Here is a 56,245-nt window from a genome sequence, read left to right on the forward strand (position 1 = left end):
CACGTGGGCGATGTCGCGGTTCACCCGTGCCGAGCTCGACAGGGGACTCGCCTGGACGGATGTGCTCGGCCTCTCGATGCTGGCGGGGGTCGGCTTCACCGTCAGCCTGCTCATCGGCGACCTCGCCTTCGGGCTGGGGTCAGACCGGGACGACCACGTGAAGTTCGCGATCCTCTTCGGCAGCCTGATCGCCTCACTGCTCGCGGCCGTCGTCCTACGGCTCCGCAACCGCGTCTACCGACGGATCCACGAGCAGGAGCAGCGCGACTCGGATCGGGACGGCATTCCCGACGTGTACGAGGAGTCCGGTCGGCCCGAGTGAGGGCTGAGACCTTGTCGCCTTCACTCCCGGACACGGTTCACGCCCCCCCAAATACAAGCCCAACCGATCATGGGTACGTCTGATCCAGCGGAGATCCGCGGATCGTTAGAACATTCGCCACCCAGAGATACTGGGCCAGCAGGCCAAAGCCGACAATCGCCGCAACGAATACGAAGGCGTGAAGTCGCGCCTTGCCACCTCGGATGCCCGAGAGAACCTCCGGAAATGGCACAGCCACGATCACAGCCAAAAGCAGGTATCGAAGGACGCTCGGGCTGGGCCGCGTGGCAACGAGAATATAGGTCGTGTAGGCGATCCCCCACCCTCTGATTTCGAGGGGCCACCGGTCAGAGCCGTTCCGCAACACCAAGTAGAGGACCCAGAGCATCGCCGCGATGGCCACCCAACCCAGAGGGGTGAGCCTCATGATGTCGTGGACCCAGCCACCCAGGACGCCCGCACTGTCCTGATTGTTGACCGACCAAGCAGAAAGAGTCTTGAGATAGACGTTTCGTTCGCCCACGACGAGGTCCGCGGTCAATGGCCATAGCGCAAAGGCCGCAATGCACGTCGCCGATGTGAGCAGCACCACCCACAGCTCCCGAGAGGTGAATGCCTCTTCGCCACGGCCGGCCCGCCGCCAACGGCTGAAGCCGTGTATCAGGCCCACGACGGCGAGCGGGATTGAAACCGGCCTGGTCAGGCCCAACGCGAGGGCAAAGAGGCAAACGAGCCCATATCGATGGTCACGGAGCGCCTGCAACGCGAGGACGACCAGCAGGAGGGCCAGTCCCTCAGGGTAGGCAATCTGGAGAATCGGGGAGCTGGGAAAAGACATGACGCAGGCCACGACGGCGGCGGCTCCCCATTGCCCCAAAGTGGGAAGCACCAGTCGGTATAGAACGACCATCGCGAGCGCGGCGCATGTGACGCTCACGAGCCAGGCACTTGCCTCAAAGGAGATGGTGGACGTCTGCATGACCAGTCGCACAATGGCTGGATACAACGGCCAGAACGCCCAGGCGTTTTCCTGCACCGTGCCATTGGGACTACGTGGGAGGGTCTCGGGGTAGCCGCCTTCAGCTATGGATCGGTACCACCGACCATCCCAGTTCGAGACCACCCCGAAGTATCGGTCGACGACCTGGAGAGGCAGCCAGCCCGTGGACCGCGCGTCATCCCCTGGCAGCACTGACTGGTGCCAACCGCCGAGCGCGAGAAACGCTCCCGTGACCACGGAAATACCTGCATAGACAAGGAGCGGAACCCGCGACCGTTGCACGACCTCAACGAGACCCGATCGTGTCATCAGGCTTGGTGGCGCCGACATCCGTACCTCATACTCACGCGGTTCGTGCCGGGCAGAGCCAGCCGTACATCAAAGAAGTTGCAGGCTAACGGGCCGGGCGACCAGGTGCCTCCGGTTTGCCCCAAATTCCCACCACACTGGAGGAATCACCAGGGCGCCGTCTGCTCTATCCCGTGTCACGATCGTCGAGCTCGACGATCGTGCGGGACGAGCAGGTATGCCCTGCCGCGAGTGACGGGTTACGTCTGGGAGCGGTAGTACTCCTCGAGCGCTGCCGCCACCTCGTCCGGGGTCAGGGTGGACCGCCCCGGCGGGACGACACCCGTGCCGGCCTGCCACACCGAGTCGGGGTGGCTGTCCTCCTTGACCAGGAAGGTCGGCTTCTGCATGGAGCGGAAGTGCAGCCGTCCGATGTACTCACCGAGGATCCCGATGGACAGCATGAGCGCACCGCTCAGGATCGCGAGCATGGAGGCGAGGGTCGTGAAGCCCGCGACCTCCACTGCGCCCATCCAGAAGCGGGCCAGGACGGAGACGAGGAGGGCGAAGCCGAGGACGGAGGTGGCCAGGCCCATCCACGTGACGAGCTTCAACGGAGCAGTCCCGTAGCCGGTGACCATGTTCATGGCGTGCCGGATCAGGCCCCTGAGCGAGTAGTTCGAGCGGCCGGAGGCCCGGTTGTCCATGCGGACGGTGACGCGGCGGACGGCGTTGGTGGTCCAGCTGAGGAGCACGTCGAGCGAGGCGAAGGGGTCGGCGACGTGCGCGAAGCCGTCGCGCAGGTCGGTGCGGAAGGCCCTGAGCGCGCTCACGTCCTTGGCGTTCGGGACCCCGGAGGCGGCCAGTCCGGTCTTGACGATCCGCGACGCGAAGGAGCGGGTGATCCCGTGCTCCTCCTCGATCGGCACCCCGTAGGCGAGGTCGACGAGGGGATCGGCCAACGCGTCGACCAGTGCTCCGACCTCCTCGGGCCGGTGCTGCAGGTCGTCGTCCATCGTGATGATGACCTCGTGGCGTGCCCGCATGATGCCGGCGAGGAGTGCGTTGTGCTGCCCGTAGTTACGTCGCAGGAGCACGGTGCGCATCGTCTCGGTGTGCTGGCGCTCCAGCCGGCGCGCGACGGCATACGTGTCGTCCGGGGACCCGTCCACGACGAGGATGACCTCGAAGGCCTCGACGACGGCCGGGAGGCTCTCATGCAGCCGCCGCACCAGGTCGGGAAGCGTGGCGCGTGACCGGTAACAGGGGATGACGACCGACACCTTCACGCGGCCAGTATGCCTACTCTTCGCCCTCGGGGGACTCGGGGGACTCGCGGGGCGAGCCCGGGCGGAACGTGAAGAACCGGTGGCTGAGGTAGGAGCCGACCGACACGACCACCAGGGCGAACACCTGGGCCCACATCGGCTGCCACCCGGCGAGCTCGACGAGCAGCGGTGTCATGATCAGGCCGGCGACGGCGCCGGTGGACCACACCGACAGGAACCGGGCGAAGTCCGTCGTCCAGCGCGCACCCGGGGCGAAGACCCAGTGCCGGTAGGCGGGGAAGGCGAACGAGATGGTGAGGACCTGCGCCACGAGGATCGCCACGATGTAGTGCAGGCCCAGTCGCAGGCCACCGCCGACGAGCCCGAGATACGTCAGACTGGTCATCCCGGCGACGACGAGGTAGCGCGCCGGCTGGTGCGTCCAGCGCAGGGTCGACGTCAGGAGCCGGGGGTTCACGGGGGTTAGGCTAACCAGCCGCGTGCGTGGGATGCTACGCGGCGTGCGTCAGATCATGTTCTCCAAGCCCTATCGCGCCGGCCACGAGGAGTCCTACCTGGCGGAGGTGCTCGCGTCGACGGTCTGGCACGGTGACGGCGAGTTCACCAAGCGCGCCACCACCTGGCTCACCGAGCTGACCGGCGCCCCATCGGCCCTGCTGACCACCAGCGGGACGCACGCGCTCGAGCTGGCCGCTGTCGTGCTCGACCTCGGCCCGGGCGACGAGGTCATCGTCCCCACCTTCACCTTCCCCTCCACCGCGACGGCCATCGCCCTGCGGGGAGCGACGCCCGTCTTCGTCGATGTCGTCCCCGAGACGCTCAACCTCGACGTCGAGGCCGCCGCGGCCGCCGTCACCGAGCGCACCCGAGCCATCTTCGTCGTCCACTACGGCGGCGTCGCGGCTGACCTCGACCGCCTGACCGAGCTCGCTGCCGCCCACGATCTCGCCATCGTCGAGGACAACGCCCACGGCATCGGCGCCTACTACGACGGCCGGCACCTCGGCACGTTCGGCACCTTCGGCGCGCAGAGCTGGCACGACACGAAGAACTTCACGTGCGGCGAGGGTGGCGCCCTGCTCATCAACGACCCCGAGCTGCTGGAGCGCGCGGAGATCGTGCGGGAGAAGGGCACCAACCGCTCCCTGTTCCTGCGGGGCCAGGTGGACAAGTACACGTGGGTCGACCAGGGGTCCTCGTTCCTGCCGAGCGAGCTGCAGTCGGCCGTCCTCATGGCGCAGTTCGACTGCTACACCGAGATCCAGCAGAAGCGGCACGCCGTGTGGGATGGCTACGCCGCCGGGCTGCGGGACTGGGCCACCGAGCACGGGGTGACGTTGATGACCGTGCCCGAGCGTCGTCAGCATCCTGCCCACCTCTACTACCTGCTGCTGCCGACCCGCGCCGACCAGCAGGCGTTCATCGCCGGCCTCGCCGCCGAGGAGATCGTCGCGCCGTTCCACTACCAGCCGCTCCACGACTCCCCCGCCGGCAAGCAGCTCGGCCGGACTCCCTTCCCCTGCGACGTCGCCGGGGACCGAGCGCACCGTCTCGTCCGACTCCCGTTGCACGCCAACCTCACCGAGGCTGATGTGGATCGCGTCGTCTCGGTCGCGACCGCCTACCGGCCAGGCTCGCGGTGAGCTGGGAGAGCCTCGCCGGAGACGGCGTCTCCCACAGCCCGAGCGAGGCCGAGAGCCGCCGGTTCGGGTTGTCGGTCGCTCGCGTCACGGTCGGGTGGGGCGCCCACGGTGTGGGACAGGACCTCACCCAGGCGCTGCGCGACGCCTCCGAGGACCTGCTGATCGTGCGCTGGCCGAGCCACGATCTCAGCCTCGGCGCGGCGGCGGCCCGCAGCGGCCGCGCGGTCATCCCGGCCGACACGCTGATGTACTGGGAGGCCTCGGTCGGCCGGGTCCAGGATGCCGTCGCGTCGGCGGAGCGACCCGAGCACCTCGCGTCCGTGAGCGCCGCCGACTACGACGGTGATCCCCGGGCGGCGGTCGTCGAGGTCGTCGAGGACTCGTTCTCCTCCTACGGCAACCACTACCTCGCCAATCCCGCCCTCGATGCCGGGCTCGCCCTGCAGGGCTACGTCGAGTGGGCGACGTCCGCGCTGACCCGCAACCCCGAGGACGTCATCATCCTCACCCACGAGGGCGATGCCGTCGGGATCGCCACCCTGGCGCAGGACTCGACCGGACGGGACCTCGAGGTCCTGCTCGCCGGGATCGTCTCGGAGCACCAGTCGAAGGGGTGGTACAGCCACCTCTTCGCGGCGGTCGACCGGGCGGCGACGCACCGGTCGTGTGCGCGGGTCATCATCTCCACCCAGGCGCACAACGTCCGGGTCCAGCGGGCCTGGGCCCGACTGGGCCTGCGCCCCTTCGCCGCTGTCACCACAGCTCACGCCATGCGCTCGATCTCGTGACCGAGCCACCCCGCGGTGGCAGGATGATGCCAACCGCCGATCGGGCCGGATCACCCGGCGGGGAGGGGTGCGCATGAAGCTGACGTCGTCCACGTTCGCCGCGTCCGAGGAGATCCCGCAGAAGTGCGGCAAGCGGGGGCAGAACATCTCCCCGCACCTGACCTGGTCCGACGAGCCCGCCGGCACGAGGTCCTTCGCGCTCACCGTCGTGGACTGGCACCCGGTGGCCAAGGGCTACGTCCACTGGATGGTCTGCGACATCCCGGCCACGACGACGACGCTGATGGAGGGCGCCGCGTCCCGAGGGCTGCCCGAGGGCAGCCGACAGGTCCGCCCCTACGCGGGACCCTTTCCGCCGTCGGGGACGCACGACTACGAGTTCACCCTCTACGCCCTCGACCTCGCGGGCCTCAGCGTTCGCGACGGCGCCACCCTGGACGAGTTCATGGCGGCGGCCCGACCTCACACCCTCGCCGCGGCGACCCTCGTCGGCAGGTTCACCCGCCGGTAGCAGGCGCCTGCAGAGCGCGGGAGGCGCCGGAGGGGGCTCGTCCGCGGGGCGAGCTCAGCGGCATACGGCCGGATGTGGGTATGGATCCCCACGGGCGGCCGCACGCGCGCCGCCCGGAGCGCCCCTACAGGCAGCACAGTAGGGTGGCAACAGCAAGCGCTTCGCGCGCAGCCGATCACGTGGAGGAGTGAGCCGATGAGCACGGACCCCCGGCAGGAGCGGACGCTCGGGCAGCTGGTCGCATCCGCGACGCAGGACATGTCGACGCTGGTCCGCGGGGAGATCGCCCTGGCCAAGGCGGAGGTGTCAGGCCAGCTGAAGAAGGCCGGCAAGGGCGGCGGGCTCCTCGCCGGTGCCGCCATCATCGGCTTCTACTCGGTGTACTTCATCTTCACCACCCTCGTCGAGGTCCTCGACATCTGGCTCCCCCGTTGGGCCGCCTACCTGATCATCACCGTCCTCATGCTGCTCATCGCCGGCATCCTCGCGATGGTCGGCATCCGGAAGATGAAGACCGTCGAGCCGACTCCGAAGAAGGCCGTCGCCGAGGCCCAGCAGACCGTCGCCGCGCTCAAGGCGGCCACCGCCAACCCCGGTTCCATGGCGCCGGGCCCCCGGCCCGAGTGGGACCGACCGGTCACCGCCACCCTCCCGGCCGCAACGCCCGCAGCCCGCGACGGCTCCCTCGACACGACGCGCAACACCTGATCCGCCCGCTACCCTCCACTCATGCCGGTCGACGCTGCCTTCGTCGAGATCGACGGGCCCTGGCAGCACCGCTACGTCGCCGCCAACGGCGCACGTTTCCACATCGCTGAGCTCGGGGAGGGACCGCTGGTCCTGATGCTCCACGGGTTCCCGCAGTTCTGGTACACGTGGCGACATCAGATGACGGCGCTCGCCGAGGCGGGGTACCGCGTCGCCGCCATGGACCTGCGCGGCTACGGCGGCTCCGACAAGCCGCCACGCGGCTACGACACCTACATGTCGACGCTCGACGCCGCATCGGTGATCCGCGCCCTCGGCGAGAGCGACGCGACGATCATCGGCCAAGGGCTCGGCGGCTGGATCGCCTGGTCGATGCCGGTGCTGCGCCCCGACGTGACGAACGCCGTCGCGTCGCTGTCGATGCCGCACCCGCGCGTCATGCGTCGAGCGTCGTGGCTCAACCGGAGGCAGCGCACCGCCTCGGGGTGGATCGTCGCGTTGCAGCGGCCGTTCGGGCCGGAGCGCGCCATGGGCCAGTCGCACGACTACGTCGCCGGGTTGCTGCGCGACTGGTCCGCGCCCGGGGGTGCGTTTCCCACGGCGGAGGACATCGCGCGCTACGGCGACGGCATGATGATCCCCTTCGTGGCCCACTCGGCTGCCGAGCACTACCGCTGGCTCGGCCGGTCGCAGCTGCGCCCGGACGGGCCGTTCTTCATGCGGCGCATCCGCCACACCATCGACGTGCCGGTGCTCGAGCTGCACGGCGCTGACGACGGCTGCGTCCTCGTCAACTCGATCCGTGGGTCTGCGCGCTATGTGCCGGGTGACTTCCGGTCGGTGACGATCCCGCGCGCCGGCCACTTCCTGACCGAGGAGGCTCCCGAGGTCGTCTCGGACGAGCTCGTCGGCTGGCTGAAGTCCCGCTGACCGGGGCACCACCATCCCGTATGCCGCTGAGCTCGTCCCAGCAGAACTGCTCTCCCGCTCCTCCCGAGCACGCTTGACACGCCGCCCCATCCGGACCGGACCCTCGAGTGGCTGGTGTCGCCACCCTCTGGAATACTGACGCCACTTTCCGACAGGGGTACACCACCATGCGTCTTCGTCGTCAGCCGGCGGCTGTCCTGACCCTTGCGCTCGTCGCCTCCATCGCGACCGTCGCCACCCCCACCCAAGCCGCGTCCTCGACGACGCGCGCGCCGGTGAGCTCGACTGACGGGCTGGCGACCCAACGCGCACCGTTCACCGCGCGCGGTCCCAAGGGCGCCCGGCCCGACCACGACCCGCACCGCGTGCTCGTGAAGTTCGCCGGCCGGGCCGACCAGGCCGCCCGGGACCGCGCCTTGAAGCGGCGGGACGCCCGGGCGGTCGGCAGGGTCGAGGGCACCAGTTTCGTCGTCGTGCGGGGGAAGGGCCGAGCCATCGACCTGGCCGCCCGCCTCCAGCATGACCCCGCGATCGCAGCGGTGACCCTCGACTACGTGCGAGTGGCGACCGCGACGCCCAACGACCCCGGCTTTGCCTATGGGGACCAGGACTACCTCAAGTCGATTCGCCTCCCGGAGGCCTGGGACCGGTCGAGAGGCTCGAGCACGAGTGCGATCGCCATCCTCGACTCCGGTATCAACGGGCAGCATGAAGACCTCACAGGTCGAGTCACCCGCGGTTTCAACGCCATCACGGACACTGCGATCGACGCCGGTGCCGCCAGCGACGACGCGGGGCACGGTTCCATGGTGGCCAGCATCGCGGCAGCGATCACCAACAACGGCAAGGGAATCGCCGGGGCTGCCTGGACCTCACGGGTCATTCCCGTCAAGGTGCTGGACTCCGAAGGCCGCGGCTACGACTCCGACATCGCCCAGGGAATCGTCTGGGCGGCCAACAACGGCGCCAAGATCATCAACGTGTCGCTCGGCGGGCCGCAGCACAACCCGCTCCTCGACGAGGCAGTCGCCCACGCGACGGCCAAGGGTGCTTTGGTCATCGCGGCAGTCGGCAACATGGGCGGCAACGTTCCGATGTACCCGGCCGCCATTCCCAACGTCCTCGCGGTCGGGGCCACGGACTCAGGTGGACGGCTCACCGACTTCAGCAACTTCGGGGACTGGGTCGACATCGCTGCGCCCGGCTGGGGCATCGTCGGTGCGGGCACCGGCAACCAGGAGTATCTCGTGGGCGACGGCACCTCGTCGTCTGCGCCGCTCGTTGCCGGCGTCGCCGCGCTCGTCCGGACCAAGTACCCGACCTACACCCCGGCCCAGATCGCCCGACGGATCAAGTCCACCGCTCGTGACGCCGGCCCCCGAGGGATCGACCCCTACTACGGTGCCGGCTTTCTCGATGCAGCAGCAGCGGTGGGCGCCGCTGCGAAGGGCGACTTGACGATGCCGTCGCTCGGCACCAACGAACCCAACGACGTACCCGTACGGGCGACCGCCATGTCGGGGAGCGCCACCGGCACCTTGGCCCTCGAGGGCGACGTGGACTGGTTCAAGTACACCTCGACGTCGAGCGAGCAGAGCATGAGTGTCACCGTGACACCGGCACCCTTCGAGGTCTGGGACCCACAGAACATCGACCCGACGCTCGAGGTCTACACCTCGGATCTCCGCGTCGTCGGCAAGGTCGACGCCAGCGCCATGGGCCAGCCGGAGCAACTCGACCTCACCATGGGCAGCGGCACCTACTACATCGCCGTGCGCGCCTGGAACGGCGCACGCTCCACCAAGCCGTACTCCCTCACCGTGGCGGCGACAGCTCCGCAGCTGTTCCAGCCCGGCGTCGACCACGCTGCCGGCGCTGAGGCGGCAAGCGTCACGTCCGGCGACGTCACGGGCGACGGTGTCCCGGATGCGGTGGCGGCGGTGACGGCGTGGTACAACTCCTCCGCCCACGACCTCGTGGTCTTCCCCGGGACCGCGAGCGGCACCTTCGGAGCCGCAATGACCTACGCCACAACGGAACGGTCCGAGGCCCGTGGGGCGGTCCTCGCCGACGTCGACGGTGACGAGCGACTCGACGTGGTCGTCCCCACCGGGATCGGCGTGCAGGTGTTCCGGCAGCAGGCAGAAGGCACGCTCGCGGCGCCTGAGCTCATCGCCTCGACTGCGGGCGCCGCGAGTGTGGTGGCAGCAGACTTCGACCTCGACGGCGACACCGACCTCATCTATGACGACTCCGCCGAGCAGACGCTCCTCAATCGTCAGGCCGATGGATCCTACGACCGCTCCGTCGTCGCGCCGGCGAGCGCCTGGAGCCTCGGAGTCGGCGACGTCGATGGCGATGGACGACCTGACCTCGTCACCAACCAGGACGGCATCCTCGTCACCAACCTCAACAAGGCGACGGGATGGGTCTCGAAGACGTACGACGTGCCGGCCAGCGACCTCACCGTCGCGGACGTGACCGCAGACGGACGGGACGACGTCACGGTCACGTCCGGCGGCAACATCGACGCGCGGGTGCGCGTGCTCAAGCAGCTCGACGGCAGCCTCTCGGCGCAGACGCCGATCCCGGTCACCGACATCCCCGTGCCCATCGAGGCCGGAGACATCACGCATGACGGCCGGACCGACGTCGCAGTGCTCCACAGCGGCTGGGGGACGCTCAGCGTGCTCCGGCAGAAGGCCGATGCCGCTCTGGATGCCCCGATCACGTCCGGGATGCCTTACCAGTCGCACTACGGGACCTCCGCCCTGACCCTCGCTGACTTCGACGACAACGGCCGTCTGGATGCGGCCTTCACGAACAACACGTCGATCCGGCTGCTCCGCAACGCCGGTGGGGTGACCCCTGGCACGGAGAAGCTCTGGGTCTCCGATGTCGCGCCGGCCGACGCCCACCTGGCGGCGAGCCTCACGTCGCGGCCCAGGGTGAAGTTCGCCCGGGCACTCGACCCCGCGACGGTGACCGGTGCGACCGTCCGGCTCACCTACGGACGCACCGGGGGCACCATCCCCGCGTCCGTCTCCTACGACGCTGCCACCCGCACTGCCACTCTCACCCCGTCGCTGCCGCTGTGGGACAACACACCGTTCCGGATCACGGTCAAGGGCGTGAAGGACTCGGCCGGCGCGACCATGAGCGACGCCTTCAGCACGACGTTCAACACGGTCAACACCAGCCCGCCGTCGGTCAAGCTCAACTCGACGAGGGGAAACTACGGGTCGGCCACGATCGCCTGGCAGCTGCCCAGGATCACGGACCTCTCGGCCGTCATCGTCCGCCGGGCCACCGGCAGCACCGCGCCCTCGTCACCGAGCTCCGGCACAGCCGTCTACTCGGGGACCGGCACGTCAGTCTCCGTCAAGGGCCTCGCCTCCGGGGTGACATACACCTACGGGATCTGGGTCAAGGACAAGACCGGCCGCTACTCCTCCCGCGTGACGGTGCGGCATTTGGGCACCGCGATTTCCGTCAGCTCGAGCCGGACCACGGTTCCCTACGGATACACCGTCTACGTCCGGGGCAAGCTCGTCCGCAAGGACAACGGCTCCGCGGTCAGTGGCGCCACGGTGGAGCTCTGGCAGCGTCGACGGGGGACGACGACGTGGATCCTCGTCGGGACGGTGAAGACCTCGAGCACCGGCACCATCTCCAAGTCGGTCAAGCCCTCGTCGACCCGGGACTACCGATGGATCTACCGAGGGGCGACGACGTACATGGGCTCGGCCAGCGCCACCCGACTCATCACCGTCACCTGATACGGGTCGGCGGCGGGGGTGAAACCGGGGACTCGCGGAACCCCCGCGACCTACACTCCGTTGCATGCAGGGGTCAGGGGCGTCGCGAGGGGCTTGGCCTTTGCGCCCAGGTCCTCCGGCGACGGCCCTGGCCGCTGGCGGCTGGCTCGTCGGGTTGGTGGTCACCGCGCTGGTCATCTGGTCGCCGTACTTGTGGTCCGCCTACCAGAGCCCCTCTCTCGACCTGATCCTCGATACCGCTGACGCCTGCATCGCGCTGCTGGTCGCCTACCTGCTCTACGGACGGTTCATGCGCAGCCGCCGCGCGCAGGACCTGCTCCTGGCATCGGGTCTCCTGCTGCTCGCCGTCGCCGGCCTGGGGATGTCGCTGGTCCTTCAGCTGCTCGAGGGCTATCAGCCGGACACCTTCGACGTTTGGCTGCCGGTGGGACTGCGGACCGTCGGTGCGCTGCTCCTCGGACTGGCCGCGTTCACCGGCGACCGATCGGCGTCGGCCGGCTGGGCGCGCCGTGCGCTGTGGGCGCCGTGGGTCCTTATCGGTCTCGCCTTCGCAGTGTTGTGGGGCATCCGTGACGTCCTCCCCGTCGCGATCACCGAGCACACGGCCGAAGCCCTGACCCGCCCCCACCTAACGGGCCACCCCGTGCTTCTCGTCGCCTACGCCTTGGCGGCTGCCTGCTTCTTCATCGGCTCGGTGATTTTCACAGTGCAGGAGGACCGGCGGAATCCTGGCCACCGCGATGCCCTGTTGCGGGTTGTCGGTCCGGCCTTCGCCCTCGCCGGTTTCGCCCGCATCAACTACATGCTCTTCCCCTCACTCGACAGCGGGTGGCTCTACACGGGTGACGTGCTGCGCACGGCCTTCTACTCGGTGCTCCACCTCGGCGCGGGCCGCGAGATCAGGCAGTACTGGTCCGCGCAGGCCCGAGCGGCGGTCCTCGAGGACCGCCGCCGGCTCGCCCGGGAACTCCACGACGGCGTGCTGCAGGAACTCGGCTACATCCGGATGGAGGCTCACTCGATCGGTGATTCTGCGGTCAAGGGCGACATCCTCGCCTCCTGCGACCGCGCGCTCGACGAGGCTCGCACCGCCGTCGACGCCCTCGGGTCCGGACCGGAGGAACCCTTGAGCGTCCTGCTGCAGCGCGCAGCGCGCCAAGTGGCCGAGCGCTACAACGCTGCGGTGGAGGTGGACCTTGACGACTCGGTTGCGGCCGCCGCGGAGCACACCCACGCGCTGGTCCGGATCACTCGCGAGGCCGTGTCGAATGCGATCCGGCACGGGGGCGTGGCCCGAGTGACCCTGCGGCTCAGCGCTGGCGAGCGCGGCCTCCGGCAGCTGACCGTATCGGACGCCGGCCGCGGCTTCGACCCTCACTCGATGGTCGGCGCCGCCAAAGGGTATGGGCTCAAGAGCATGTCGGAGCGGGCTCAGGCCTTGGGTGGCTCGTTCGACATCCACTCGAGCATCGGGGAGGGGACGACAGTGGCGGTGACGTGGTGACCATCCGCGTGGTGATCGCCGACGACCACACGCGCACGCGAGGCTTGATCCGAGAGTCGCTCGAGTCGAATGGGTGCGTGGTGTGCGGCGAGGGGTCCACTGCCCAGGAAGCGATAGCCCTGGCGATTGAGCACCGACCCGACGTCGCGCTGCTCGACGTCCACATGCCCGGCAGCGGCATCCAAGCAGCGAGCGCGATCACGCGGGCTGCCCCGGAGGTGGCCGTCGTCATGCTGACCCGGTCGGCCGAGGAGGACGACCTTTTCGACGCGCTTCGAGCGGGTGCGGCTGGCTACTTGCTCAAGGACGCCGACCCCGGTGGCTTGGGTGATGCCTTGCGGCGGGTCCTCGCCGGTGAGGGCGCGCTGTCACCCCGCCTGCTGTCGAGGATCCTGGACGAGTTCCGCGCGCCGAAGCGGCGTCGCCTCGGGCGCAAGTCCCCGGCCGCAGACAGGCTGAGCGCCCGCGAGTGGAAGTGATGCAACTCCTCGGCCGAGGCCTGTCCACCGACGAGGTGGCGGCACGGCTGTTCCTCTCCCCCACGACCGTGCGAGTGCACGTCTCCAGCGTCCTCAAGAAGCTGCGGGTCAAAGACCGTGAGAGCGCCTTCACGATCCTGAGCGGCGAGGAGCCGCGAGGCGTTTAGGTATTTGAACAGTCGCTAAACGCCAAACGCTGAACATGACTGACAGGTGATTCCTACCTTGGTCACAGCAGGCCCCCATTGGGACGGGGGCCATCGATCCCGGGGAGGGACACCTTGAAAAACCGATTGCTTCGCCGCGCCTCCGTAGGGGCGTTGGCCCTCACCCTGTTCGCCGGCACCACCGCCGCGGTTGCAGACGTCACAGAGGCTGACGGCGACGGAGTAACGCCCGTTGCGGCCAGCAGCCTCGACCTCGGCACTATCTGCACGGGAAGCACCATCAGCGACACGGCGCTGGTCGCCATCTCGCGCAATGGCAACTACGGATCAACCAGTGTCTTCAAAGCTGAGACATCCGCCTCAGTGACGGTGCTCGGTGTCTCTGGGAATGGCTTGAGCGCTTCGGTACGGACGCCAGGGACCATTGCGATCCCAGTCACCTGGGCCGCCGCCCCCAACAACACGATGACCGGCAGCGTGATCTCTGATGTCACGCTCACGCCCAGTACAGCGGGCGCCTTCACCGGAAGCGTCACTTATCGATCGACTGGCACGTCGAGCAGAGATGGCTCGGAGTTGACGAAAGACGATGAAATGACGGTCACGGCGATTGTTGAAGATTGCCTGCCCTCAGATACCACTGCGCCTGCCATCACTCCCAACATCACCGGCACCTTGGGTAACAACGGCTGGTATGTCTCGAATGTGACCGTTTCCTGGACGGTGACAGACTCGGAGTCGACCGTCACTAGCCCGGGTTGTCCCCCGACGACTATTTCCGCAGACACCACAGGTCAGGTGGTCAGTTGCAGCGCCACCAGTGCGGGGGGGTCCTCCAGCAACTCGGTCACCATTAAGCGGGACACGACGGCGCCGAGCGTTTCCCTCGTCGGCGGGCCGGCCGCCGGTGGGTCCTACTACTTCGGGAGTGTCCCCGCGGCGCCCACTTGCACTGCCAGTGACGCCACCTCCGGCCTCGCAGGCCCCTGCTCGGTGAGCGGCTACTCCACCGCCGTTGGCAGCCCGACCGTCATGGCGTCTGCGACGGACCTCGCCGGGAACTCGGCCAGCGCATCCGCCGCCTACCAGGTCTTGGCCTGGAACCTTGAGCGCTTCTACCAGCCCGTCGACATGAATGCGCTCAACATCGTGAAGGGCGGCTCAACTGTTCCACTCAAGTTCGAGGTCTTCGCCGGGCCGACCGAACTCACGGATGTGTCCGTAGTTGACACATTCAAGGCCGGACAGGTGGGTTGTGGCAGCACAGCAGTGCCCACCGACGATATCGAGCAGTACAGCACGGGGGGAACGGCGCTCCGCTACGACTCAACGAGCGGCCAGTTCGTCCAAAATTGGCAGACGCCAAAGGGCCCTGCCGGAAGCTGCTGGAGAGTCCGGCTTACGACGGACGACGGCACGTTCATCAGCGCCGACTTCAAGCTCAAGTGATCTCGGCCTGACTGCAGGCGTGGAGCGCCTCATCCGCGATGTCTCGGGTGAGGCGCTCACGGCTTCCCTACAGTAGCCGCCGCGGCCTCCCGGACGAGCCAGGGGCCCACCGTTCGCCCAGCGAGTCCTTGGCATGTCGTCAGGCGTCGAGTGGCCCCGGTGCGCACAAGCCTGTGCATACCGGGGCCACTCGAGTTGGGTCGGCGGGCGCGTGGTGTCGGGGTTCGGTACGTTGGCGCGGACTGAGGGGAGCACTGGTGAGACGTCTGCTGTGGTTCGTCGCTGGCTTTGCCGCGAGTCTCGCCGGTTCGGCGACTGCCACGAGTCATGGCGTGCTGTGGGCGTTGCCGTTCTTTGCGCTCTTCGCCGTCTGCATGGCCAATGCCATGGGCAAACGTCACTCGAGTCGGCCCCCGTTGGCGACCAGTGAGTCTCCTGGCGAGACATCGTCCTCGCCGTAGCCTGAGGCCGACTCGTCGAGTGGCCCCGGAATGCACATCTGGTGCATACCGGGGCCACTCGAGTGTGTTGGGGGGCTCTGGTCAGAAGCCGGCGACGTTGAGGAGGGGCTCCTTGATCTTGTCCTTGTCGTCCGTGTTGTTCCAGTTGAGGTTGCCCGCGCTCACCAGCGCCGACTGCACCGCGGACGGTGAGGCCGACGGGTGGGTCGACTTGTAGAGGGCCGCAGCACCAGCGACATGCGGCGAGGCCATCGACGTGCCGGAGATGGTGTTGTAGCCGCCGCCCTTCCACGTCGAGTTGATGCAGACACCCGGGGCGATGATGTCGACGTCAGCGCCGTAGTTGGAGAAGTTCGCGAAGGTGTCGTCGACGTCGCTGCGGCACGTGGCCGCGCCGAGCCCGCCGGGCTCCCCGTCGAAGTCGGCCAGCGCGCTCACGGTGATGACCTCGTCGTAGGCCGCCGGGACGGCCCCCTTCGCGTCGACTGCGGAGTTGCCGGCAGCCACTGCGTAGGTGACGCCCGCGGAGACCGAGCGGCAGATCGCGTCGTGCAGGGCGACGCCGGTCGAGCAACCGCTGCCGGCGGGCTCGCTGCCGCTGCCGCCGAGGCTCATGTTGGCCACCTCGATCGTGCCGGCCCTCGCGGTCACCCAGTCGACGCCGCAGATGATCGACGACCACGAGCCGCTGCCCTGGTTGTTGAGCACCCGGACGGCCCAGATCCGGGCGCCGGGGGCCACGCCGACCACGCCGTTCGCGTCGTCCTTGGCACCGATCGTCCCAGCCACGTGGGTCCCGTGACCGTTGCCGTCGTCGTAGCCGCGGCCGGTGGAGCAGTTCGTGCCGCCCACGACGTTGAGGTCGGGGTGGTCGATGTCGACGCCGGTGTCGATGACGGCCACGTCGACGTTCACCGAGCCGGTGCCGTCACCGGCGCGGGTCGAGCTGAGGTCGCCGTCGATCCGGCGGATCCCGGTGGGAACCGTCTGTGCGGCGATGGACACCTGGCGGTCCGCCATGACCGAGACGACCCTCGAGTCCTTGGCGATGCGAGCCGCGGCCGTCGAGGACATGTGGGCGGAGTAGCCCTTGATCGAGTACTGGTAGACGTGGTCGACCGTGGCGCCCTGGGCCCGGGCGTGCTCCGCAGCGACAGCCCGAGGAGAGGCTGAGTCAGCGAGGACGACAATGTAGGAACCCGGGATCACGCCGGCTTCGGCAGCGGTGGCGACGGCCTGGGCGCTGGTCGGCGCGACTGCCAGGCCTCCGAGCACCAGGCCCGCAGCGGCAAGAGTGCCGAGAGTGGATCTGCGCATGGGGACTCCCTTGGGACAGGCCACCCCGGTCGGGGTTGGCATGAATGGAATCTACGTTCGAGTCAGGGCCGTGTCCTGCTGAAACGACGATCCCCCGTTCGAGAGGTAGGACGCCGACCACGGCTCGATGGATACGTCGCGAGCCAAGGAACCGGCTCAGCGGATGCGGTAGCGGCGCTCCGGCCGCCCGGTGGCGCCGTAGCGCAGTGACACCTCGGCCACGCCCGTCGTGACGAAGTGCTCGAGGTAGCGCCGAGCGCTGACCCTCGAGATCCCGACGGCCTCCGCACACTCGCTGGAGGACATCGTGTCGGCCGCGGATCGCAGCGCCCCTCGCACGGCCTCCGCTGTCTCGACCGACAGTCCCTTCGGCAGCGTGCCCGCGGCCGAGAGCCCGACCCCGCCCGCCGCGAAGGCGGCGTCGATCTCCCGCTGCGTCAGCTCCCCCGCCTCGATCGCCCGAGCGCGCTCAGCGGCATACGACCTGAGTCGTTGCTCGAGGTCCGCCCGAGAGAACGGCTTGAGGAGGTACCCGACCACCCCCTGCCGGACCGCGGCCCGCACGGAGTCGGCCTCCTTCGCGGCGGTGATCACCAGGACGTCGCAGCTCTCCCCGGCCGCCCGCAACCGGGTGATGACGTCGAGGCCGAAGATGTCCGGCAGGTAGAGGTCGAGCAGCACGAGGTCCGGCTTGAGCCGGCCGACGAGCTCCACCGCCTCGGTTCCGGTGCTGGCCGTGCCGATGACCTCGAATCCCTCTGTCTGGGAGACGAACCCACGATGGATTCGGGCGACCATGAAGTCGTCGTCGACGACGAGGACGCGGATCATCGGGACTCCTGCAATGCAGCCGGCTCGACAGTCAGGCGAGCGATGAACTTCGCCCCGGACGGTGTCCGCTCCACCTCGACCTCACCCCCGCGCCGCTGACAGATGAGCCGGGTCAGGGCCAGCCCGATCCCGCGCTCCCCCGCCTCGGCGGCCTTCGTCGTGAAGCCGTGGGTGAAGACCTCGGTGACCAGCTCCGGCGCCACCCCGGGCCCGGAGTCCGAGACGACCACCTCGACGGTGCTCCTCGGGCTGCTCGCATCCTGATGGATCGCCAGCTCGACCCAGCGGTCGTCACCCCCCGCCGTCGCGGCCGCCTCGATCGCGTTGTCGACGAGGTTGCCGACGACTGCGGACAGGTCGGCCGAGTCGGCCGACGAGATCCGGTCGAGCGCGGTGTCGTCGGACACCCGCAGCTCGACCCGGCGCTCGGTCGCCTGGGCCGCCTTGGCCATGACGAGCGCCGAGACGGCGTTGTCCTTGATCCGCCGGGCCAAGGTCAGGTCGAGCTGCGCCCGGTGTTGGCTCACCGAGTCGACGAAGCGGACCACCTCGTCGTACTCGCCGAGCTGGATCAGTCCCGAGATGGTGTGCAGCTGGTTGGCGAACTCGTGGGCCTGCGCCCGGAGCAGCTCGGTGGTGCTGCGGAAGGACCCGATCTCCCGCTCGAGGGCGGCGAGCTCGGTGCGGTCGCGCAGGGTCGTGACCGAGCCGAGCGGGCGGCCGTCCTTGGCGACCTCCATGCGGTTCATCACGAGGACCCGGCCGCGGCGCAGGACGACCTGGTCGCGCTCGTCGCCCGTCTCGCCGAGGAGCACCTCGCGCAGCCGGGGGCCGATGGCCAGGTCGGCGACCGACATCCCGACGGCGTTCTCGGGCAGGTCCAGGAGCCGCTGGGCGACGTTGTTGACCAGCGTGATCCGGCTCGACGTGTCCAGGGCGACCACGCCCTCCGCGAGCCCGAACAGCATCGCCTCGCGGCTCTCGGCGAGCCCGGTGATCTCGTGCGGCTCGAGGCCGAGGGTCTGCCGCTTGAGGCGCCGAGCCAGCAGCCACGAGCCCAGGCCACCGAGGGCGAGGGCGAGGCCGAGGTAGGTGAGCAGGTACGACGACGCTCCCTTGAGCCGGTCGACGACCGAGGGCATCTCGACCGCGACCATGACGGTGCCGAGCCGCGTCCCGGGGGCGAGATCCGTCGGGCTCGGCAGCGTCGTCGTGCTGCCGGGAGCGAAGAGGACGGGCGTCTGGGCCACGAGCATCCGGCGCCCGCCGAGCTCCATCGGGCCGGTCCAGCTCGCACCCTGACGCACCCGCTCCGAACCGAGGGGCAGCTCGTGCTCCTCCGTGGTCGGGTCAGAGGAGTCCTTGACGACCCCAGTCGCGTCCGCGATCGAGACGACGGACGCGCCGTACTGCGTGATCGTCCCCTGGACGATCGTCGGCAGGGCGTTGATGACCTGCGGCGGCGCCAGCTCCTGGCGCACGAGCGGGTGGCTCGCGAGCTGCTCCGCGATGGCGAAGACCCTCCGCCCCTCCGTGCGGGTGAACGTCGCCTCGGACTGCGCGAGCGAGACGAACGCGACCGCCACGAGGACGGTCAGCAGGATCGCCATCTGGGCGACGAGCAGCTGGCCCGCAAGCGTGAAACGGCGCAGCCGACGCATGACCACAACGAACTCAACCTTCATTGATGACACAAGAGCGACACGATCACGTGGCGCGGGACACGATCATGCCGTTCCACCCCCAGAACCGAAAGAGGCCTCAACGATGAGAGCACATCTCACCGCCCGCAAGACGTCCCTGCTCACGGCCGGGATCGCGGTCGCCGCGCTCGCCCTGTCGGCGTGCGGCGCGACCGCCGACGACGGCGGCTCGAACGCCGGTGCGGGCGGCGCCACCGGCGGCAACGCCGCTGCCCCCGCCTCCGGCCTGCAGATCATGGTCCCCAACTCCCCGGGCGGCGGTTACGACACCACGGCCCGCACGGTCGCCAAGGTGATGGAGACCGAGAAGATCACCAGCACCGTCCAGGTCTTCAACCTCCCCGGAGCCGGCGGCACGGTCGGCCTCCAGCGCACCGTCAACGAGAAGGGCAACGGCAAGCTCGCCATGCAGATGGGCCTCGGGGTCGTCGGCGCCGCCTACACGCAGAAGTCGCAGGCGACGCTCAACGACACGACGCCGATCGCCAAGCTCATCGAGGAAGCCGGCGCCATCGTCGTCTCCAAGGACTCGCCCTACACGGACATCACCTCCCTGATCGACGCGTGGAAGAAGGACCCGTCGAAGATCAACGTCGGCGGCGGCTCGTCCCCGGGCGGCCCCGACCACCTGCTGCCGATGCAGCTGGCCAACGCGGTGGGCATCGACCCGAAGTCCGTCTCGTACATCTCCTACGACGGCGGCGGAGAGCTCCTCCCCGCGGTCATCGGCAACAAGATCGCCTTCGGCGCGAGCGGGTTCGGCGAGTTCCTCGACCAGGTCAAGGCCGGCGAGGTGAAGGTCCTGGCGGTCACGAGCGAGAAGCGCATCGACGCCCTCCCCGACGTGCCGACCCTCAAGGAGTCCGGAGTCGACTTCCTCTTCACCAACTGGCGCGGCATCGTCGCCCCTCCGGAGATCTCCGACGCCGACCAGGCCGTCTGGGTCGCCGCGCTGACGAAGATGCACGACTCGCAGGCGTGGAAGGACGAGATGGAGAAGCGCGGCTGGACCGACGCCTTCATCACGGGTGACGAGTTCGGCACGTTCCTCAAGGACCAGGACGCAGCCGTCGCCGAGATCCTCACGAACCTCGGGCTGGTCAGCTGACGATGTCCGACTCCCAGGTGGACCACACCGGGGCCGCCGGCACCACCCGCGAGGACCGCGCACAGTTCGGTGTGTGCGCGGCCCTCGCGGGGCTCGGCCTCCTCCTGCTCGTCGACGCGGCGCGCATCCCGCACGTCACGAGCAGCAACGACCCACTCGGTCCCCGGCCGGTGCCGATCGTGCTCGGGGTGCTCCTGCTGCTCACCGCAGTCGCCTACGCCGTCGACGTGTGGCGGGGCGGCGTCGGTGAGGCCGAGGGCGGCGAGGACGTCGACCTCGGCAGCCGCGCCGACTGGAAGACCGTCGGCCTGCTGGTCGTCGTCTTCGGCGTCAGCGCCCTGCTCATCGACCCGCTCGGCTGGGTCATCACCGGCAGCCTGCTCTTCTGGGGCTGCGCCTTCGCGCTGGGCAACCGGCACCATCTGCGCGGCCTCGCGATCGGCATCGCACTGGCCCTGGTCACCTTCTACGGGTTCGCCATCGGGCTCGGCGTCAACCTGCCCGCCGGCATCCTCAAGGGAATCCTCTGATGGACAACATCACCTACCTCATCGAGGGGTTCGGGCACGTCCTGACCCCGATGAACCTGCTCTTCGCCTTCGTCGGGGTGACCGTGGGCACGGCCGTCGGGGTCCTGCCGGGCATCGGCCCGGCCATGACGGTCGCCCTCCTCCTGCCGATCACCTACGGCCTCGAGCCGACCCAGGCGCTGATCATGTTCGCCGGCATCTTCTACGGCGGCATGTACGGCGGGTCCACCACCTCGATCCTGCTCAACACCCCCGGCGAGTCGGCGTCGGTCGTCACCGCACTCGAGGGCAACAAGATGGCCAAGGCCGGCCGGGCGGCGCAGGCGTTGGCCACCGCAGCCATCGGCTCCTTCGTCGCGGGCACCATCGGCACGGCCCTGCTCGTCCTCGTCATGCCCCAGGTCGTCGACTTCGCCATCAACCTCGGCTCCCCCGAGCTCCTCGCGATCCTCCTCGTGGCGTTCGTCGGTGCGAGCGCCGTCCTCGGCTCCTCCCGCGTGCGGGGTTTCGCCGCGCTCCTCGTCGGGCTGACCATCGGCGTCATCGGCATCGACTTCGTCACCGGCCAGCAGCGCCTCACCTTCGGCATCCCGCAGCTCGCGGACGGGATCGACGTCGTCGTCGTCGCGGTGGGGATCTTCGCCGTGGGCGAGGCCCTCTGGGTCGCGGCGCACCTGCGGCGCAAGGCGGCTGCGGTGATCCCCGTCGGCCGTCCCTGGATGGGCCGCGACGACTGGCGCCGCTCGTGGAAGCCGTGGCTGCGCGGCACCGCGTTGGGCTTCCCCTTCGGCGCGATCCCCGCCGGCGGCGCCGAGGTCCCGACGTTCCTGTCCTACCTGGCCGAGCGCCGGCTCTCGAAGCACCCGGAGCAGTTCGGCCACGGCGCGATCGAGGGTGTCGCCGGTCCCGAGGCCGCCAACAACGCCTCAGCCGCGGGCACGCTCGTGCCGCTGCTCGCCATCGGCATCCCCACCAACGCGACGGCCGCGATCATGCTCTCGGCCCTGCAGGGCTGGGGCTTCGAACCCGGACCGTTCCTCATCGAGAAGCAGCCGCTGCTCGTCTGGACGCTCGTCGCGAGCCTCTTCATCGGCAACACGATGCTGCTCCTGCTCAACCTGCCGCTGGCGCCGGCCTGGGCGAAGCTGCTCCAGATCCCGCGCCCCTACCTCTACGCCGGCATCCTCTTCTTCGCCACCATGGGCGCCTACGCCGTCAACGCGCAGCCGTTCGACCTGTTCCTGCTGCTCTGCCTGGGCCTGGTCGGCTTCGCACTGCGCCGCTTCGGCCTGCCCGTGCTGCCGCTGATCATCGGCGTCATCCTCGGCCCGCTCGCCGAGAAGCACGGCCGGCGCTCGCTCCAGCTGTCCGGCGGCGACCTGAGCGGCCTCATCGGCGGGCCGGTGGCGTGGGTCTGCTACGGCGCGATCGCCCTCGTGCTCCTCTGGCCGCTCGTCGCCAGGCTGCTGCCACGCAAGGGCTCCTCGGACCGCGACCACACCCCCACGGAGGTCTCCGCATGACCATCGTCGTCGGCTACATCCCGACCACCCAGGGCGAGGCCGCGATCACGGCAGCGATCACCGAGGCGAAGGCCCACGGTGACTCGATCCTCGTCGTCAACATGTCGCGCGACGACAAGCTCGTCGACCCGCACCGCGCCGCATCTGGCCAGCTCAGCCGGGTTGACGCGGAGCTCACCGAGTCCGGGCTGTCGCACGAGGTCCGAAGGGTCGAGGAGGGGACCGACCCGGCCCAGGCCATCCTCGACCTCATCGCCGAGGTGGACGCGCGGATGCTCGTCATCGGCATCCGGCACCGCTCGCCGGTGGGCAAGCTCCTCCTCGGCTCGACCGCGCAACGCCTCCTCCTCGACGCGCCGTGCCCCGTCCTCGCCGTCAAGTCCCACTGAGCGGCTCCCCTGCCGTACGACACTGACCCGTCACACGGGTCAGTGTCGTAGGGCTCGCGGGCGTCGGGAAGCGAGCCCAGCGGCATACCCCTTCATTTTCCGTATGCCGCTGGGCTCGCTCCCAGCCGGAGCGCGCCCTCCGGTGGAGGCTCCGTCAGCCGGGAAGGCAGGCTCCGGTGTCGACCGCACGGTCCGCCGCCAGGGCGGCGTCGAGGACGGGCATCGCCTCGTCGAGGGTCAGGGCGTAGCCGGTGTTGTCGTCCTCGAGGGACTTGGCGAAGACGACACCGGCCACCCGGCCCTCGGCGTCGAGCAGCGGCCCACCGGAGTTGCCCGGCTGCACCCGCGCGTAGAGGGAGTAGATCTCACGGACGACCGGGTCCTCGCCGTAGATGTCGCGGCCCCGGGCGTCGAGGACCTGCCGGACCCGGGCGGGCACGACGGTGTAGGGCCCGTCGAGGGGGAAGCCCGGGACGGCGGCGGCGGCCCCGCGTGGCAGGTCGGAGCCGAGCTCGAGGGCCGGGGCGTCGAGCCCCTCGGTGCTGATCACGGCAAGGTCGCGGTCCGCGTCGAAGACGACGACCCGTCCGGCGACGGTCTCTTCCTGGCTGCTCACCTGGAGCCGGTCTGCGCCCGCGACGACGTGCGCGTTGGTGACGATGCGGTCCGGGCTCAGCACCCAACCGGTGCCCTCCTGACCGCGCTCGCAGCTGTCGGAGGCGGTGGTGACCTTGACGACGGACGCGGCGGCGCGGGTGATCGCCCTCGTGTCACCGATCCTCGGGTCGGGGGGCTCGACGGGGCTGATCGGCTCCGGCACGAGGTCGCCGAAGACCTGGGGGAAGCCCTGGCTCGACAGGAAGCCGCGGAACCCGGCGAAGATCTGGCCCGCGTCCTCGGGGACGACCGTGTTGACGGCCCGCAGCACCCGGGAGTCGGACACCGCCCGGGCGACCGAGGGGTTGCCGGCGGTGCGCAGGGACCCGCCGAGGAACCAGATGATGAGCGAGGCGGCGACCACCACGACGACGGCGCCAAGGACCGAGTCGAGCTGTCGGACGCCCTGCTGGCCCATCTGTCGGCGCACCTGGGCACCGAGCAGGCTGCCGAGCACCTGCCCGATCCAGCCGATGAGGACGACCCCGACGATGAGGAACAGGACCCGGAGCCGGGAGTCGTTGGCGACCGACTCGAGGTCGGCGAGCAGGATAGGCAGCGTCCAGATCGCGATGAGCGCCCCGGCGAAGAAGCCGAGGAGCGAGAAGACGCTCGCCACGAGACCGTGGCGGTACCCCGAGATGCCGTAGGCCACGAGGATGAGCACGAGAGCGATGTCGAGCACGATGCCGCCGCTCATCGGCGGTCCCGCAGGTAGATCTCGGGGAGCGGGCGTTGGCGAGACTCGTCCCAGGGGAGGGCCAGCCCGGAGAGGTCGAGGACCCGGCTCAGCAGACCGGCCGTGAAGCCCCACAGCAGCAGGTGGTCGAGCTCGAACCCGGGGCCGACGTAGCCGCTCGGATGGGTCACCGTGAACCGGGTCTCCGGGTGGACGAGGTGGGAGATCGGCACGGAGAGGACCTCGTGGACCTCGGCGGGGTCACGGACGGTCACCGGCGTCGGCGCCGCCCACCAGCCGAGGACGGGGGCCACGACGAAGTTGGCCGGCGGGAGGTAGAGGCTCGGCAGGACGTCGACGACGTCGACGCCGCTCGGCTCGATACCGGTCTCCTCCTCGGCCTCGCGCAACGCGGTGGCGACGCTGTCCTCGTCCTCGGGGTCGCGGGACCCCCCGGGGAAGGCGATCTGCGCGGGCTGCGTGCGCATCGTGTGCGAGCGCTCGATGAGGATGACGTGCTCGCCCTCGGCCTCCTCACCTGCGGGCGGCGGGCCGAAGAGCATGAGGACGGCCGACTCGCGGCCGCCCTCCTCGGGTGGTTGGAAGCGCGAGAACCAGTGGGCGTCGACCGACGGCACCCTCGCCACCACCTCGTCGAGCCAGCGCGGTCGCGGCAGGCCGGCCGGTCCCGGCGGGATCGACCCGGTCGGTCCGGAGTGCACGACACGGGCGCCGCTCGGCGAGGTCGACGGGGTGGGTTGGGTCTGCGGTCCGGTCATCGCGGCGCCAGCTCGAACTTGAGGAGCTTGGCGGCACGGTCGGGGTCGGTCTCGCCGATCCCGTAGCTCGGGCACCAGCGCGCCACGGGACACGCCCCGCAGGCGGGCTTCTTGGCGTGGCACGTGCGCCGCCCGTGGAAGATGACGACGTGGCTGAGCATCGTCCAGTCCCGCCGCAGGAAGAGCGCCCCGACCGCGTGCTCCACCTTGACCGGGTCGGTCTCGTCGGTCCAGCCGAAGCGCCTGACGAGCCGGCCGAAATGCGTGTCGACCGTGATGCCGGGGACGTTGAAGGCGTTGCCGAGCACGACGTTGGCGGTCTTGCGCCCGACGCCGGGCAGGGTGACGAGGTCCTTGAGGCGGCCGGGCACCTCGCCGTCGAAGCGCTCGACGAGGGCCTGGCCCAGCTTGATGAGGCTGTCGGCCTTGGCCCGGAAGAAGCCGGTCGGCTGGATGATCGCCTCGAGCTCTTCACGGTTGGCCGCCGCGTAGTCCGCGGCAGTGAGGTACTTCGCGAAGACGATCGGCGTCACCTTGTTGACGCCGACGTCGGTGGTCTGGGCCGACAGGATCGTCGCCACGAGCAGCTCGAGAGGGCTCGAGAAGTCGAGCTCGCAGTGGGCGTAGGGGTAGCGATCGTGCAGCGCGCGGTACATCTTGCGCGCACGCCGGGTCCGTGCGACGGCGGTCTCGTCAGCGGTCACGAGGGCACGGGCAGACACAGACGACACTGTATGCCGCTGGGCTCGCTCCCGCGCACAGCCTTCCACGGGCGCCCTGCCGCCGCGTGCCGCCCCCGCGACCTGTGGGTACGTCACTGGTGTCGCACGCGGGTGGAGAAGAGGTGGCGCCGTGGCTGTGGAGGCCCAATCAGAGGGGACGGCCGAGCCGGCAGCACTCGAGCGTGTCCTCGACCTGATGGCGGACGAGCACCTCGGGACGGCGCCCGAGGACGAGATCTGCCGGGCGATGGAGCTCATGGTGATGCACGTCGACTTCCCCTGCCTCGGGGCGAAGTCCGTCTTCCGCAGGGAGTCGGTGACGCATCTGGTCCTCGACGACATGGATGACCCGAGCACCCCACGGGTCCTTCTCGAGCGGCTCACCGAGTTCGCCGAGCAGACCTCGCAGAGCGACGACTTCCGGTCCTTCATGGTGACCTTCCGCGGACCCGTCCCCGCCGGCGAGGCGGACTTCGAGACCCGGCTCTACCGGATCCTGCAGGGCATGCACGACGCCGACGAGGAGCCCTGGGCCCCGGGCGTCGCCACCGACCCGACCGACCCACACTTCGCGTTCAGCGCCGGCGGCCACGCCTACTTCATCGTCGGCATGCACCCGGCCGCCTCGCGGGTGGCGCGCCGGGCACCTCTGCCGACCCTCGTCTTCAACGCGCACGACCAGTTCGAGCGCCTGCGCGAGGAGGGCAGGTTCGAGGGCATGCGGGAGACGATCCGGCGGCGGGACGAGGAGCTGCAGGGCTCGGTCAACCCGATGGCTGCGGACCACGGTGAGACGTCCGAGGCCCTCCAGTACTCCGGCCGGCGGCACGACCCGGACTGGGAGCCGCCGCTCGAGATCAGCGACGAAGTCGCTCCCGATCTCCGTGAAGAGACCGACGGCTAGGGTGGCGCGATGGAGCTGACGAGACTGGCCCCCCAGACCGGCACCGCCTTCCCCCTGCGCGCCGGCCAACGGCTCACCGTCGTCGACCCCACCGGCGAGCAGGTCAGCGACTTCTTCTGCGTGCTGGCCGACGACCACGACGAGTGGCTGTCTTCCGGGCGCACCATCGACTACGCCAACTCCATCGCCGTCACGACCGGCACCGTGCTCTACAGCAACCGCAGCACCCCCATGGCCACGGTCGTCGAGGACACCTGCGGCCAGCACGACTTCCTCCTCACGCCGTGCAGCCAGCAGACCTTCGACCTGCTCTACCCCGAGCTCGGCGGCGCCTACCACCCGAGCTGCTTCGAGAACCTCGCGACCAACCTCGGCCCGCTCGGCGTCGATCCCGACCGGATCTCGACGACGCTCAACATCTTCATGAACGTCTGGGTCGAGCGGGACGGCCGGCTGCACATCGACCCGCCCACCAGCGTGGCCGGGGACCGCTTCGTCCTGCGCGCCGACGCCGACCTCCTCGTCGGCCTCACGGCCTGCTCCGCCGAGAAGTCCAACAACGGCGTGTGCAAGCCGATCGACTACCTCGTCCACGACTGAGCCGTCCGCCTGACGCGCCCGGCACGCGCGAGCGAGCCCAGCGGCATACGTCTCATGGCAGACTGGCCCCCGTGGACCCAGATGTGGTGAGGCGCGCTCCGCTGTTCAAGGCACTCGATGACGAGGCCGCGGCTGCCCTGCAGTCGCAGATGACCCTGTCCCGCATGGAGCGCGGCGACGTGCTCTTCCATGAAGGCGACCGCGGCGACACCCTCTACGTCATCGCCGAAGGCAAGGTCAAGCTCGGCCGCACCAGCCCCGACGGCCGCGAGAACCTCGTCGCCATCCTCGGCCCCGGCGAGATGTTCGGCGAGCTCAGCCTCTTCGACCCCGGTCCCCGGACGATGACCGCCACCGCAGTCGCCGAGACCCAGTTGCTCGGCCTCGGCAACGACTCGCTCACCGGACTGCTCGCGGGCCGGCCCGAGGTGTCCAAGACCCTCCTGGCCGCCCTCGCCCAGCGCCTGCGCCGCACCAACGCGCACCTCGCCGACCTGGTCTTCACCGACGTCCCCGGTCGCGTGGCCAAGGCACTCATCGACCTGTCCGAGCGGTTCGGCCGGCACGTCGAGGGCGGCATCATGGTCGCGCACGACCTGACGCAGGAGGAGCTGGCCCAGCTCGTCGGCGCCTCCCGCGAGACGGTCAACAAGGCACTCGCCGACTTCCAGTCCCGTGGCTGGCTGCGGCTGGAGGCCCGGGCCGTGCTCCTCCAGGACGTCGAGCGCCTCAAGCGCCGCGCCAAGTAGTCGAAAGAGCACTTCGCGACACGCCCCCGATCGAAAGAGCACTTCGCGACACACCCCCGATCGAAAGAGCAGTTCGCGACACGCCCCCGATCGAAAGAGCAGTTCGCGACGCCCTCAGGTGTTGCGACGAGCGGCGCCCCGGGCGCCGACGCGGTCGGCGGGTACTCCTCCGGCGGCAGCATCGACGGCGCTGAGCAGGTGGGCACCGTGCCCCGCGGGCGAGCACCGCGAACGGCCCGGGCGGCCCGGGGGCATGCGGGGCGGGCCCCGCCGAGCCAGGACCGGGCGTGGACCGGGTGTGGACCGGGGGGCCACTCGACGAGGTCGGCTCGCTCGAGTGGCCCGCCCATCCCCAAGCCCGATGGGGACGGCGGCGCCACTCGACGAGGTCGGCTCACTCGAGTGGCCCGCCCATCCCCAAGCCCGATGGGGACGGCGGGGCCACTCGAGGGGCGCAACCGCCAGCTCAGCCGGTCGCGCGCCCCGTCAGCCGGTCGCGGAGCCGGTCGACCATCCCCAGGCCGGGCCCCGCCAGCTTGTGGAACAGCTCGTTGTTCGGGGCGGAGGGGTGCGGCCGCGTCGGAGCTAGCTTCTTGGCGCTCTCGACCTGACCGGCCAGCTCGACCAGCTCGCTCTCCGGAAGGGCAGCGCGCAGCTGCGGAAAGTGCTTCGTCTCCTCGTCGCTGATGTGGTCGGCGAGCACCGTGTCGAGCCGCCGGAGCAGCTCGTTGAACCGCGGGTCGGAGCCCTCCACGCCCTCGAGCTCCTTCATGAGCTGCTCCAGCTCTCGGTGCTCCTCGACGTCGTGGTTGACCGCCTCCTCGCCGTTCGGGAGGTGCTTGCGCATCGCCGGGTAGACGTACATCTCCTCAGCGACCGCGTGCCGCACCAGCTCCGCGATCGCGGTGTCGGCGAGGTCCCGGCGTTCCCCCGGGTCCTGGGTCGTCCAGATCTCGCCGATGAGGCCCACGACCTCCCGGTGGTCGGCCGTGAGCACATCGACGACGTCCTGCCCCGCCAACGGCGTCGACGACTCGTCCGAGCGGCCGGACATGGCCTTCGCCGCGACGGCCGCTCCCGCGACGGCTGCAGCCCCAGCGGCCACGGCCTTGCCGGACACGCCGGCCTTGCCGCTGTCACCTCTGGACAGCGCGGCGTCCTCGACGCCGGGGGTGCCCATCGCGGCGCCGGCGCCGACCTCGCCCCGCCAGGCACCGGTCTCGGCACTGCGGGACTCGATGAACGACTGGAACCTGTTCAGGTCCGCCTCGGCCTGGCGGTCCACGAGGTTGAGCGCGTCCCCCGCCTTCTCGACGAGTCCCTCGGGCTCGAACTCCAGGTGGAGGGTCACGAGGGTCTGGTTCGGCCCGTTGGGGATGAAGTGCACGGCGCCGGCGTTGGTCGCCCCGCCGATCGCAGCCCAGGCGACCTTCTCGTCCGGGACCTGCTCGAGGATCTCGGCATCCCACTCGCGGCGGACCCCGGCGATCTCGGCGACCCAGTGCAGGGTCCGGTCGTCGATCTGGGTGACCGACTCAACGCCCCCCATGAACTGCGGGAACTCCTCGAACTGCGTCCACTGGTTGTACGCCGTGCGTACCGGCACGTCCACCTCGACGGACTTCTCGACCTTGGTGGTCATCTGCACCCTCCTTCAGACTGGTCTGTCGGTTGCGGAAGCCCTACCCAGCCGGAGCCGGGCGACTCGTCGCGGGTCCCTGGGCCGCTCGCGCCAGCGCCGCCCGCGCGAGCTGGAGCGCATCCGAGGCGGCCGAGACCGCCAGGATGCTCGTCGCCACCCGGGTGAACCTCCGCGCCAGCACCTCGCCGGGCGCGCTCGTGCCCGTGTAACGGACGAGGGGTGCGCGCAGGGCGCTCGTGATCGAGGCCTTGGTCAGGATGCGGCTCAGGCGGTAGGTCGCCACCGACGCCAGGTATCCGGGCAGCGGCCGGTCCTCGTCCCCCGCGTAGGCCTCCACGATGCCGGCGTGCTGATGCTTGGTCGTCACGGGTGAGCTCCTCGGGGCTGGTTGCTCCCTCGCCGTACCCCGGATCCCGGCCGGTAAAGACGACCCGCGGACGCGCCGCCGTCAGTCGCCGAGGCTCGGCTGCTGCCGGAGGTGCTCGAGCTGGGCCTGCACCGACATCTCGGCCGCACCCCAGACGGTGCGGGGCACGTCGGCGTAGACGCGCTCGACCACCTCACGGGCGGTCCGGTCGCCCGCCGCGAGCGCAGCGCGCACCTGGTCGAGCCGCTCGGCCCGGTGCTGGAGGTAGAACGTCGCCGTCGCAGCAGCGTCCGCGACGAAGGGCCCGTGCCCCGGCAGGATGCTCGCCACCTCGCCGGAGTGAGCCATGGTCTCGATCCGCTGAAGGGACTCGAGGTAGGACTCGAGGTGTCCGTCCGGCCAGGCGACCACGGTGGTCCCACGCCCGAGGATGGTGTCTCCGGTGAGCAGGGCGGTGTCGGCCGGCAGGAGGTAGGAGTACGAGTCGCTCGTGTGCCCAGGCGTGGGGACGGCGACGATCTCGAGGCCCCCGATGCGGACCACCTCGCCGGGCGTGACGTCGTCATGACCCCGCCCGAAAGCGCGCACCGGCGCACCGGTCAGCTCGTGGAACCGCGCGGCGGACTCCGCGTGGTCGAGGTGCCCGTGGGTCAGCAACGTCAGGGCCACCCGGCGACCGGTGTCCTCGACCTGGGCGAGCACTCGCGCCAGGTGCCCTTCGTCGAGCGGTCCGGGGTCGATGACGACGGCCTCGGTGGAGCCCGGCTCCGCGACGACCCAGGTGTTGGTCCCGTCGAGCGTCATCGGGGAGGGGTTCGGGCAGAGCACACAGGTCGCCCGCTCGGTCACAGCTCCCCCGGCCCATGCAGGGTCCGCCTCGGCTCCCTTCACACCGCCTCCTCCATCAGGGTCGTCCCCGTCGCCGCCGCCCGTGCCCCCTCAGGCGTCGATCCGCACCGCCGGCCCCTCCGGCGTCTCCACAATCACCGGCATGACGAGCGGGAGGTCATCGCTGTGCCGGACGAACGCGGCAGCGGAGGGCGCGTCTGCGATCTCCTCCACGCACACGACCGTCGGCGGGAGCAGGGAAGCGCGCCCAGCGGCATACTCCTCGAGGAGATCCCGCGGGACGACCCACTCGGCGATCTCAGCCTCGCTCGTCTCGCCGTCGGCGACCTGGTGCCCGGGCATCACCGCGGCGAAGAACCACGTGTCGAACCGCCGCGGCTCGAAGACCGGCGTGAGCCAGTGCGCCTTGGCGACGATGAGGTCGGAGCGCAGCACGAGGCCGCGCTCGACGAGGACCTCGGCGAGGGACAGGTCACGGGACACGAGGCGATCGCGCACCCCGGCCCAGCTCCCGTCGTGCGGGTCGACGAGGGGAGCGCTCGCGGACGGGCCGGCGAGCAGGACCCCGACCTCCTCGAAGACCTCACGGACCGCAGCCGCGACGAACATCTGCGCCTCGGCGGCGGTGCATCCCAGACGCTCGGCCCACTCGTCCGGCGCGGGTCCCGCCCAGGGCAGGGCGGCCTCCGCGTCGCGCGGGTCGACCCCACCGCCGGGGAAGACGTGCATGCTCGGCGCGAACGCCATCTGCGACACCCGCTTGAGCATGAACACCTCGGTGCCCCGGTCGCCGTCGCGGACGAGCATGACGGTGCTCGCCTGGCGGGGGGCGGCCTCCTCCCACCGCTCACCGCGCAGCCAGCGCAGGGCGAGGTCGCCGAGGCCGCGCACCTGCGTCAGGGGGAAGTACCGGGGCGCCGACATCGCAGCTCAGTCGGCGACGGCGACGATGACCTCGACCTCGACCGGCGCGTCGAGCGGCAGCGACGCGACGCCGACCGCGCTCCGGGCATGTGCGCCCCGCTCACCGAACGCCCTGCCGAGCAGCTCGCTGGCGCCGTTGACGACCCCGGGCTGGCCGGTGAAGCCGGGATCGCTCGCGACGAACCCGACGACCTTGACGACCTGGGTCACCCGGTCGAGGTCGCCGACGACGGACTTGATCGCGGCGATCGCGTTGACGGCGCACAGCGCGGCCAGGTCCTTCGCTGCGTCGGCGTCGACGCCACCCTCGGCGCCGACCTTGCCGGTCGCCTGGAGGGATCCGTCGCGCATCGGCAGCTGGCCGGAGGTGAAGACGAGGTTGCCGTTGCGCAACGCGGGCACGTAGGCGGCCACGGGTGGGACGACCTCCGGGACGGTGATGCCGAGCTCGGCCAGGCGCTCTTCGACAGCAGACATGCGCTCAGCCCTTCGGCCGCTTGAAGTAGGCGACGAGGCTGGTGCCGTCGGGGCCGGGCACGACCTGGACGAGCTCCCAGCCGTCGGCGCCGAAGTTGTCGAGGATCTGCTTCGTGTTGTGGATGAGCAGAGGTGCAGTGAGGTACTCCCACGTGGTCATGGGCCTCACCCTACCCAGTGCTGTTCGGGGCGCTCTGGCAGCATGACGCGATGGACCCGCACTCGGAGGACGTCCTGTCCAGAGGGGCCCCACCCCCCGACGACAGGAGGCCGTATGCCGCTGAGCCCGCCCAGGTCTACGACGTGCGGTTCCCGTCCTCCCGCCCTCCCGCCCCCGACTCGAGTGGCCCGGGTGTCCACAGGGGAACCGTCCTGGTCGTGCACGGCGGGTTCTGGCGCGCGGCGTATGACCGGGCGCACGCTGCAGCCCAGGCGGCGGCGCTGGCCGAGGCCGGCTGGCACGTGGCGGTCGGCGAGTACCGCCGTGCCGGGATGCCGGGCGGCGGGTGGCCCGGGACCTTCGACGACATCGCCGCCCTCGTGGCCACGGTCTCGGACGACCCGGACCTGCCCGGGCCGCTCGTGCTCATGGGGCACTCGGCCGGTGGGCACCTCGTCGCCTGGGCCGCGAACCAGCCATGGGCCGACCACCTGGCGGGCGTCGTGGTGCTGGGCGGCTGCGTCGATCTCGGGGCTACCGACGAGATGCACCTGGGCCGGGACGCCGCACGCGACCTCCTCGGCACTCCAGAGTCCGCCCCGGAGGGCTGGCGGGCGGCGGACCCGATGACGGCGCTCCCGCCGCGGGTCCCGGTCCGGCTGGTGCACGGCGAGCTCGACCGCGAGGTGCCGCTCGCGGTCACCGACGCCTATCTCCGCAGGGCCCGCGCCGCCGGAGGCGATGTGACTCTGGACGTCGTTGCAGACGCTGGTCACTACTCCCTCATCGACCCGCTGAGCCACGCCTGGCCGCACGTCCTGGGCGCCCTCTCGACCGTCGCGTCCCCCGGTTTGAGGTAAACACGCCGTGGAGCTCCCGGCGTGTTTACCTCAAACCGCGGAAGAGAGGTCCCTGTCCACATCCCCGGGTGCCTGAGCAGCCCGTCCACAGCACCCATCGCCCGGGCGCAGGGACATCCTCGGCCACTCCATCCTCGGCGGATGGACCAGCTGAGTCGCCGTCGCATCGCCCGGCACCTTGCCGCTGGACACGAAGGAGTCGTGTCCCGGGCCGAGCTGCGCGACGCCGGTGTGACGGACGCAGACATCAGAGCGGAGGTTCGGGCCGAACGCTGGACGGTTCACGGCCACCAGACCGTCGCCACCCATGAGCGAGCACTCTCCGACACCGAGCTTCGCTGGCGAGCCGTCTGGGAGATCGGAGCGCGCGTCGCCTGCCTCGACGGTGTCTCCGCCCTGCAGGCAGGGGGACTGACCGGTTTCCGCGAGAGCACGATCCATGTGTCGGTGGTGCACTCCCACACGGTGAAGAGCCTTGCCGGTGTGCGGGTTCACAAGATCAGTCGCCGTTCGCCGGGCGAGGTCCTGATGGTGGGCCTGCCCCGGACCCGGCCCGCTGTTGCTGCCATCCGGGCGGCACACTGGGCCGTCAGCGACCGACAGGCCGCGCTCCTGCTCATCCTGACCACGCAGCAGGGGCTCTGCACCCCGGGCCACCTGCTCGAGACGTCCACGACCGTCCGGGGGCGCAAGCGGCGCGCCTTCGTCCGTGGCGTCATCAGGGACCTGGCCCTGGGCGTCAGGTCGTTGGGTGAGCTGGACTTCGCGCGGCTGTGCCGGGCGCGCGGCCTTCCGGAGCCGGTCCGGCAGCAGGTCCGCGAGGACGCGCAGGGTCGCGCCTACCTCGACGTGCGCTGGGCCTGCGGGCTGGTCGTCGAGGTCGACGGCGTGCACCACTTCCGGGGTCTGGCCCCGGTCGACGACCAGCTGCGCCAGAACCGCGTGGCCCTGACCGAGGACACCGTTCTGCGCATCCCCAACATCGGCCTGCGGTTGCACGAGGACGAGTTCATGGAGCAGGTCGCGGCAGGACTGGCGATGCGCGGAGCCCTGGCGGTTTGAGGTAAACACGCCGGTGCAGTGCCGGCGCGTTTACCTCAAACCGCGGGCGAAGGGGAGGCATCGGCGCCGTAGAGTGCCGGTGTGACGGATGCGAGCGCGATCGGCGGCCCGGAGTGGCAGCGCGCGCGGCTGCACGTCGTCACCGGCAAGGGCGGCACCGGCAAGACCACGGTCGCCGCCGCACTGGCCATCGCCCTCGCCGCCCGCCCGGGCGCATCCAGCCCGGGCGCACCCAGCCCGGGCGCACCCAGCCCGGGCGCATCCAGCCCGGGCGCATCCAGCCCGGGCGCACCCACCCGGGTCCTCCTCGCCGAGGTCGAGGGCCGCCAGGGGATCAGCCAGACCTTCGACGTGCCGCCACTCGGCACCGACGAGACCCGGATCGCCCGGACACGGGAGGGCGGCGAGATCTTCGGCCTCTCGGTCGACGCCAAGGCGGCGCTGCTCGAGTACCTCCAGCTGTTCTACAAGCTCGGCCGGGCGGGCAAGCTCCTCGAGAGGTTCGGGGCCATCGACTTCGCCACGACCATCGCCCCCGGCGTGCGCGACGTCCTGCTCATCGGCAAGCTCTACGAAGCCAACCGACGCAGGCGGGACGGGCGCCATCGGGGAGCGAGCCCAGCGGCATACGACGCGATCGTCATGGACGCCCCGCCGACGGGACGCATCGGGCGCTTCCTCAGCGTCAACTCCGAGGTCGCCGACCTCGCCCGCGTCGGCCCCATCCACAGCCAGGCCGAGTCGATCACCGAGCTCCTCGAGAGCGAGCAGACCCTCGTGCACATCGTCACCCTCCTCGAGGAGATGCCCGTCCAGGAGACCCTCGAGGCGATCCGCGAGCTGCGGTCGAAGGACCTGCGCGTCGGGCTCGTCGTCGTCAACATGGTCCGCGACCCGCTGCTCGACGAGGTGGCTCTCGAGCAGGCCCGCACCGGCAGGCTGCACAAGCCGTCGATCACCGGCCAGCTCGTCGACGCAGGAGTGAAGGTGACGCCGCAGCTCGTCGACGGGCTGCTCGAGGAGGCCTACGGCCACGCCCACCGCGTCGACCTCGAGAGCGAGCAGCTCGCCCTCCTGCAGGAGACCGGACTTCCCCTGGTGCTCCTGCCCGCGCTCCCGGAGGGCGTTGACTCGGGCTCGGTCCGCGAGCTCGCCGACATCCTCCTGGACGAGCTGGAGGAGGTGGGGCTGAGCCGATGACGCAGACGACAGAGGCCCCCGTCCACACGACCGCGCACGTCCGGGCCGCGCAGGCCGCTCCGCACCTCGACATCGACGCGATGATCGCCGACCGGGGCGTCGAGATCGTCGTGTGCTGCGGCGCCGGCGGGGTGGGCAAGACGACGACCGCCGCGGCCCTGGGACTGCGCGCGGCGGAGGCCGGCCGCCGGGTCGTCGTGCTGACGATCGACCCCGCCCGCCGGCTCGCCCAGGCGCTGGGGCTCAGCGAGCTCGACAACACGCCTCGGCCGGTGAGCGGGATCGACACGTCCGGGGGCGGGAGCCTCGACGCGATGATGCTCGACATGAAGCGGACCTTCGACGAGGTCGTGCTCGCCCACGCCGACCCCGGCAAGGCCGACCAGATCCTCGCCAACCCGTTCTACCAGGCGGTCAGCTCGTCCTTCGCGGGGACGCAGGAGTACATGGCGATGGAGAAGCTCGGCCAGCTCAAGGCGGCCGCCGACTCCACACCGGACGGCTGGGACCTCATCATCGTCGACACCCCGCCGTCACGGTCCGCCCTCGACTTCCTCGACGCGCCGAATCGGCTCGGCAGCTTCCTCGACGGTCGGTTCATCCGGCTGCTCACCGCTCCGGCCAAGGCGAGCGGCCGCGCCGGGGTCAAGGTCTTCGGCTTCGGGATCCAGCTCGTCGGCAGCACGATGACCAAGATCCTCGGCGGGCAGTTCCTCAGCGACGTGCAGACGTTCGTCGCGGCGCTCGACACGATGTTCGGCGGCTTCCGTGAGCGCGCCGACCAGACCTACCAGCTGCTGTCGCGCCAGGGCACGTCGTTCCTCGTCGTCGCCGCGCCGGAGCGTGACGCGTTGCGGGAGGCGTCCTTCTTCGTCGACCGGCTCCAAGCCGACGGTATGCCGCTGAGCGGGCTCGTCGTCAACCGCATGGGTCGCGTCTCGGCCGGGGCGATGACGCCCTCCCGCGCACTCGCGGTCGCGGAGGCGCTGGAGGACGGCGGTGGACCGAAGTCGGCCGAGAACGCGGCGGGGCTGCTCCGTCTGCACGCGGCGGTCGTCACCATCGCCCAGCGCCAGCGCGAGCTGGCCGAGCGCTTCTCGCGGTCGCACCCGGACGTGCCGGTCGTGCAGGTGCCGGCCCTCAACCGCGACGTCCACGACCTGGAGAGCCTGAGAGAGGTCGGAAACGCGCTTGCTGGGCCGTGATCCCCGAATCACGACCCAGCAAGTGGTCTTCGTTGCGGTGTTGCCCCGTGGCCGGAAACCCCGGCCAGCCCGGTGAGCGGATGCCCCTCAGATCCCTCAGGCGGACTTGACCTGGGCCTCCATGCCGGCACGCAGCGCGATCTTCCATGACGTGATGTCCGGCCGCTTGCGGAGCAGTGCACGCCGCTCGCGCTCGGTCATCCCGCCCCAGACTCCGAACTCCGTCCGGTTGTCGAGCGCCTCGGCGAGGCACTGCGCGAGCACGGGGCAGGTCTTGCAGACCGCCTTCGCCTCATGCTGCGCCTTGCCCCGGACGAAGAGCGAGTCGGGGTCCTGCCCCGTACACGCCGCCTGGCTGGCCCACTCGTCGAACCACGTTGTCGAAATAGTGGCGACACTCATTCTGTTCTTCCCCTCCCCGCCCGGCGCCTCCCACGACACCGAGTGACCCGGACCGTCCCACCGATCCTGATCGAGCCCCCTTCCGGCCCAAATGAGACATTACGAGCGACCGCGCGAACCGGACATAGGCCGAATGCATCATTTGTGCCGGTGGGTGACTAGTCACCGGCTGACCAGCGCTGATCAGCCGATACGCCCCTCAGACGCCGCACCGGCGGGGCCAGATACCACAGGGGCAGCAGTTACCCTTGGGCGCATGTCGTCCTCCCGCACCACGTCCATCGGCGGCGTCATCAGCCTGCTCGGCGCGTTCCTCGCGGCGGCCCTGGTGCTCGGCCTCCTCGCGGCCGGGCTCTTCATGCCCGCAGTGGGAGCCACCGGCGCCATCGCCCGCAGCGGGGTCGACATCTTCAACGAGCTGCCCGGGGAGTTCAAGACCGACCCGCTGAGCCAGCAGTCGCGCATCCTCGCCGCGGACGGCAGGGTCATCGCGACGCCGGCCGAGCAGAACCGCATCATCGTCCCGCTGAAGAACGTCGCGCCGATCATGCGGGAGGCGCAGGTCGCGATCGAGGACCACCGGTTCTACGAGCACGGCGGCTTCGACCTGCAGGGCGTCATGCGCGCGGCGATCGCCAACATCCGCACCGGGCAGACGACATCCGGCGCCTCGTCGCTGACGCAGCAGTACGTCAAGATCTCGCTCCAGTACTCCGCGCTCAACCAGGGCGACAAGGCCGCGGCGCAGGCAGCGGTCCGCAAGGACTACATGCGCAAGCTCAAGGAGCTGAAGTACGCGATCACCCTCGAGAAGAAGATGACGAAGGACGAGATCCTCCAGGGCTACCTCAACCTCGTCTACTACGGCGACCAGGCCTACGGCGTCGAGGCCGCGTCCCGGCACTACTTCTCCATCCCCGCGAGCAAGCTGAGCCTGTCGCAGGCGGCGCTGCTCGCCGGCCTGACGCAGAACCCCGGAACGACCGACCCGGTCAACTACCCGGAGCGGGCGATCGCGCGACGCAACGTCGTCCTCGACCGCATGCACGAGCTCGGCAAGATCTCCGACAAGGAGTGGACGGCCGCCAAGAAGCGGACCCTGAAGCAGGACCTCAAGGTGACGCAACCGAAGAGCACGTGCCTCGCCTCCCCCTACCCGTACTGGTGCGAGTTCGTCATCAACTACGTCGAGACGATGCCCGAGCTCGGCAAGACGGTCGAGCAGCGCCGGCGCCTGCTGCGCACCGGCGGCATCACGGTGCAGACGACGCTGGACCCCAGGATCCAGAAGATCGTCCAGGAGGAGGTCACCCGCAAGGTCCCGATCGGCGACAAGTCGAAGGTCGGTGCCGCCGCCTACGTGACCGAGCCGGGGACGGGCCGGGTGCTCGCCTTCGCCCAGAACACGAAGTACACGGTCGGCAAGCAGAGCCGGGGTAGGACTGGCATCGCGTGGTCGCTGGACAAGAAGTGGGGAGGGTCGGGCGGCTTCCAGTTCGGCTCCACCGCCAAGGCCTTCTCGCTGCTCACCGCCATGGAGTCGGGGATGAGCACCAAGGCGAGCGTCGATGCCAAGCCCGCCGGCGACAAGCCCTACATCTACAAACCGAGCGAGTTCCCCCAACCGTGCGGCCTCTACGAGGACTGGCCGGTCCGCAACGACACCCCGTGGAAGGGTGGGCGGATGAGCCTCATGGAGGCCACGGCCTTCTCGACCAACACGGCGTTCGTCGCGCTCGCCCAGCAGCTCGGCGGGTGCAAGGTCCGCGACACGATGAACCGGATCGGCCTGCACCAGGCTGACGGGCGTCCCATCGGCAAGATCCCCGCCGAGTACATCCTCGGCGCCGACGAGGTCTCCCCGCAGGGCGTCGCGCACGCCTACGCCACCCTCGCGGCGGATGGCAACAAGTGCTCGATGCTCGTCGTCACCAAGGTCACCCAGGGCTCCAAGACGCTCGCGGCGCCGAAGACCAAGTGCGCCCAGGTGGCCAAGGCCGACTACGTCCGCGGCGCCCACAAGTTCCTCGAGTACAACATGACCAACGGCTCTGGCCGGCGCAACCAGCTCGACGGGCGGGAGTCGGCCGGCAAGACCGGAACCTCCGACAAGAACAACGAGTCGTGGTTCGCCGGCTACACGCCCAACCTCGTGACAGCCGTCTGGGTCGGCACGCCCGACGACGGCAACAAGCGCCTGATGAAGAACGTCAGGGTCGGCGGCGAGTTCTATCCGGTGATGCACGGCGCCTCGATCGCCGCGCCGATCTGGAAGGGCATCATGAACCGCGCCCTCGAGGGTGAGCCGGTCCTGAAGTTCAAGGAGCCCTCGGACAAGGTCCTCAACGGCGACCTCGTCGACATCCCGAGCGTCACCGGCCGGACCGTCGCGGAGGCGACACAGATCCTCGAGCAGGCCGGGTTCACCGTCGACGTCGGCGGCTCGATGGGATCGAGCGTCCCCAAGGGCCTCGTCGCCGGCACGTCACCGTTCGCCCGCGCCCCCAAGGGCTCCGTGGTGACGATCTACACCTCGACCGGGCCGAGCGACCCGAAGCCGGAGCCGGGCACGGGCAAACCGGACCCGAAGCCGACCATCACCGTCGAACCGCCCTCGGACCAGAAGCCGACGAAGCCACCCAAACCGAACTCGACCGCGACCTCGGACTGAGCGAGCGGGCGCGCGCGAGCGAGCCCAGCGGCATACGTCCGCATGACGAAGGCCCCGACACGAGCGTGTCGGGGCCTTCGCCGCCCGCTCAGCCCGGTCAGCCGGATCAGCCGGCGAGCACCCGGCGGACGATCGCGGCGACCCGCCCACCCTCGGCACGACCGGCGACCGCGGAGTTGGCCGCCTTCATGGCCAGACCCATCTGCTGCAGGCCGGACGCGCCCGAGCTCGCGACGGCCTCCCGGACGATCGCCTCGAGCTCGGACTCGTCGAGCTGCTTCGGCAGGTAACCCTCGAGGACCGCGAGCTCGGCCTCCTCGGTTGCGGCCAGCTCAGCGCGACCCGCGCCCGTGTAGGCCTCCGCCGCCTCGCGCCGCTTCTTCGCCTCCTTCGCGAGCACCTTGAGCACGTCGTCGTCAGTCAGCTCGCGGTGCTCCTTGCCGGCGACCTCCTCGGTGGTGACGGCGGTCAGCGCCATGCGGATCGTGCCGGCTCGCACCTGGTCGCGCTCGCGCATCGCCGCCGTGAGGTCGGCTTTCAGCTGCTCCTTGAGAGTGCTCATGGCGCACAGTCTCTCAGGTCGGAACCGGCGCGCCGGAATTGCTCTCGGCGCCCACGTGGATGCGAGGATGGGCGGCATGCGCGCCCTGACCAAGACCGTCCTCGGCGTCGGCGTCGCCGGCGCAGGCGTCCTCGGCTGGGCGTCACTCGTCGAGCGCAATGCCTTCGTGCTCAGACGGTTCGAGCTGCCCGTGCTGCCCGAGGGGGCCGAGCCGCTCCGCGTCCTGCACCTGTCCGACATCCACCTGCTGCCGCGACAGTCCCGCAAGGCCACGTGGATTCGTGATCTCGAGTCACTCGACCCGGACTTCATCGTCAACACCGGCGACAACATCGCCGCCCATGATGCCGTCCCGGCCGTCCTCGACGCCTTCGGACGCCTGCTCGACCGGCCGGGTGTCTTCGTCCTGGGATCCAACGACTACTTCGCCCCCAAGGTCAAGAACCCGCTCCGCTACCTGACCCGGCACCACGCGAAGGGCACCGGCGACACGGACCGCCTGCCGACGGCCGACCTGATCCACGGGTTCACCTCCAGGGGCTGGGTGGACCTGACCAACCACCACGACAAGCTCGTCATCCGCGGGCGCCGGATCGACTTCATCGGCGTCGACGACCCGCATCTCGGCTACGACCGGATCGACCTGGTCCACCGACCGTCGCACCCGTCGGCTGAGCTGACGATCGGCGTGACGCACGCCCCCTACCAGCGGGTCCTCGACGCCTTCGTCGAGGACGGCGCCGGCCTCGTCATCGCCGGACACACCCACGGCGGCCAGGTCTGCGTCCCCGGTCATGGCGCGCTCGTCACCAACTGCGACCTCGACACGAGCCGCGCCAAGGGCGTCTCCCGCTGGTGGCCGGGAGCCGGGCACCAGCCGTCGTCGTCGGCCCCCTCCGACGCTGCCTGGCTGGAGGTGTGCGCCGGGCTGGGCACGTCCCCGACGGCACCCGTCCGGCTGGCCTGCCGCCCCGAGGCGGTCCTGCTGACCCTGGTGTCCCGCTCCCCCGCATAGGGCCTGTTACGAAAGGCGTCGTAGCCAGTGGTCCATGACCGCGACGTGAACGGTCGCGGCGAACCGGACGGCGAGCTTGTCCTAGCGTGTGGCGAACCCGCGGTGGTGCCTGAGGATGTTGATGCAGCCCTCGACGGGGTGCCGGTCCTTGTACCGTTCGGTGTCGAACGCGGGCGGCCTGCCGCCGCGTTGGCCGCCCCTAAGGCTGATCGTCGTCTGTGGCGACCCCGACCGCTACGACGGGGAGAAGAGCAGACCCAGCAAGGTCGCACGGTGCTTGGCCTGTCTCGTCGGTTGGCGTCATTTGCCTCCGAGGGTAGAAGTTAGGTAAGCATTACCTAAATAAGGCTCACCTAACCCTGGAGGACTCTCCTATGCGTCGCGCCACCCTAACTGCCCTGACCGCCCCACTGGCCATCGCCGCGCTCACCGCGTGTAGCACGGAGGAGGGCGCGCACGACGACAAGGAGTTCGCCGTACCGGCTGGCGTGCAGAAGCAGTACGCCGTGCTCGCCGCCGAGCTTGCCGAGAAGGGCAAGACCGTCGAGTCCGGCGAGTGGACCGTCAACCTGATCACCGAGGCCGCCGAACCATGGTTCGAGGCGCACGGCGCCCACGGTGCACAGTTCCGGGCGCCAAAGGCAGGCGAGACGCACCACATCGAGATCATCCCGACCGAGACGTCCACCGGGCGGATCGTGCCCGACGTGCCGATCACGCTCGAGGTCGTCAATGCCGAGGCTGAGGTCGTGCAAAAGTTGAAGCTGAACTTCTACTACTCGACCTTCTACCACTACGCCAACAACTTCACCGTGCCCGACGCGGGCACCTACACCCTCCGCGCGACACTGGGCGTCCCGGCGTTCAACCGGCATGGGGAGCAGTCCGAAACGCCCCCGCTGACCGAGGGGACGACCGTCGAGTTCGCCGACGTCGAGCTCACGAAATGACGACCATCCTCGACGCGGGGCCGTCGGAGGCGCCGCATCTCCCTTCGTGGACCCGGTACATCGCCGCGGGCATCGCCCTCCCCGTTCTGGGCGCGGCGTCGGTGTGGACCGCGTGCCACCTCGCCCCCGACCAGACACTGCACGACGTGGCGCTGTTCGCGCACCTGGCCTGCCTCGTGGTCGGGTTCGGCGCGGTGCTGACCGTTGACTGGGTGGCACTGCGCTGGCTGGCCCGCCAGTGCGACCTTAGCGACGTGCTGCGCCAAGCCGGCAACGTCCACGTCCCGATCTGGGGCGGCTTCGCTGGCCTCGTGCTCAGCGGTGTGCTGCTCGAGCCCGACGTAACCAGCCCCATGACGCAAGCCAAACTGGGGCTTGTTCTCCTGATCGGCTGGAACGGCCTGCTCGCGATGTGGCTGCACGCCCGGCTCACCGATGACCCTCGCCGTCACCGCCTCGGCCTCTCCGCCGTCACCGCCTCGCTCTCGCAGCTGGGCTGGTGGGGTGCCATGGCGATCGGCTTCGTCAACGCGCGCTGACCCACCGTGCGGACCGAGGACGCGCTCAGCGATGCTCGAGAAGCGATCGTTTTATGGAGCATCGACGACACGCCGGCGAAAGGTGAATCAAAACCCGAGCCCCAAACCTCTGTGTGAGCCCGCGGCGCTGCTGGCTTGCGTGGTCTCCTTCGGCTCCTCCGCTGATGCCCGTGAGACGGCGTCACCCAGGCCGTATGCCGCTGGGCTCGCTCCCGCCCTCGCGCGCACTCACGTAGGGGCCGGGGTGGGTGTCCCTGGGTCCGCCGAGCGGCCCCGAACGACCGCTGTCCGGGTCGCGGGCAGCCTGCCGGGTCCGATTCGGTGAAGCCGGGGATGCTGCGCTAAAGTCTCACCTTGCTGCCTCCGGTGCGCCCGCAAGGGTGTGACGTGCGGTTGATGCAAGGCGGGGTGTGGCGCAGCTTGGTAGCGCGCTTCGTTCGGGACGAAGAGGTCGCAGGTTCAAATCCTGTCACCCCGACTCATCGGAATAGGGCTCTGACCTGCGGAAACGCGGTCAGGGCCCTCGGTGCATCTGGAGTTTGGGCATAACTGGAGTCACTTCGTGCCCACATCTGTCACCCGCTTGGGCATAGCGCGATCCACGTCGATTCACGCGATGTGCCGGAGCCGCCCACGCCCGCAGGCGATGTGAACCGTGCTGAGTCTCCCGGAGGCCTTTGCTGCCCCGCCCGGGGCCGGAGCGGCGGGTGTCGCGACACGGTTACCATGCCCGAGGGCCCATCGATGGGCGAGACCTACCCGAGGGATAGTTGTAGCCGCGTCATGTTGACCGGTTTCCCGCAAGACGGCCTACGGTTCGACTGTCATCAGACGGTCCAGTTGCTGGCGTGATCAACTCGGCCTTGGCCGATCGATTACTCCAAGGGCGCGTTCTCGGGCGCGTCAGCCACGGTGCCGATCGAGCCGGGGATCCCGGCAGTGGCCAGTTCCTCGGTGAACACGACCGGCGCGGGTTTGATTGTCGGCAGCCCGAGCCCTTCACGCCTGAGGAGAAGTTCGGGCCTTGCGCGGGTGCGTGAGCGAATGCCCCGGTGTGGGCAGGCCTTCAGTGCAAGGAAGCACCACCACAAATGACGAGGGTCTGGCCCGTAACCATGGCACCGCTCGATTCGAGCAAGAACCGGGTCAGGGCCGCAACCTCTGACGGCTCGACGAGCCTCCCAAGCGGCGGCATGACGGGCGGAACCGAAGCACGGTTTGGGTCCTCAAGCATGGCCGTGCGCGTGGGGCCCGGCGCGACCACGTTGACGGTGATGTGTCGAGGGGCGAGCTCGGCGGCCCAAGAGCGGGCCATCGCGACGAGCGCAGCTTTCGTCGCCGCGTACTGACTCTTTCCTGGCACGCCGGTCATGGTGCGGCTCCCAACCAGCACGACCCGGGCACCGTCGAGGAGTGCGTCGACAAGCCCACTGACAACGAGCTCGGCGCCCCGCACGTGAACCGCCCACATCCGCTCGCCCTGCTCGGGCCGGAGGTCAGCCAGGCCGGCCGAGTACTGGAGGCCGGCGGCGTGGACGATCGCGTGCACACCGGCCGGCCAGGCCTCGCGCACCGCAGTCACGGCCCCTACGACGGAGGCCAAATCGGCCAGGTCGCAGTGAATCCATGCTGCAGCGTCGGGCAACGCCCCACGCGAGCGGCTGAGGCCCACCACGTGCCACCCCCCACCGAGAAGCTCGTGCGCGATGGCGAGGCCGATACCTGAGCTGGCACCGGTGACGACTGCGGTGTGGGTCGTTTCTGCGGCTCCGGAAGAGTCAGCAGTCATCCGGACGCCGCTGCACACAGCCGCGCGATGAGGTCGGCCGGCAGGTGAATGTGCTTGATCGCTCGGCGGTGGTAGGTGAATGCGATGTGCAGGTCCCCTGCAGGACCAGGAAGCACCGACGGGTAGGACAGCTCGCGGTTGAGGCCGTCGCGGGAGTTGTTCGACATGCAGTAGCCGTCGCCGGTCTCGAGGTCGACCGTCACCGGCCAGGACCGGCCGCCGTCGCGGGACAGCCCCAGCGTCATCGGCGCCCGCGGGGCGCCCCAGAAGGCCGTTCGGCGAGCGGAGTCAAGCGCCGGCTCCGCGCGCTGGGGTCCGTCAATTCCGTCCCGGACGCCCTCGTCGTCGATCTCGTCATAGAGCGACACCCGCCGCTCCGTCGCATCAGCGGCGCTGCTCGCGTTGAAGACGAGCGCAACGTCATCCAGCCCCAGCGAGACCGCCTGGATCGACGAGTTGTTGTTCGGCAGGGAGGTCGGCGTGGGCTCGGTCCAGGTCATCCCGCCGTCCATCGACGTGGTCTCCCAGATGTGGTCAGCCCAGCGGCTGCGGAAGCACGCCCACAATGAGCCGTCCTGCCGCGCAACGATGTTCATGTGGACGCACCCCAGGGATCCCGGCACGGGGACCTCCGCCCAGGACTCACCGTCGTCGGACCACCACACGCTCGAGGTGTCCTCATTACCGACCCACTTCTCGCCAGGCACGGACACGCAGTTGAACACGGGCAGGAGGATCCGGCCGCTGGGCAGCGCGACGGGGGGTTGCCGCACAAACACGCCGCGCCGACCGTCCGCCGGAATGAGGACCGTGGGCGCTGCCCAGGTCGCCCCGCCGTCACGCGATACCCGACGACGGACCTCGGACGTGTCCTGGTTGCCCGCCAACTGCGCCGTGTAGAGCAACCAGAGCTCGCCCTCACGGGCCGCGAACAGCACGGGGTTCTGTTCGGAGCGCGACGCGTCGTCACTCAGCGCCACGGGGTCGAGCCACGTGTCACTCCCTGAGGGGAGTCTCGAGAGGTAGACGCAGATGTCTGAAACGCCCTCCTGCGTGCCCCCGAACCAGACGCAGGCAAGGTCGCCGTTGGGCAGCCAGGCCAAGTTGGCCGCATGGCACTGCACCGTGGGAGTGGGCAGGTATGCCGCTCGCCCGCCTCCGTCGCGGTCGCGCAGTCGGCCGTCGGTCGGGAGGGCGGGTACCACGGTCATGCCTCACCCCGCGCTGTCTTGAGGTGCGCGGCGGCGACCAGCTCGAGATGCACGAGATCGGAGGAGACGGTGGCGAGGGTGAATCCCTGCCCGAGTCGCTTCGCAGCCACGTCACCCGATGGCGTGTGGAAGCCCGCCGTGATGCCGGCGGCCTTGGCAGCATTGCAGATTCGCTCGGTTGCAGCCTCGAAGACGTCGTCGACCGAGGCGTCGGCAGGGGATGCGCCACCGACGGCGATGCGCAGGTCGGACGGACCGATGTAGAGCCCGTCGAGACCGGGGGTGGCAGCGATCGCCTCCACGTTCTCGAGACCCTGCGGAGTCTCGATCATAGCGAGGACGACGGTTGATTCGTTTGCCGCGGACGGGACGGGGCCAACCCGCAGGGCTGAGCGCATCGGGCCGTAGGAGCGCACCCCGAGGGGCGGGTACTTGGCAGAAGCGACCGCGCGGGCCGCGTCCTCGGGGGTATTGACCAGGGGCACGATGATTCCGGCCGCTCCCGCATCGAGTGACTGGCCGATGAGGAACGGGTCGTTGGCGCCGACGCGCACGAGGCCCACCGACTCGCCGCCGGCGTCCACGGCCGTAAGCCCCGTGAGCAGCCCCTTGTAGTCGAGCAGGCCGTGCTGGGCGTCGAAGCAGACGTAGTCATAGCCGAGACGCGCGATCCGCTCGGTCGAGACAGGCGAGTCGAGGACGACCCAATAGCCGACGATCGTCTCTCGTGCGCGGACGCGTCGGGCGAAGTCGCCGACTCGCTCGCGACCCGTCAACCGCTCCCCGCTCATCGGTTGTACCCCGGCATCGAACCTGCGAGCGGAGCGCTCGCCTCGTCGCAGGCGGCGAGCACGTCGTCGGGCAGCGAACCGGCTTGAGCGGCAGCCACATTGGCCTCCAGTTGGTGTGGTTTGGACCCGCCGAGCAACACCGACGTGACGACGGGCTTGGACAGCAGCCAGCGCAACGACAGCTCGGGCAGGGTGATGCCCGCATCCGACGCTATGGCCGTGAGGGTGTCGATGACTGCAAACGTGGACTCGTTCCAGTAGCGGTCCTTGTACATCGACGAGAGTGCCGAGGAGCCAAAGCGTCCCTCCGTGGGCGCTGAGGAAAACGAGTGCCGCCCCGTGAGGAGGCCGCCCCCGAGGGGGTTGTAGACGACCGTCGCCAAGTCCTTCGTCGTCGCGAACTCGACGTACTCCGCCTCGATCCGGCGGGCGACGAGGTTATAGAGCTGCTGCGCGAGGATCGGCCGCGGCGTCCCCGACGCATCGCACGCGGCGAAGACGTCGCCGATCTGCCAGGCCGAGAAGTTCGACACACCGACCGCCCGGACCTTGCCCTCCTTGACGAACTCCCCTAGGGCGGAAACGGTCTCGTCGATCGATACGGTTCGGTCAGGCTGGTGCAGGTAGTAGATGTCGACGTAGTCGGTGCCGAGCCGCCGCAGGCTCGCCTCGAGCGACAGGCGCAGGCCGGCGGCCGACATCAGCGGCGCCCCACCCGCGTCCCCGGGGTAGATGCCCGCCTTCGTGGCGATCGTCGCGGCGTCCCTGCGCCCAGCGAGGATCTCTCCGAGCATCGACTCACTGCGCCCAGCGGCATACCCGTTGGCAGTGTCGATCGACGTGATCCCGGACGCGAGCGCCGCGTCGACCATGGCGCGCGCGGTCTGGAGGTCGACGGTGTCACCGAACGTCATCGTCCCGAGGACGAGCCGCGGAAACGGCTGGTCCAGCCCGGGCAGCTCGACGGTGGCGAGGCCCGCGTGGGACTCAGGGGAGGTCATGCGGACTTCTCACTCTCCGCCGCGCGGGACGCGGCAATGTGGCGGATCAGGTGACGCGGCTTGATGCCGGTCATCAGGCCCGGTTCGAGGGCTGAACGGCGCAGGCGTTGGGTGTACTCCTCGTGTGGCCGGGACAGGAGGTCCTGGGTGCGTCCGGCCTCGACGATCTTGCCCGCGCGCATGACGACGCAGTCCTGCGAGATGGCGCGGACGACGCCGAGGTTGTGCGAGATGAACAGGTAGGTCAGGCCGTTCTCGCGCTGCAGTTCGGCGAGCAGGTCGAGCACCTGAGCCTGGACGGAGACGTCGAGAGCACTCGTGGCCTCGTCGCAGACGAGCAGCTCGGGCTCGGACGCGAGGGCCCGGGCAATGCCGATCCGCTGGCGCTGGCCGCCCGAGAACTCGGGGGGCTTACGGCTGAGGGCCGATGAGGGCAGCCCGACCCGGTCGATGAGCGCGGCGGCCTTGTCGCGCTGGACCTTCTTGGACTTCTCCCCGCGCACCGCAATCGGCTCGGCGACGATCTGGTGCGCGGTCAGGTGCGGGTCCAGCGACCCGAATGGATCTTGGAAGACCATCTGCACGCGGTGCCGCTGGGGCCGCAGCTCTCGCTCGGAGAGCGTCGCGAGGTCGGTGCCGTCGAGGTCGACCGACCCGGACGTCGGCTTGATCAGCCGGACGAGTGCCTTGGCAATCGTTGACTTGCCGCAGCCGGACTCGCCGACGATCGCGAGTGTCCCGCCGCGCGGGACAGTCAACGAGACGTCGTCGACGGCGCGGAACGCATGCTGGCCGGTGCCGTACTCGACCACCAGGTTGCGCACGGTGAGCAGGTTGTCAGCCACGGGTGCCCTCCTTGACGGGGGTGGCGGAGGAGTCGGATGCCGCCGGGCCTGCTGCGGAGTCAACCGCCCCGGGCTCATCGGCGTCGTCTGGGCCCGATGAGGCGGACCGAAGAGCGGGGTCGAGCCACGGTCCCAGCTCGGGGATGGCGGCCAGCAGCTTCTGCGTGTATGGGTGCTGGGGATGGTCGACCACCTCGGCGACCGGTCCGGACTCGACGAAGGCGCCGGACTTCATGACGTGGATCCGGTCGCTCATCAGCCTGGCGACCCCAAGGTCGTGGGTGATGAGCAGGATCCCGATACCGGTCTGCTCCTGCAGCTCCAGGAGCAGGTCGAGGATGCCGGCCTGAACGGTAACGTCGAGGGCGGAGGTGGGTTCGTCGGCGACGATGAGGTCGGCGTCGGTCGAGATCGCCATCGCGATGAGGACTCGCTGGAGCATGCCCCCTGACAGCTGGTGGGGATAGGCGCCGAGCTGCTTCTCGGGGGTGCGGATGTGGACTTGCTCCATCAGCTCGAGTGCCTTGGCCCGGGCCTGCTCCTTCGACAGCTTGGGGTACTTGATCCGCACGGCCTCGGTCATCTGCCGACCGATCGTGAAGATCGGGTTGAGCGCCGTCATCGGGTCCTGGGGAATGAGCGCGACGGCGCGACCACGCAACTTGTTGATGGCCCTTCGGCTGCCGGTGACGTCCTGTCCGGCGATCCGGGCCTCGCCCGAGATGACGGCGAGGTCATCGGGCAGCAGCCGCAGGATCGCCATGGCCGTGGTCGACTTGCCCGAGCCGGACTCGCCGATGATCGTGACGGTCTCACCGCGGTCGATGTGGAAGCTCACGCCGTCGACGGCGCGCACGACGCGGTCTCCCGTCATCAGCTCGACCTGCAGGTCGCGGACCTCGAGCAGCCGCGTGCCCGGGGCCTCGGTGCTGGCTCTGGTCATGCCTCGTCTCCCTTCGAGCGCCGGACTCGGTCGCGGAGGCCGTCACCGACGAGGTTGACGCCGATCACGAGGAGGGCGATGACCACTCCGGGAATCGTGACGAGCCACCACTTGCCGGTGACGAAGAGCTCACGTCCGTCGGAGATGATGCCGCCCCAGGTCGGGTAGGGCCGCTGGACGCCGGCGCCGAGGAAGGACAGTGCGCTCTCGAGGAGCACGGCCTGGGCCAGCAGCAGCAGGACGACGACCAGGGCCTGCTGGATGATGTTCGGGATCACGTGCTTGGCGATGATCGCCACGCGATGCAGGCCGAGCACGCGCGCGGCCGCGACATAGGGCTTCTCCCGCTCGACCAGGACTAGCGCACGAGTGATGCGGGCTGGCTCTGGCCACTGGGCGAAGGCGATGACGAGCGTGATGACCGTGACGGACGGGCCGAAGAGCGCCACGACGAGCAGCAGCATGAGAAGCAGCGGCAGCGACATCTGCGCCTCGAGCAGCCGCGAGATGATCGTGTCGGTCCAGCCGCCGAAGTACCCGGCGGCGGCGCCGGCGAGGATCCCCACGATGCCGGACACGACGATGGCGAGAACGCCGATGAGCAGCGACGTCTGTCCCCCGTGGAGCACGCGGGAGAGCAGGTCCCTGCCGTTGGGGTCGGTGCCGAGGAGGTGGCCCGTGCTCAGGGGAGGCAGGGACGAGTCGGCGAGCCTGCCGACGATCGGATCTGGCAGCGGCAGGACGCGGGCGAGGACGACTGGGACGACGACCACTCCCGCACAGAGTGCACCGAGCCAGATCTTGATCGAGCTGTAGCGGCTGCGTCGGGCGGCGGCGGACCGCCGCGTGAGCAGGCCCGTGACGGCCGTATGCCGCTGGGCCGTTTCCCCGGGGCCGCCGGGCAGGTCATGCGGGCTGGCTGCGGTGGTCATGCGCTGGCCTCTCCGAGACGGACCCGCGGGTCCATGAGCGGGTAGAGCAGGTCGACGAGCAACTGGACGCCGAGAGCGAGGACGACTGTGACGAGGACCGTCGCCTGGATGAGCGGGAAGTCGCGCTGGTTGAGGGCGTTGACGACGAGCTCACCGACGCCGGGCCACTTGAAGACGACCTCGACGATGACGACGCCATTCAGCATCGCCGCGAAGCGGGTACCGATCGCCGTGACGACGGGGATTGCCGAGTTGGCGAAGGCGTAGCGCCAGGTCAGGGCCCGCTCGGAGACGCCGCGCGACCGCGCGACGGTCAGGTAGGGCGCAGCCAGGTTGACGACCATCTCGCGCCGGACCAGCCTCGAGATGAGGGCGATCTGGAGGATGGCGATCGTCGCCGTAGGCAGCACCATCGAGCTCATCGAGTCGAACCCGGCAGGGGAGAACCACTGCAGGTTGACCGCGAAGATGATGAGCAGCACGAAGCCGATCCAGAAGTCCGGCATCGACTGTCCGGCGATCGTCGCGATGTTGGCGCCGAGCTCCTTGGCGGTGTTCTGGCGGCGCGCCATCCAGACCCCGAGCGGGATCGCGACCAGTGCGGTGACCGCCATCGCCGCAAAGGCGAGGGTGACGGTGTAGGGCAGCCGCTCCATGACGACGTCGATCGCCGGACGCTTGAAGAAGAAGGACGTTCCTACATCGCCCTGGAACAGCTTCGTCAGGAAGGTGACGAACTGGACCGGGATCGACTCGTCGAGCCCGAACTCCTGCCGGATCGCGTCGAGCTGCGCCGAGGTCGGGTTCGGCGGTGCGTAGTTCACCGCCGGGTCACCTGGTGCCATCCGCAGCAACACGAAGACTGCGGCGGTGGCCAGGAAGGCGGTGAGGATCGTCTGACCGATCCTCGTGAGGACGTACTTCAGCATGGGGCCACCGCGAATCAGGCCGAGACGGCCACGGAGCCGAGGTCGTAGGCGTTGGTGGCGCGGAGCTTGAGCGCCGTGACGCGCTTGCGCTTGGCGAGGACGTTGTTCGGCGTCCAGGCCCACATGGCCGGCCAGAGCGCCCAGATCTTCTCCTGTGCCTGCTTGAGCAGGTCGTCCCTCTTCGCCTCGTCGGCCTCGGCGGCGGCCTGGTCGAGCAGTGCGGTGACCTCGGGGACGACGAAGCCGTGGTAGGAGTCGCGGGTCTTCTCCTTCTCGGCGGTGCCGCCGTACTGCCCCTGCAGGTTCGTCAGGGCCAGGCCGGTCTGGTTGCCGTAGCCGTTGCCGAGGATGTCCCAGTCGCCGGACTCGCCGCGACGCCAGGCGTTGATCTCGCCGCCCTTGGGGATCATCTTCAGCTCGGCGGTGACGCCGACGTCGCTCAGCATCTGGGCCACTGCCTCGAGGACGCGCGAGGCCCCGGCGAACTCCGAGTCCTCCCAGATGATCCGCACCTTGAGCCCCGACGCACCCTCAGCCGCGAGCATCGACTTGGCCTTGGCGGGGTCGAACGAGAACTCACCCGTCTTGGCGAAGCCGGCAAGGGTCTTCGGCACGACGCCCTCGGCCGAGGTGACCTGGCCGTTCATGAGGGCCTTGATGAGGGACTCGTGGTCGATCGCGTAGCTGAGCGCCTCACGCACCTTGGGGTTGGCGAGCGGGTGGCTGGCCGGCTTGCGGAAGTTGTAGAAGAGGTGGATCAGGCGCGTGCCGGGAGTCTCGACGACGTCGATGTTGGCGTCCGTCTTGAGCTTGGCCGCTGACTCGGGGGTTATCGTGTCGATGACGTCGGCCTGCCCAGAGGTGATGGCGATGACACGGGCTCCTTCCTCCTCTTGGTAGGACACCTTGATCTCGTCGAGCTTGGGCGCCTCGCCCCAGTAGTTGGGGTTCTTGACGAGCCGGTAGGTGCCGGTGCCGGAGCTGGCATCTGCGATCGTGTAGGGCCCGGTGCCGAGGCCCGTGCCGAGCTCCTCCGCCTTGTTGTCCTTGGCGGGTGTGATGAGGATGTTGGACATCAGCGAGTTCAGCGAGGCCACGGGCTTGGTGGTCGTGAGCGTGAAGGTCCGGTCGTCGATCTTCTTGAGCTTCGGCTGCTCCGGGAACTGCGAAGCGACATACCCGGCCTTGACCTCGAAGTAGAGCTTGAGGGCGGTCTCGACGTCCTCGACGGTAACCGGGGTCTTGTCGGAGTAGTGGATGTCCCCGCGCAGCTTGACGGTCCAGACCGTCGGCTCGGTCTGCTCGAAGGACTCGGCCAGGACGAGCTGCGGGGTCAGGTCATCACCGATCTTGGTCAGGGCCTCACGAACCGCGCGCTGCACAGTGACGGCCGCGTCGTACTGGTTGAGCTTGTTGTCGAGGCTGACGAGGTTGCGGTTGAGGACGATGCTGATCGAGCCGCCGCTGGCTGCCGCGCCCGAGGCGGCGGAGTTGGCGGACCCCTTTGGGCCGGCGCAGGCGGCGAGGGCGGGCGCGAAGAGCACGCCGGCGCCCGCAAGCGAGGCGAACTTGAGGACCGAGCGGCGCGGCAGTGCCTGCGCGGGCTGGTCGGACGGGATGTGACGAGCGGGCATGCGCTTGGTCATCGATAACTCCTCATTGAGCGGTGGCCTCCCGAGCCTGCGCACTTCACGCTGCTCTGGTGGGGACTACCCTGACATCTATTGCACACAACGCGCAAGACATGTAGCGTCTTTTTTGCGCGAACTGAGCAGCCATCTCCATTCAGAAGGCTCCCCCTGGTCGCGAACGCGCTTGGCATCGGAGCCAAATTCCCTTGCCAATACAGGCAATAGCAGCGTGAAGGGAGGAACGATGCGAGGCTTGGAGCTCGCCGTGATCGCTGATGACCTCAGTGGGGCGGCAGAATCGGCCAGCACCGCTCCCTTGCGCATTCCGCGCAATGTAGTGCTCCTTTCGTCACACACCGAGGTGAACGGCCCGGTGAAGTCGGTCCGTGACGCACGCATCCTCACCATCGACACGAACTCGCGCGGCCTGCCCCCGGACGAGGCTGGCTCGATGGTGCGCGCCGCGGCCCGGCAGGTCGAGTCCGCCCGCATCGTGGTCAAGAAGGTCGACTCCCTGCTGCGCGGCAACGTGGCGGCCGAGGTCGGCGCCTTGCAGGATGAGCTCGGACGCACGCCCGTCGTCGCTGTGTCGCTCCCGCGGATGCGTCGCGCGGTGCGCGCGGGAGTCCTCTACGTCGATGGCACCCCGCTGCACGAGACCGGTCTTTGGCAGATCGAAGGCCGTATGCCGCCCGGCTCGGTTGCGGAGGCCCTTTCACCCCTGCAGACACTCGACGTGAGGCAAGAGGTTGTCGCCAGCGGCGTCGCGGCCATCGCCCAGGCTCTGCGGCAAGCGGAGTCCCTGGGCTGCATCGCCGTCTGCGACGCAGCCGACGACGACGACCTCGCAACGATCACAAGGGCTGCCCGCAGCGTTTGGGCACGCCCGCTGCTCGTCGGGTCGTCCGCTCTCGTGGCAGCTGCTGTGCGAAGCCTCGGGCCGGACCAGGCCTCGACAGCACCGCGTCCCATCCTCGGCGTGTCCAGCCTACTCGTCGCCCTCGGCACGAGAGCGCGTGGGATCGGGAGCCAGCTCGACCGCCTGGCGAGCTCAGCGGCATACGTCGATGTCGTCTCCCCGAGCGAGCTGCTCACGGATCCCGGCGCGATCGAGGAGCGCCTCGCACGCGTCGAGGCGACGGGTCTCGTCGTCGTCACACTCGACCCGAGCGCCTCGGTCGAGCCGGCTCGGAGCGCACAGCTGGCTCAGGGGTTCGCCGAGGTGGTGTCCCCACTGGCCGCCAGGTTCGCGGGCGTCTTCCTTTCGGGCGGCGAGACCGCGCGGGCGGTACTGGACCTCCTCGGAGTGCAGGCGCTCACCGTCATGGCCGAGCTTGAGCCCGGGACCGTCGTCAGCACCACGACGACAGGCCAGGTTGTCGTCACCAGACCTGGGAGCTTCGGCGACGCCGACTCCCTGAACCGCACCGCCCGACAGCTGCTGACCGAAGCGGCCACCACCAAGGAGAACTCATGAGCACAGCCCTACCGCGCATCGCCGTGACCATGGGAGACGGGGCGGGCATCGGCCCGGAGATCATCGTCCGTGCACTCGCCGACCCCGAGGTCGCGCGGCTGGCACGCGTGATCGTCGTCGGTGACGCGCTGCGGCTCAAGCAGGCGGCGGAGGTGCTCGGCAGCGCAGTCGACATCGTGCCGATCTCCGACGTCAGCGAGGCGCAGGAGCTGCCAGGCCGGATCAATGTCATCGATCTGGCCCTGCTACCGGAAGACCTGCCGTGGGGCGAGCTCTCGCCGCTCGCCGGAGACGCGGCTTTCCACTACGTGCGGGTCGCCGCAGAGCTCGCCGTGGCCGGGAAGGTCGAGGCCATCTGCACCGCACCCCTGAACAAGGAGGCGCTCCACGCCGGTGGGCACCTCTTCCCCGGACACACGGAGCTGTTGGCGCACCTGACCGGCACACCCGAGGTCTCGATGATGCTGTCCACGGAGCGGGTCAAGGTCATCCATGTCACGACACACATCGGGCTCATCGATGCGGTCGCCCGCATCGAGCCGGGTCTGGTCGAGCGGGTGATCAAGCGTGGGCACAAGGCTCTCGTCGACGCGGGCAACCCGAATCCGAAGATCGGGGTGTGTGGCATCAACCCGCACGCCGGCGAGAACGGGCTCTTCGGCTACGGCGAGGAGGAGAGCAAGATCAACCCCGGTGTCGAGGCCTGCCGCGCCGACGGGATTGACGTCCATGGCGCGCTCCCGGCGGACACTCTGTTCTTCCTGGCGGGGCGCGGCGACTACGACCTCGTCGTCGCGATGTACCACGACCAGGGACACGGGCCGGTCAAGGTCCTGGGCCTGGAGGCCGGCGTCAACGTGACCGTCGGGCTGCCGGTGATCCGCACCTCGGTCGACCACGGGACCGCCTTCGACATCGCTGGCACAGGTATCGCCGACCACCGCTCGATGATCGAGGCGCTGCGACTCGGCGCGGAGATGGCGCCGCACCCGCAGGACGCCTAAGGTGCGCAGCGTGGCGAGTCAAACTGCGCGGGCGCGACGGGACGAGATCGTCAGGCTGGCCACGACTACGGGCCTGGCCAGCGTCGAGGAGCTGTCGACCCTGCTGGGCGTCACCGCGTCGACGATCCGCCGTGACCTCGCCAAGCTGACCGGGCAAGGCAAGCTGGCGCGCACCTACGGCGGCGCGATGTCGCTCGCGCACCACCCCGAGGCCCCGCTGCGCCAGCGGCTCGGCGAGGCGTATTCCGCCAAGCACGCCATTGCTCGCTGGGCCGCCTCGCAGGTCCAATCCGGGGAGACGATCCTGCTCGACGCCGGATCGACGGCCGGTGCGCTGGCCGAGGAACTGCGCGGGGTCCCTCGCGTCACCGAGCTCACCGTGGTGACGGCTGGACTCACAGCGATGGCCAACCTCGCGGAGGTCGAGGGCATAGACGTCATCGCCCTAGGTGGTCGGCTCCGGCCACTAAGCCAGGCCTTCGTCGGACCTCTGACGGAAGCGGCCGTGTCCCGGATCTCGTTCGATCGCGCATTCATGGGCGCCGATGGCGTTCACGCGGATCGCGGGATCTGCGAGGCATCCCTCGACCAGACACGGCTGAAGGAGCTGATGATGGGCCGCGCCGAGCAAACCTACGTCCTCGCGCACGGAGCGAAGCTCGGACAGGCACCCTTCCACGCCTGGGCCGTCATGCCGGCGCGGTGGACACTTGTGACCGATGAGTCGGCGGACCCCAGGCAGCTGGGACTCTTCCGTGACCGCGGGGTCAAGGTCGTCGTAGCGCCCTCCTGACCTTGAGGGGTGGGCTGGCCGGACCGCTGAACGTTCGCGCGGCTGCCAACGCCGGCCGGTCGCAGCGCAGCAGTGATAGCGGCGCTGGCGTCGTGACCGCCCTGGCCGCTCGCACGCCCTTGGGACTGCGTAAGGAGGTCACCATGCCGGAGCTATCTGCCCTCGACAGCCAGCTGCTTCTCGCGCCACACGCGAAGCCGGCAAC

General features: G+C 69.6%; 55 protein-coding genes and 1 tRNA gene (1 of these 56 running past the window's edge). 30 read left to right on the top strand and 26 right to left on the bottom strand.

Annotated elements, in window-relative coordinates:
- Positions 1–322, top strand: the final stretch of a protein-coding gene (nhaA, locus tag ABWV20_RS16910) for a Na+/H+ antiporter NhaA (protein ID WP_353357198.1). 1,013 nt of this gene lie to the left of the window's left edge; the window shows 322 of its 1,335 coding nt (coding positions 1,014–1,335); the start codon falls outside the window, past its left edge; its stop codon occupies positions 320–322.
- 67 nt (positions 323–389) lie between these two features.
- On the opposite strand, the gene ABWV20_RS16915 is transcribed toward nhaA, so the two are convergent.
- From ABWV20_RS16915 to ABWV20_RS16925, 3 genes are all read right to left on the bottom strand, one after another.
- On the bottom strand, positions 390–1,559 hold the full coding sequence (locus ABWV20_RS16915) for a hypothetical protein (RefSeq protein ID WP_353357200.1): 1,170 nt from the start codon (positions 1,557–1,559) through the stop codon (positions 390–392).
- Between the two features lie 311 nt (positions 1,560–1,870).
- Positions 1,871–2,899, bottom strand: coding sequence for a glycosyltransferase (locus tag ABWV20_RS16920; RefSeq protein WP_353357202.1), 1,029 nt, complete (start codon positions 2,897–2,899; stop codon positions 1,871–1,873).
- Positions 2,900–2,912: 13 nt separating this feature from the next.
- A complete protein-coding gene (locus tag ABWV20_RS16925; RefSeq protein WP_353357204.1) occupies positions 2,913–3,356 on the bottom strand; it encodes a GtrA family protein in 444 nt (147 codons plus the stop codon).
- 43 nt (positions 3,357–3,399) lie between these two features.
- Here ABWV20_RS16925 and rffA point away from each other — a divergent pair, with 43 nt between their 5' ends.
- The 10 genes from rffA (at position 3,400) to ABWV20_RS16975 (ending at position 14,857) form a co-directional block, all read left to right on the top strand.
- Complete coding sequence (rffA, locus tag ABWV20_RS16930) at positions 3,400–4,542, top strand: dTDP-4-amino-4,6-dideoxygalactose transaminase (RefSeq protein ID WP_353357206.1); 1,143 nt, start codon at positions 3,400–3,402, stop codon at positions 4,540–4,542.
- Positions 4,539–5,330, top strand: a complete 792-nt coding sequence (locus ABWV20_RS16935; protein WP_353357208.1) for a GNAT family N-acetyltransferase — start codon at positions 4,539–4,541, stop codon at positions 5,328–5,330. The genes rffA and ABWV20_RS16935 overlap by 4 nt, the downstream gene beginning before the upstream one ends.
- A 73-nt stretch (positions 5,331–5,403) precedes the next feature.
- Positions 5,404–5,841 (top strand): YbhB/YbcL family Raf kinase inhibitor-like protein, encoded by a 438-nt coding sequence (locus ABWV20_RS16940; protein ID WP_353357210.1) that lies wholly within the window; start codon positions 5,404–5,406, stop codon positions 5,839–5,841.
- A 195-nt stretch (positions 5,842–6,036) separates the two neighbouring features.
- Positions 6,037–6,549 (top strand): phage holin family protein, encoded by a 513-nt coding sequence (locus tag ABWV20_RS16945; protein WP_353357212.1) that lies wholly within the window; start codon positions 6,037–6,039, stop codon positions 6,547–6,549.
- Between the two features lie 21 nt (positions 6,550–6,570).
- Positions 6,571–7,479: an alpha/beta fold hydrolase gene (locus tag ABWV20_RS16950; RefSeq protein ID WP_353357214.1), complete on the top strand. Its 909-nt coding sequence runs from the start codon at positions 6,571–6,573 to the stop codon at positions 7,477–7,479.
- Between the two features lie 167 nt (positions 7,480–7,646).
- A complete protein-coding gene (locus tag ABWV20_RS16955; RefSeq protein WP_353357216.1) occupies positions 7,647–11,258 on the top strand; it encodes a S8 family serine peptidase in 3,612 nt (1,203 codons plus the stop codon).
- Positions 11,259–11,358: 100 nt separating this feature from the next.
- Positions 11,359–12,762 (top strand): sensor histidine kinase, encoded by a 1,404-nt coding sequence (locus tag ABWV20_RS16960; RefSeq protein ID WP_353357218.1) that lies wholly within the window; start codon positions 11,359–11,361, stop codon positions 12,760–12,762.
- Positions 12,759–13,241 (top strand): response regulator, encoded by a 483-nt coding sequence (locus ABWV20_RS16965; protein WP_353357220.1) that lies wholly within the window; start codon positions 12,759–12,761, stop codon positions 13,239–13,241. The genes ABWV20_RS16960 and ABWV20_RS16965 overlap by 4 nt, the downstream gene beginning before the upstream one ends.
- Positions 13,241–13,408, top strand: a complete 168-nt coding sequence (locus ABWV20_RS16970) for a response regulator transcription factor (protein ID WP_353357222.1) — start codon at positions 13,241–13,243, stop codon at positions 13,406–13,408. Before ABWV20_RS16965 ends, ABWV20_RS16970 begins: the two co-directional genes overlap by 1 nt.
- A gap of 153 nt (positions 13,409–13,561) precedes the next feature.
- Positions 13,562–14,857, top strand: coding sequence for a PxKF domain-containing protein (locus ABWV20_RS16975; protein ID WP_353357224.1), 1,296 nt, complete (start codon positions 13,562–13,564; stop codon positions 14,855–14,857).
- Between the two features lie 542 nt (positions 14,858–15,399).
- On the opposite strand, the gene ABWV20_RS16980 is transcribed toward ABWV20_RS16975, so the two are convergent.
- From ABWV20_RS16980 to ABWV20_RS16990, 3 genes are all read right to left on the bottom strand, one after another.
- Positions 15,400–16,635, bottom strand: coding sequence for a S8 family peptidase (locus ABWV20_RS16980; protein WP_353357226.1), 1,236 nt, complete (start codon positions 16,633–16,635; stop codon positions 15,400–15,402).
- Positions 16,636–16,791: 156 nt separating this feature from the next.
- Positions 16,792–17,466: a response regulator gene (locus ABWV20_RS16985; protein ID WP_353357228.1), complete on the bottom strand. Its 675-nt coding sequence runs from the start codon at positions 17,464–17,466 to the stop codon at positions 16,792–16,794.
- A complete protein-coding gene (locus ABWV20_RS16990; RefSeq protein ID WP_353357230.1) occupies positions 17,463–19,151 on the bottom strand; it encodes a sensor histidine kinase in 1,689 nt (562 codons plus the stop codon). The genes ABWV20_RS16985 and ABWV20_RS16990 overlap by 4 nt, the downstream gene beginning before the upstream one ends.
- A gap of 82 nt (positions 19,152–19,233) precedes the next feature.
- Between ABWV20_RS16990 and ABWV20_RS16995 the strand changes: the two genes are divergently transcribed.
- Genes ABWV20_RS16995 through ABWV20_RS17010 form a run of 4 tightly spaced genes read left to right on the top strand, consistent with a single transcriptional unit; the run spans position 19,234 to position 22,719 of the window.
- Positions 19,234–20,277, top strand: coding sequence for a Bug family tripartite tricarboxylate transporter substrate binding protein (locus tag ABWV20_RS16995; protein WP_353357232.1), 1,044 nt, complete (start codon positions 19,234–19,236; stop codon positions 20,275–20,277).
- Between the two features lie 2 nt (positions 20,278–20,279).
- Entirely contained in the window at positions 20,280–20,807 is a 528-nt protein-coding gene (locus ABWV20_RS17000) for a tripartite tricarboxylate transporter TctB family protein (RefSeq protein WP_353357234.1), read from the top strand.
- A complete protein-coding gene (locus ABWV20_RS17005; protein ID WP_353357236.1) occupies positions 20,807–22,330 on the top strand; it encodes a tripartite tricarboxylate transporter permease in 1,524 nt (507 codons plus the stop codon). The genes ABWV20_RS17000 and ABWV20_RS17005 overlap by 1 nt, the downstream gene beginning before the upstream one ends.
- Positions 22,327–22,719 carry a universal stress protein gene (locus ABWV20_RS17010; RefSeq protein ID WP_353357238.1) on the top strand — a complete coding sequence of 131 codons (393 nt, stop codon included), beginning with the start codon at positions 22,327–22,329 and terminating at the stop codon, positions 22,717–22,719. The genes ABWV20_RS17005 and ABWV20_RS17010 overlap by 4 nt, the downstream gene beginning before the upstream one ends.
- A 154-nt stretch (positions 22,720–22,873) precedes the next feature.
- On the opposite strand, the gene ABWV20_RS17015 is transcribed toward ABWV20_RS17010, so the two are convergent.
- The 3 genes from ABWV20_RS17015 to nth are packed head-to-tail and all read right to left on the bottom strand — an operon-like array spanning position 22,874 to position 25,490.
- Complete coding sequence (locus ABWV20_RS17015; RefSeq protein ID WP_353357240.1) at positions 22,874–24,076, bottom strand: MarP family serine protease; 1,203 nt, start codon at positions 24,074–24,076, stop codon at positions 22,874–22,876.
- Entirely contained in the window at positions 24,073–24,834 is a 762-nt protein-coding gene (locus tag ABWV20_RS17020; RefSeq protein ID WP_353357243.1) for an NUDIX hydrolase, read from the bottom strand. Before ABWV20_RS17020 ends, ABWV20_RS17015 begins: the two co-directional genes overlap by 4 nt.
- Positions 24,831–25,490, bottom strand: coding sequence for an endonuclease III (nth, locus tag ABWV20_RS17025; RefSeq protein WP_353357426.1), 660 nt, complete (start codon positions 25,488–25,490; stop codon positions 24,831–24,833). Before nth ends, ABWV20_RS17020 begins: the two co-directional genes overlap by 4 nt.
- A gap of 196 nt (positions 25,491–25,686) precedes the next feature.
- Between nth and gntA the strand changes: the two genes are divergently transcribed.
- The 3 genes from gntA to ABWV20_RS17040 all read left to right on the top strand — a co-directional run bounded on the left by gntA (position 25,687) and on the right by ABWV20_RS17040 (position 27,809).
- The gene (gene gntA / locus ABWV20_RS17030) at positions 25,687–26,460 is read left to right on the top strand and encodes a guanitoxin biosynthesis heme-dependent pre-guanitoxin N-hydroxylase GntA (protein ID WP_353357245.1); all 774 of its coding nucleotides are present in this window, start codon (positions 25,687–25,689) and stop codon (positions 26,458–26,460) included.
- A gap of 9 nt (positions 26,461–26,469) precedes the next feature.
- Positions 26,470–27,060, top strand: a complete 591-nt coding sequence (locus ABWV20_RS17035; protein ID WP_353357247.1) for a DUF1989 domain-containing protein — start codon at positions 26,470–26,472, stop codon at positions 27,058–27,060.
- A gap of 71 nt (positions 27,061–27,131) precedes the next feature.
- Entirely contained in the window at positions 27,132–27,809 is a 678-nt protein-coding gene (locus ABWV20_RS17040) for a Crp/Fnr family transcriptional regulator (protein ID WP_353357249.1), read from the top strand.
- Positions 27,810–28,275: 466 nt separating this feature from the next.
- Here ABWV20_RS17040 and ABWV20_RS17045 read toward each other — a convergent pair whose 3' ends face one another.
- From ABWV20_RS17045 to sp36, 6 genes are all read right to left on the bottom strand, one after another.
- Complete coding sequence (locus tag ABWV20_RS17045; RefSeq protein WP_353357251.1) at positions 28,276–29,451, bottom strand: hemerythrin domain-containing protein; 1,176 nt, start codon at positions 29,449–29,451, stop codon at positions 28,276–28,278.
- A gap of 40 nt (positions 29,452–29,491) precedes the next feature.
- Positions 29,492–29,818: a DUF1360 domain-containing protein gene (locus ABWV20_RS17050; protein ID WP_353357253.1), complete on the bottom strand. Its 327-nt coding sequence runs from the start codon at positions 29,816–29,818 to the stop codon at positions 29,492–29,494.
- 81 nt (positions 29,819–29,899) lie between these two features.
- Complete coding sequence (locus tag ABWV20_RS17055) at positions 29,900–30,709, bottom strand: MBL fold metallo-hydrolase (RefSeq protein WP_353357255.1); 810 nt, start codon at positions 30,707–30,709, stop codon at positions 29,900–29,902.
- A 48-nt stretch (positions 30,710–30,757) separates the two neighbouring features.
- The gene (locus ABWV20_RS17060) at positions 30,758–31,591 is read right to left on the bottom strand and encodes an NUDIX hydrolase (RefSeq protein ID WP_353357257.1); all 834 of its coding nucleotides are present in this window, start codon (positions 31,589–31,591) and stop codon (positions 30,758–30,760) included.
- A gap of 6 nt (positions 31,592–31,597) precedes the next feature.
- Positions 31,598–32,068 (bottom strand): RidA family protein, encoded by a 471-nt coding sequence (locus ABWV20_RS17065; protein WP_353357259.1) that lies wholly within the window; start codon positions 32,066–32,068, stop codon positions 31,598–31,600.
- A 4-nt stretch (positions 32,069–32,072) separates the two neighbouring features.
- A complete protein-coding gene (gene sp36, locus ABWV20_RS17070; RefSeq protein WP_272463858.1) occupies positions 32,073–32,228 on the bottom strand; it encodes a Sp36 family protein in 156 nt (51 codons plus the stop codon).
- Between the two features lie 50 nt (positions 32,229–32,278).
- On the opposite strand from sp36, the gene ABWV20_RS17075 reads away from it, so the two are divergent.
- From ABWV20_RS17075 to bagB, 4 genes are all read left to right on the top strand, one after another.
- Positions 32,279–33,088, top strand: a complete 810-nt coding sequence (locus tag ABWV20_RS17075) for an alpha/beta hydrolase family protein (protein WP_353357262.1) — start codon at positions 32,279–32,281, stop codon at positions 33,086–33,088.
- Positions 33,089–33,229: 141 nt separating this feature from the next.
- Positions 33,230–34,150: a putative endonuclease domain-containing protein gene (locus ABWV20_RS17080; protein ID WP_353357264.1), complete on the top strand. Its 921-nt coding sequence runs from the start codon at positions 33,230–33,232 to the stop codon at positions 34,148–34,150.
- A gap of 81 nt (positions 34,151–34,231) precedes the next feature.
- Positions 34,232–35,350, top strand: a complete 1,119-nt coding sequence (locus ABWV20_RS17085) for an ArsA family ATPase (RefSeq protein ID WP_353357266.1) — start codon at positions 34,232–34,234, stop codon at positions 35,348–35,350.
- The gene (gene bagB, locus ABWV20_RS17090; protein ID WP_353357268.1) at positions 35,347–36,555 is read left to right on the top strand and encodes an ArsA family ATPase; all 1,209 of its coding nucleotides are present in this window, start codon (positions 35,347–35,349) and stop codon (positions 36,553–36,555) included. The genes ABWV20_RS17085 and bagB overlap by 4 nt, the downstream gene beginning before the upstream one ends.
- A 96-nt stretch (positions 36,556–36,651) precedes the next feature.
- On the opposite strand, the gene ABWV20_RS17095 is transcribed toward bagB, so the two are convergent.
- A complete protein-coding gene (locus ABWV20_RS17095) occupies positions 36,652–36,957 on the bottom strand; it encodes a WhiB family transcriptional regulator (protein ID WP_353357270.1) in 306 nt (101 codons plus the stop codon).
- 256 nt (positions 36,958–37,213) lie between these two features.
- Between ABWV20_RS17095 and ABWV20_RS17100 the strand changes: the two genes are divergently transcribed.
- Entirely contained in the window at positions 37,214–39,628 is a 2,415-nt protein-coding gene (locus ABWV20_RS17100) for a transglycosylase domain-containing protein (protein WP_353357272.1), read from the top strand.
- A 106-nt stretch (positions 39,629–39,734) separates the two neighbouring features.
- Here the strand turns inward: ABWV20_RS17100 and ABWV20_RS17105 are convergent, their stop codons facing one another.
- Positions 39,735–40,190, bottom strand: coding sequence for a GatB/YqeY domain-containing protein (locus ABWV20_RS17105; protein WP_353357274.1), 456 nt, complete (start codon positions 40,188–40,190; stop codon positions 39,735–39,737).
- 76 nt (positions 40,191–40,266) lie between these two features.
- On the opposite strand from ABWV20_RS17105, the gene ABWV20_RS17110 reads away from it, so the two are divergent.
- The 4 genes from ABWV20_RS17110 to ABWV20_RS17125 all read left to right on the top strand — a co-directional run bounded on the left by ABWV20_RS17110 (position 40,267) and on the right by ABWV20_RS17125 (position 43,172).
- Positions 40,267–41,205 carry a metallophosphoesterase gene (locus ABWV20_RS17110; RefSeq protein ID WP_353357276.1) on the top strand — a complete coding sequence of 313 codons (939 nt, stop codon included), beginning with the start codon at positions 40,267–40,269 and terminating at the stop codon, positions 41,203–41,205.
- Between the two features lie 374 nt (positions 41,206–41,579).
- The gene (locus ABWV20_RS17115) at positions 41,580–42,155 is read left to right on the top strand and encodes an iron transporter (protein WP_353357278.1); all 576 of its coding nucleotides are present in this window, start codon (positions 41,580–41,582) and stop codon (positions 42,153–42,155) included.
- Complete coding sequence (locus ABWV20_RS17120; RefSeq protein WP_353357280.1) at positions 42,152–42,694, top strand: hypothetical protein; 543 nt, start codon at positions 42,152–42,154, stop codon at positions 42,692–42,694. The genes ABWV20_RS17115 and ABWV20_RS17120 overlap by 4 nt, the downstream gene beginning before the upstream one ends.
- Before the next feature lie 404 nt (positions 42,695–43,098).
- Positions 43,099–43,172: transfer RNA gene (locus ABWV20_RS17125), tRNA-Pro, on the top strand.
- Positions 43,173–43,760: 588 nt separating this feature from the next.
- Here ABWV20_RS17125 and ABWV20_RS17130 read toward each other — a convergent pair.
- The 9 genes from ABWV20_RS17130 to ABWV20_RS17170 are packed head-to-tail and all read right to left on the bottom strand — an operon-like array spanning position 43,761 to position 52,781.
- Positions 43,761–44,483: an SDR family NAD(P)-dependent oxidoreductase gene (locus ABWV20_RS17130; protein WP_353357282.1), complete on the bottom strand. Its 723-nt coding sequence runs from the start codon at positions 44,481–44,483 to the stop codon at positions 43,761–43,763.
- Entirely contained in the window at positions 44,480–45,694 is a 1,215-nt protein-coding gene (locus tag ABWV20_RS17135; RefSeq protein ID WP_353357284.1) for a sialidase family protein, read from the bottom strand. The genes ABWV20_RS17130 and ABWV20_RS17135 overlap by 4 nt, the downstream gene beginning before the upstream one ends.
- Positions 45,691–46,485 (bottom strand): HpcH/HpaI aldolase family protein, encoded by a 795-nt coding sequence (locus tag ABWV20_RS17140; RefSeq protein WP_353357286.1) that lies wholly within the window; start codon positions 46,483–46,485, stop codon positions 45,691–45,693. Before ABWV20_RS17140 ends, ABWV20_RS17135 begins: the two co-directional genes overlap by 4 nt.
- Positions 46,482–47,486: an aldo/keto reductase gene (locus tag ABWV20_RS17145; protein ID WP_353357288.1), complete on the bottom strand. Its 1,005-nt coding sequence runs from the start codon at positions 47,484–47,486 to the stop codon at positions 46,482–46,484. Before ABWV20_RS17145 ends, ABWV20_RS17140 begins: the two co-directional genes overlap by 4 nt.
- Positions 47,483–48,331 carry an ATP-binding cassette domain-containing protein gene (locus ABWV20_RS17150; protein ID WP_353357290.1) on the bottom strand — a complete coding sequence of 283 codons (849 nt, stop codon included), beginning with the start codon at positions 48,329–48,331 and terminating at the stop codon, positions 47,483–47,485. Before ABWV20_RS17150 ends, ABWV20_RS17145 begins: the two co-directional genes overlap by 4 nt.
- A complete protein-coding gene (locus ABWV20_RS17155) occupies positions 48,324–49,274 on the bottom strand; it encodes an ABC transporter ATP-binding protein (protein WP_353357292.1) in 951 nt (316 codons plus the stop codon). The genes ABWV20_RS17150 and ABWV20_RS17155 overlap by 8 nt, the downstream gene beginning before the upstream one ends.
- Complete coding sequence (locus tag ABWV20_RS17160) at positions 49,271–50,206, bottom strand: ABC transporter permease (RefSeq protein WP_353357294.1); 936 nt, start codon at positions 50,204–50,206, stop codon at positions 49,271–49,273. The genes ABWV20_RS17155 and ABWV20_RS17160 overlap by 4 nt, the downstream gene beginning before the upstream one ends.
- Positions 50,203–51,135: an ABC transporter permease gene (locus ABWV20_RS17165; protein WP_353357296.1), complete on the bottom strand. Its 933-nt coding sequence runs from the start codon at positions 51,133–51,135 to the stop codon at positions 50,203–50,205. The genes ABWV20_RS17160 and ABWV20_RS17165 overlap by 4 nt, the downstream gene beginning before the upstream one ends.
- Before the next feature lie 14 nt (positions 51,136–51,149).
- A complete protein-coding gene (locus ABWV20_RS17170; RefSeq protein WP_353357298.1) occupies positions 51,150–52,781 on the bottom strand; it encodes an ABC transporter substrate-binding protein in 1,632 nt (543 codons plus the stop codon).
- A 229-nt stretch (positions 52,782–53,010) separates the two neighbouring features.
- On the opposite strand from ABWV20_RS17170, the gene ABWV20_RS17175 reads away from it, so the two are divergent.
- The 3 genes from ABWV20_RS17175 to ABWV20_RS17185 are packed head-to-tail and all read left to right on the top strand — an operon-like array spanning position 53,011 to position 56,040.
- Positions 53,011–54,243, top strand: coding sequence for a four-carbon acid sugar kinase family protein (locus tag ABWV20_RS17175; RefSeq protein ID WP_353357300.1), 1,233 nt, complete (start codon positions 53,011–53,013; stop codon positions 54,241–54,243).
- A complete protein-coding gene (pdxA, locus tag ABWV20_RS17180; RefSeq protein WP_353357302.1) occupies positions 54,240–55,247 on the top strand; it encodes a 4-hydroxythreonine-4-phosphate dehydrogenase PdxA in 1,008 nt (335 codons plus the stop codon). Before ABWV20_RS17175 ends, pdxA begins: the two co-directional genes overlap by 4 nt.
- Positions 55,248–55,257: 10 nt before the next feature.
- A complete protein-coding gene (locus tag ABWV20_RS17185; protein WP_353357304.1) occupies positions 55,258–56,040 on the top strand; it encodes a DeoR/GlpR family DNA-binding transcription regulator in 783 nt (260 codons plus the stop codon).
- Positions 56,041–56,245 lie beyond the last annotated feature (205 nt).

It is taken from the genome of Intrasporangium sp. DVR (assembly GCF_040365325.1).
In the GTDB taxonomy this organism is placed as follows: Bacteria; Actinomycetota; Actinomycetes; order Actinomycetales; family Dermatophilaceae; genus Intrasporangium.

What these genes read in the sequence shown, in the direction of transcription:
- ABWV20_RS16980 (WP_353357226.1), bottom strand. Translation starts at nt 16,635, where the DNA reads ATGCGCAGATCCACTCTCGGCACTCTTGCCGCTGCGGGCCTGGTGCTC.
- ABWV20_RS17140 (WP_353357286.1), bottom strand. Translation starts at nt 46,485, where the DNA reads ATGAGCGGGGAGCGGTTGACGGGTCGCGAGCGAGTCGGCGACTTCGCC.
- nth (WP_353357426.1), bottom strand. Translation starts at nt 25,490, where the DNA reads ATGTACCGCGCGCTGCACGATCGCTACCCCTACGCCCACTGCGAGCTC.
- ABWV20_RS17005 (WP_353357236.1), top strand. Translation starts at nt 20,807, where the DNA reads ATGGACAACATCACCTACCTCATCGAGGGGTTCGGGCACGTCCTGACC.
- bagB (WP_353357268.1), top strand. Translation starts at nt 35,347, where the DNA reads ATGACGCAGACGACAGAGGCCCCCGTCCACACGACCGCGCACGTCCGG.
- ABWV20_RS17105 (WP_353357274.1), bottom strand. Translation starts at nt 40,190, where the DNA reads ATGAGCACTCTCAAGGAGCAGCTGAAAGCCGACCTCACGGCGGCGATG.
- ABWV20_RS17000 (WP_353357234.1), top strand. Translation starts at nt 20,280, where the DNA reads ATGTCCGACTCCCAGGTGGACCACACCGGGGCCGCCGGCACCACCCGC.
- ABWV20_RS17115 (WP_353357278.1), top strand. Translation starts at nt 41,580, where the DNA reads ATGCGTCGCGCCACCCTAACTGCCCTGACCGCCCCACTGGCCATCGCC.
- ABWV20_RS17060 (WP_353357257.1), bottom strand. Translation starts at nt 31,591, where the DNA reads ATGTCGGCGCCCCGGTACTTCCCCCTGACGCAGGTGCGCGGCCTCGGC.
- ABWV20_RS16945 (WP_353357212.1), top strand. Translation starts at nt 6,037, where the DNA reads ATGAGCACGGACCCCCGGCAGGAGCGGACGCTCGGGCAGCTGGTCGCA.
- ABWV20_RS16985 (WP_353357228.1), bottom strand. Translation starts at nt 17,466, where the DNA reads ATGATCCGCGTCCTCGTCGTCGACGACGACTTCATGGTCGCCCGAATC.
- ABWV20_RS17020 (WP_353357243.1), bottom strand. Translation starts at nt 24,834, where the DNA reads ATGACCGGACCGCAGACCCAACCCACCCCGTCGACCTCGCCGAGCGGC.
- ABWV20_RS17110 (WP_353357276.1), top strand. Translation starts at nt 40,267, where the DNA reads ATGCGCGCCCTGACCAAGACCGTCCTCGGCGTCGGCGTCGCCGGCGCA.
- ABWV20_RS17170 (WP_353357298.1), bottom strand. Translation starts at nt 52,781, where the DNA reads ATGACCAAGCGCATGCCCGCTCGTCACATCCCGTCCGACCAGCCCGCG.
- ABWV20_RS17165 (WP_353357296.1), bottom strand. Translation starts at nt 51,135, where the DNA reads ATGCTGAAGTACGTCCTCACGAGGATCGGTCAGACGATCCTCACCGCC.
- ABWV20_RS17045 (WP_353357251.1), bottom strand. Translation starts at nt 29,451, where the DNA reads ATGACCACCAAGGTCGAGAAGTCCGTCGAGGTGGACGTGCCGGTACGC.
- pdxA (WP_353357302.1), top strand. Translation starts at nt 54,240, where the DNA reads ATGAGCACAGCCCTACCGCGCATCGCCGTGACCATGGGAGACGGGGCG.
- ABWV20_RS17100 (WP_353357272.1), top strand. Translation starts at nt 37,214, where the DNA reads ATGTCGTCCTCCCGCACCACGTCCATCGGCGGCGTCATCAGCCTGCTC.
- ABWV20_RS17015 (WP_353357240.1), bottom strand. Translation starts at nt 24,076, where the DNA reads ATGAGCGGCGGCATCGTGCTCGACATCGCTCTCGTGCTCATCCTCGTG.
- ABWV20_RS17175 (WP_353357300.1), top strand. Translation starts at nt 53,011, where the DNA reads ATGCGAGGCTTGGAGCTCGCCGTGATCGCTGATGACCTCAGTGGGGCG.
- ABWV20_RS17120 (WP_353357280.1), top strand. Translation starts at nt 42,152, where the DNA reads ATGACGACCATCCTCGACGCGGGGCCGTCGGAGGCGCCGCATCTCCCT.
- ABWV20_RS16970 (WP_353357222.1), top strand. Translation starts at nt 13,241, where the DNA reads ATGCAACTCCTCGGCCGAGGCCTGTCCACCGACGAGGTGGCGGCACGG.
- ABWV20_RS17145 (WP_353357288.1), bottom strand. Translation starts at nt 47,486, where the DNA reads ATGACCTCCCCTGAGTCCCACGCGGGCCTCGCCACCGTCGAGCTGCCC.
- sp36 (WP_272463858.1), bottom strand. Translation starts at nt 32,228, where the DNA reads ATGACCACGTGGGAGTACCTCACTGCACCTCTGCTCATCCACAACACG.
- ABWV20_RS17155 (WP_353357292.1), bottom strand. Translation starts at nt 49,274, where the DNA reads ATGACCAGAGCCAGCACCGAGGCCCCGGGCACGCGGCTGCTCGAGGTC.
- ABWV20_RS16990 (WP_353357230.1), bottom strand. Translation starts at nt 19,151, where the DNA reads ATGAAGGTTGAGTTCGTTGTGGTCATGCGTCGGCTGCGCCGTTTCACG.
- ABWV20_RS17080 (WP_353357264.1), top strand. Translation starts at nt 33,230, where the DNA reads ATGGACCAGCTGAGTCGCCGTCGCATCGCCCGGCACCTTGCCGCTGGA.
- ABWV20_RS17095 (WP_353357270.1), bottom strand. Translation starts at nt 36,957, where the DNA reads ATGAGTGTCGCCACTATTTCGACAACGTGGTTCGACGAGTGGGCCAGC.
- ABWV20_RS17135 (WP_353357284.1), bottom strand. Translation starts at nt 45,694, where the DNA reads ATGACCGTGGTACCCGCCCTCCCGACCGACGGCCGACTGCGCGACCGC.
- ABWV20_RS17065 (WP_353357259.1), bottom strand. Translation starts at nt 32,068, where the DNA reads ATGTCTGCTGTCGAAGAGCGCCTGGCCGAGCTCGGCATCACCGTCCCG.
- ABWV20_RS17130 (WP_353357282.1), bottom strand. Translation starts at nt 44,483, where the DNA reads ATGACTGCTGACTCTTCCGGAGCCGCAGAAACGACCCACACCGCAGTC.
- ABWV20_RS16950 (WP_353357214.1), top strand. Translation starts at nt 6,571, where the DNA reads ATGCCGGTCGACGCTGCCTTCGTCGAGATCGACGGGCCCTGGCAGCAC.
- ABWV20_RS17160 (WP_353357294.1), bottom strand. Translation starts at nt 50,206, where the DNA reads ATGACCACCGCAGCCAGCCCGCATGACCTGCCCGGCGGCCCCGGGGAA.
- ABWV20_RS17075 (WP_353357262.1), top strand. Translation starts at nt 32,279, where the DNA reads ATGGACCCGCACTCGGAGGACGTCCTGTCCAGAGGGGCCCCACCCCCC.
- ABWV20_RS16995 (WP_353357232.1), top strand. Translation starts at nt 19,234, where the DNA reads ATGAGAGCACATCTCACCGCCCGCAAGACGTCCCTGCTCACGGCCGGG.
- ABWV20_RS17035 (WP_353357247.1), top strand. Translation starts at nt 26,470, where the DNA reads ATGGAGCTGACGAGACTGGCCCCCCAGACCGGCACCGCCTTCCCCCTG.
- ABWV20_RS16940 (WP_353357210.1), top strand. Translation starts at nt 5,404, where the DNA reads ATGAAGCTGACGTCGTCCACGTTCGCCGCGTCCGAGGAGATCCCGCAG.
- ABWV20_RS17010 (WP_353357238.1), top strand. Translation starts at nt 22,327, where the DNA reads ATGACCATCGTCGTCGGCTACATCCCGACCACCCAGGGCGAGGCCGCG.
- ABWV20_RS16955 (WP_353357216.1), top strand. Translation starts at nt 7,647, where the DNA reads ATGCGTCTTCGTCGTCAGCCGGCGGCTGTCCTGACCCTTGCGCTCGTC.